Here is a 56688-nt window from a genome sequence, read left to right as displayed (position 1 = left end):
ATGGCACCTCCATCGAGCAGACCAGCGCCGCCACCGCCAAGGTTGAGGCGTGGCTGCAGAAACAGGAGCAAGCCAAAATCGTCACGGCTTATATAGGGCAGGGCGCACCGCGCTTTTTCCTGGCGATCGCGCCGGAACTGCCTGACCCATCGTTCGCCAAGATCGTGGTGCTGACAGACGACCAGGAAGCGCGGGAAACCCTCAAGTTCCGCCTGCGCGAAGCGGTCGCTGAAGGGCTGGCCCCGGAGGCCCGGGTCAGGGCGACGCAAATTGTCTTTGGTCCGTACTCACCCTTTCCCGTGGCCTACCGGGTGATGGGACCTGACCCGTCGAAACTGCGGGAGATCGCAAGCCGCGTCCAAGAGGTCATGCAAGCCAACCCGATGATGAGGACCGTCAATACCGATTGGGGCCCACTGACGCCGACGCTGCATTTCAATCTGGACCAGGATCGCTTGCAGGCGGTTGGGCTGACGTCCAGTGCCGTCGCCGAGCAATTGCAATTCCTGCTGGCCGGGGTGCCGATCACGGCGGTTCGCGAGGACATTCGTTCGGTGCAGGTGGTGGGACGCGCCGCCGGGGACATCCGCCTCGACCCGGCGCGGATCGAGGGCTTTACCCTGGTGGGCGCGGCAGGGCAGCGTATTCCGTTGTCCCAGGTTGGCGAAGTGGACGTGCGCATGGAGGATCCGATCCTGCGTCGCCGTGACCGGACCCCGACCATTACCGTGCGCGGCGACATTGCCGAAGGCCTGCAACCGCCGGATGTGTCGAGTGCGATTATCAAGCAACTGCAACCGATCATCGACACGCTGCCCGGCGGCTACCGGATCGAGCAGGCGGGGGCCATCGAGGAGTCCGGCAAAGCCGGCCAGGCCATCGTACCGCTGCTGCCGATCATGATCGCCCTGACGTTGCTGATCATCATCGTCCAGGTGCGCTCGATCCCGGCCATGATCATGGTGTTCTTCACTGCGCCGTTGGGGTTGATCGGCGTGGTGCCGACGTTGCTGATTTTCCATCAGCCATTTGGCATCAACGCCCTGGTGGGGCTGATCGCGCTGTCGGGCATCCTGATGCGCAACACGCTGATTCTGATCGGGCAGATCCATCAGAACGCGAAGGAGGGGCTGGACCCGTTCCGCGCGGTCATCGAAGCCACGGTGCAGCGGGCTCGTCCAGTGCTGCTGACGGCGGTGGCGGCGATCCTGGCATTTATCCCGCTGACCCATTCCGTTTTCTGGGGAACGCTGGCCTACACCCTGATTGGCGGCACCTTCGTCGGCACCATCATAACGCTGGTGTTCCTGCCGGCGATGTATGCCATCTGGTTCAAAATCCGTCCGGTCAATACCGTTCAAACTGAAACAGCAGTCCTGGCATAAGCGATTAAGCGCATACCGCTCCAGTGAGCATCTACAGAAATTGAAGAGGTTTCCATGAGTACTGCAACAGGTCAAACACGCATTGTAGTCACGGGTGTCGGCGTCGTCGGCCCCCTGGGTTGTGGCGTGGAGCACGTCTGGCAGCGGCTGCTGGCTGGGCGTTCCGGCATCCGTAGCCTGCCCGAGGCGTTCACCGAGGGTACCGGCGTCGGGGTTGGCGGCCAGGTGCCCTCTCTGGAAGAGGATGCCGTTGCCGGTTACGACCCGGAACGCTTTATCGCGGCCAAAGATCGCAAGAAAATGGATTGCTTCATCGAGTTTGCGCTGGTGGCCGCCCATGAGGCCCTGGAGCAGGCGGGCTGGCATCCGACTGAAACCGTCGACCAGGAGCGGACCGCGACGATCATTGCATCGGGCGTGGGTGGGTTTGGCGCCATTGCCGATGCCGTACGCACCACCGACTCGCGAGGGCCGCGTCGGCTGTCACCGTTCTCGGCACCGGCGTTTCTCGCCAACATGGCGGCCGGCCACGTGTCCATCCGGCATAGCCTCAAAGGCCCCCTCGGTGCACCGGTAACCGCCTGTGCGGCCGGCGTCCAGGCCATCGGCGATGCAGCTCGGCTGATCCGGAGCGGCGAGGCGGACATTGCCGTTTGCGGCGGTACCGAGGCAGCGATTGATCGCGTGACCTTGGGCTGTTTCGCGGCGGCCAGGGCGCTCTCTACCGGTTTTGCCGACCGCCCGCAGGAAGCTTCGCGCCCCTTCGACCGTGACCGCGACGGCTTTGTCATGGCCGAAGGCGCGGGGTTGTTGGTGATCGAGTCGCTGGAGCACGCCTTGGCGCGTGGGGCCAAACCCCTGGCGGAGCTGGTCGGTTATGGCACCAGCGCCGATGCCTACCATCTGACGGCCGGCCCGGAAGACGGCAACGGCGCCCGCCGCGCAATGGAACAGGCGCTGCGCCAGGCCGCTGTCAGCCCAGCCGACGTGCAGCATATCAATGCCCACGCGACGTCTACCCAGGTCGGCGACAGCGGGGAACTGGCGGCGATTCGTTCGGTGTTCGGCACGGACTCCGGGGTGGCGATTACCTCGACTAAATCGGCTACCGGCCACCTGCTGGGCGCGGCTGGGGGCATTGAAGCCGTTTTCACGGTATTGGCGCTGCGTGACCAGATCGTGCCGCCGACCCTGAACCTGGTTCATCCTGACGAGGCCGCCGCTGGGCTTGATCTGGTTGGCTTGAAGGCCAGGAAGATGCCGATTACCCATGCGCTTTCCAATGGGTTCGGGTTCGGTGGCGTCAATGCCAGCGTGTTGTTTCGTCGCTGGGAGGCTGAGGCTTGAGTATTTGATCTTGTGTCGCCCGCCACGCAGCGCCATCCTGCGTGGCGTATCACCTGTCACATCAATTTCAATTTTTCCTTAAGAACCGCACAGGCGTGCCGATACAGCGCGGTAGATCCGATTGTGCGGGCGCTCCAATGGTGTCTCGCCGAAAGATATTCCAGGCGTTCGCGCGCCTGTGCCCTTGTGATTTTTCAGGTTTGACCAGAATCGGACCTCAGGTGATGAACCATGTCAGCCCACGTCAGGACCGAACTGGAAGGCGCCCTTGCCGTCTGCAAAGGTAGTTTTCTTTCCGTTGGTTTTTTCAGTTTTTTCGTCAACCTGCTGATGCTGGTTCCCTCGTTCTACATGCTGCAGGTGTATGACCGCGCGGTAGGCAGCGCCAGCTTGTCGACGCTGTTGATGCTGACGTTGATCATGTTGCTGTTGATGATCACGATGGGTGGCTTGGAGTGGGTCCGTTCGCGGATTATGGTGCGGATCAGTACTCGACTGGACACGCTGCTGAGCCGGCGTCTGTTCGACGCCAGCTTCAAGCAGGCGCTCAATACCAGCGGCATGAATGCAACGGCCCAGCCTTTGAGCGACCTGAACGGTTTGCGCCAGTTCCTGACGGGCAACGGCCTGTTTGCATTTTTCGACGCGCCGTGGATCCCGATCTACCTGGCTGTCATGTTCATGTTTCATTCCTGGTACGGCTGGATGGGGATCGTGAGTGCCGTGTTGCTGGGCGCGCTGGCCTTTGCCAACGAAAAACTCACCCACTCGCCGCTGCAGGCTGCCAACCGTGAACAGATGGCGGCCACTGCGTTCACCAACAAAAGCTTGCGCAATGCCGAAGTAGTGGAATCCATGGGCATGCTTGCCAGCTTGCGCGAGCACTGGAGCGGGCGAACCCATAAGATTCTCGCCCTGCAAAGCCTGGCCAGCGACCGTGCCGCGACCATCACCTCGGTATCCAGGACGTTCCGGCAGATCGTTCAGTCGCTGGTGCTGGGCCTGGGTGCCTATTTGACGATCAATCACGAGATTTCGTCGGGGCTGATGATTGCCGGCTCGATTTTGCTGGGGCGTGCGTTGGCGCCCATCGATCAGTTGATCGGCGTATGGAAAGGCTTCCTGGGCGCCCGCGCGCAATATGCCCGGCTGCACGAATTGTTGCTCAAGATTGCCGCCGAGCCTGAACGCATGCCGTTGCCGGCACCCGAAGGGGCGATTCGCGTCGAGGGTCTTTCGGCGGGATCGCCGGACGCTCGCAAACCGATTCTCCGCGGCGTGAATTTCCAGGTGGCCGCGGGCGAAGTAGTGGGCATCATTGGCCCCAGCGGTGCCGGGAAGTCGACCCTGGCCAGGGCGTTGTTGGGTGTCTGGCCAAGCCTGGCCGGCACCGTGCGCCTGGACGGTGCGGACATCAGCCAATGGCGTCGCGAGGAGTTGGGCCAGTACATCGGTTATCTGCCCCAGGACATCGAACTCTTCGAAGGCACGATCAGCCAGAACATCTCCCGCTTCGGCCCGGTGAACGCACCTGCCGTGGTCGCCGCCGCGCGCATGGCGGGTGTGCATGAGTTGATTCTGCAACTGCCCGAGGGTTACGACACCTTGATCGGAGCCAATGGCGGTGGGTTGTCCGGCGGCCAGCGACAACGTATCGGCCTGGCCCGCGCCTTGTACGGTGAGCCGCGCCTGGTGGTGCTCGATGAACCGAACTCCAACCTGGACGATGCCGGAGAAAAGATGCTCGCCGAGGCGCTGCAGAAGCTCAGGCAGAGCAGGGCCACGGTGTTTGTCATTACCCATCGATCCGGTGTGCTGGCGCAAGTGGACAAACTGCTGGTGCTTAATCAAGGCGAACTGAGTCTGTTCGGGCCGCGGGATCAGGTCCTGGCCCGCCTGCGAGACGTAACACCCGCGGCCCGTCAGGCTGCCGCGATTCAACCGTAGGAAACGGATGAGCCATTTCATGCAAAACAGTCAGCACTCATCCTCCGCGTTGCCCGTCGATGACAGGCCGATCCGCCGCGTCGGCTACCTCATGCTGCTGGTCACCTTTGGCCTGTTCGGTGGCTGGGCGGCATTGGCTCCCCTCGACAGCTCGGCACTCGCGCCGGGCGTGGTCACGGTCAAAAGTTACCGCAAGACGGTGCAGCACCTGGAAGGTGGCATCGTGCGCGAACTGCGTGTCCACGACGGGGACCTGGTGAAAACCGGCGATGTGTTGCTGGTGCTCGACAACACCCAGGCGCGTTCGGAAATGGAAACAACGCGCAGCCAGTTGATCGCCGCGCTCCAGTTGCAGGCCCGGTTGGAGGCGGAACGTGACGCGCTGCCCGAGCCAGTGGCGGTGCCGGCCCTGGACCCCGCTGACCCGCGAGTGCAAGAGGCCCGGGACAGTGAGGCACGAATTTTCCAGACTCGACGGACCTCGTTGCTGGGTGAAATCGGTTTGCAAGAGAAGACCATCGGACAAATCGAGGAACAGATTCGCGGATTCAAGGCCATCATCGCCAGCAAGCAGATGCTGGCGGCCTCCTATCAAGACGAAATAGTCGATCTGCGGGCACTGCTTGCCGAAGGCTACGTGGACAAACAGCGTTTGCGCGAGCAGGAGCGCAGCCTCGCTCGCCTGCAAACCGAAATAGCCGAAAGCCAGTCCGAGATCGCGCAAGCGCGGGTCCATGTCGACGAGGCGAAGTTGAAGATCCTGCAATTGAAAAAGGCCTTCGCCAGCGAAGTCGCCGGCCTGCTGGGCGATGCGCGGACCAAGGTGTATGAGTTGCGCGAGCGACTGGCCACCTTGCAGGACCGCGATCAACGTACCGATATCCTCGCGCCCGAGTCCGGAATGGTCATGGGCATGACTGTCCACACCCTCGGTGCTGTGGTCAGCCCGGGCACTGCGCTGCTGGACATCGTCCCGGCCAACGAGGAATTGATCGTCGAGGCGCAAGTGTCACCGATGGACATCGACCGCATCGCGTTGGGCAAGTTGGCGGACATTCGCTTCAGCGCATTCAAGAGCAGCACCACGCCCGTCATCGAGGGGCGGCTGGTGCAGATATCCGCCGACCGTCTGATCAACAAGGACACAGGCACGGCTTATTACCTGGCACGCGTAGCCCTGACGGACAAAGGGCGCCAGACGCTGGGCAACCTTACCCTGGTGCCGGGAATGCCGGTCGAAGTGCTGGTCAATACGGGGGCGCGGACGCTGTTGCAATACTTGATGCAGCCTGCGAGCAATGTGTTCGCCCGTTCGTTGATCGAGGACTGAGATGAAGCGCCTGATCATCCTGTGCCTGGTCCTCATGCCACTGGGAGCCCTCGCTGACGACACTTATGTCGACCTGTGGCAATTGCACCAGGAAGCGCAGGGGGCCGATCCGCGCGTCCTGCGGGCACAAGCCCTGACCCGAAGCGGCGAGGGCAAGGAGCGGGCGGCCTTCGGTCAATTGTTGCCGCAGCTCAACGCCAGCAGCAGCGTCAACCGCGGCCGGCGCGACGACGACCTGAACCGTATCCAGTACAACGGCAAGCGCATGGCCGTGGTGCTCAATCAGGTGATCTACGATCCACAGGTGTGGCGCAGTTACCAGAAGTACATCGAGTTGGCCCGGCAGAGTGGCTACGAGTCGACCGATACCCAGGTGCAGGCCAGCATCGACCTGTCCGAGCGCTATTTCGCCGTGCTTGCCGCGGAAGACGAGCTGTCGTTGGTGCGCAGCGAACTGCAGGCGACGGAGCGTAACCTCAAGCGGGTCAAGGCCTTGTACGCGCGACAGATGGCGATGGTGACCGACGCACTGGATCTTGAGGCGCGGGTGGATGCGCTCAAGGCAGACGAGATCGAAGCCAGCAACAAGGTCCTGGTCAGCCGTGAAGCGATTTCCGAACTGGTGGGGCGCGATGTCAGCGAGCGGTTCAAGCGCATCGGCGACAATCCAGCCTTCAGCCTGCCGGCGCAAGCGCAGGACTACTGGGTGCAGACGGCACTCGACAGCAACCCGGCGTTGCACGCCCGGGAGCACAGCGTCCTCGCCGCTGAGGCGGCCATCGCTGAAAACAAGGCAGGGCATCTTCCCCGGCTGGGCCTGAACTTGACGGCGCAGCGCAGTGATATCGGTTATGAAGGCGCCGTGACGCCTCGCTCGGACAACCTCGTGGCCTCCCTGGATTTGCAGATGCCGCTCTACAGCGGCGGCTCCACCCGGGCACGAGTATCGAGTTCCGAAAGTGACAAGGAAGTCGCCCAGCAAGAACTGGAGGCCTTGCGTCGCCAGGTCATCAAGGAAACCCGCACGGCTTATCTCGGCATGAGCGCCGAACTCAGCCGGATCAAGGCAACACGGCGTGCGCTGGAGTCTGCCGAGAAGTCACGCATGGCCACGGAAAAAGCCTTTGGCTACGGGGTCAAGAATGCCGTCGATGTGCTCGATAGCATCAAGGAAGAGTTTCGTGCACGGCGTGATTTCTATCAGTCCCAATACAAGTTCGTGACCAGTTTGCTGGTGCTGCATCGCTGGAGCGGTCGATTGGGGGATGGGGACATTCGCCGGGCGAATGATTGGTTGGTTGCACCATAGTTGGTGGATTCAACGCATAAAAAGTGGCTATGTGATATCACTTTTTGTGTTTCTAATGCAAAATAACCCCTTTGTAGCGGCCGCATTCTGGAAGGCCGCAGATTGCTTACAGGAAGCTTCGCATGCCCAGCCCACTTGGTTATTCTTCTACTTGGTCCGCTATGCGGACCGGCAATGCGCAAGTTGATAGCTTGCTGGTCGGCACCTATTGGATGGGCTCGTCAGGGTCCACGTCCCTGACGTACAGCTTCATGACGAACAGTTCATTTTTCGCCGCCGACTACAGCAGTGAGAATGAATATGAGGCCGGCTACGTCCTGACATCAGCCCAGCAGAACAGTATCGTCAGTGCGCTCGGGATGTGGAGCTCGGTCGCCAATATCAGGTTCACACAGGTCGGAGAATCCGCTACCAATGTGGGAGACCTGCGTTTCGGCGGCTACCAGAATATGGACGACGACACCGCTGCCTGGGCTTATTTTCCCGATGAAACCCCGAGCGCCGGTGATGTCTGGATCGGACCGGTGACGAACGACCCGAGTCCTGTCAAAGGCACTTATGACTACCTGGTCTTTGTCCATGAGATCGGTCACGCGCTGGGTCTCAAGCATCCGTTTTCCCAGTTGCTGTCGAACCCGACGGTGCTTGCTCCTCAGTTCGATGATGTCCGTTATACGGTCATGAGTTACGACGCCGCGTATTCCTATCAGCCAACCACGCCCATGTTGCTGGATATCGCTGCCATCCAGAGTCTCTACGGTGCGAATACTCAGTGGCAAACGGGTAACAACTCGTATAGCTGGGCTGCTGGACAGTCGATTTTCGAAACTATCTGGGACGCCGGCGGTACTGATTCAATTGATGCCTTCAATCAGCAGGAAGCAGTCCGCATCAACCTGAATGAAGGCCAGTTCAGCAAAATCGGCCAAGCGTTTACGGACCTCACTACTCAGGCCGCTTTCAACGAAGGGCTGGCGATCGCCTATGGCGCCAAGATCGAAAACGCATTTGGCTCGGCCAACGCGGACACGCTGATCGGTAATGCGCTGGCCAACGTTCTGAACGGTCGTGCCGGCAAAGATACGATGATCGGCGGGGCGGGTAATGACACTTACGTTGTCGACAATACCGGTGACGTGATCCAGGAAAGCAGCACCCTGGCCAGCGAAACCGACACGGTCATCTCTGCGGTCGATTACACCCTGGGCGCCAACATCGAGGTCCTGACGCTGAGCTCAAGCGCCAATCTCAATGGCACGGGCAACGCGTTGAACAACCGCATCACTGGCAACGCCGGTGCCAATACCCTGGACGGCGGCAGCGGTATCGATACCCTGATCGGCGGTGCCGGCAATGACACCTACGTGGTAGACAACCTCAAGGATGTCGTCACCGAAGCCACGACCTTGGCCAGCGAAATCGATACCGTGCGCGCTTCGGTGAACTGGACGCTGGGCGCCAACCTGGAAAATCTCATCCTGACCGGTGTAGCTCAGATCAGTGGTACCGGCAACGCCCTGAACAACGTGCTGACCGGCAACGCCGGCAACAACGTGCTGAACGGTGGCGCCGGGCGGGACACGCTGATCGGTGGCGCGGGGAATGATGCCTATACGCTCGATCAGTTCGCTGAACTGACCCTGGTCCAAGAGAATGTCGATCAGGGTCGCGACAGCCTGACCCTCACTTATGCCGCGAGCGCGTCGAGCAGCGTCGTCGACCTGAACCTCAGTAATCTGCGCAACGTCGAAAGCGTCATCCTGAGCGGTACCGGGGCGTTCACCGTGATTGGCAACGAGCTGAGCAACAGCCTGATAGGCAATGCCTCGGCGAACAACCTCCAGGGTGGGGCGGGCAACGATAACCTCGATGGTGGCGCGGGTGCCGATACCTTGAGTGGCGGTACGGGCAATGACATCTACACGGTCGACGACCTCAAGGATGTCATCAGCGAAACCAGCACCTTGGTGGGTGAAACCGACACTGTGCGTTCGTCGGTCAACTGGAGCCTGGGTGCCAATCTGGAGAACCTCACGCTGATCGGCAGCGCCAACCTCAACGGCAGTGGCAACGCCTCGAACAACGTGATGACCGGCAATGCCGGCAACAACGCGCTGAGCGGCGGCGCTGGCAACGATACGCTGGACGGCGGCGCTGGTATCGATACGCTTATTGGCGGCGCAGGCAACGACACCTATGTGATCGACAACGCTCAGGACGTCATCAGGGAAACCTCCACACTGACCAGCGAAACCGATACGGTCGTCTCGTCTGTGAGCTGGATCCTGGGGGCCAATCTGGAGAACCTCACGCTGACGGGGACCACCGCCTTCATGGGGATCGGTAACGAACTGGACAACGTGCTGATCGGCAACGCCGGAAATAACGCCCTGGACGGTGGGGCAGGCAATGACACACTGATCGGCGGCCTGGGTGGGGACAGCCTCCACGGTGGAGACGGAGCCGACCGCTTTGTTTTCAACACGCTGGGTGAACTGGGCAAAGGATTTGGCGGTGACTCCATTTCCGACTTCAATAGCCTGCAGGGCGACAAGTTGGACCTGTCGAAATTCGATGCCAATCTCCTGACCACGTTTGTCGACACGTTCAGCTTCATCGATTCGAATGATTTCACGGCAGCGGGACAACTGCGCTTCGTCGACCAGGTGCTGTACGGCAACGTCAATGGTGATCTGGGCGCGGATTTTGAAATCCAGCTGACGGGTGTCAATACCCTCAACGCCAACGATCTGATCGTTTGATAGCTCGGGCCCTGTGAGGAAAATCCAGGGCCCTTTCTGTATCAAGTGTCGCGTTGTCACCATGTGCCTGCTGCTTGCGCTGGCGCCTGGTCACTTCATGTCCCTGGCCTGTACCCATAGCACTGCATCTTGCGAAAGGGGTTTGCCCTTGTGGGTTTTCGTCGTACCGATGTCGAGCGCCGCAATGCCCCACCAGCCGGCGCGAGGCAGGCCGATGGTCACGATTCCTTGGGCGTCCGAGTACGTACTCTGGGCTTTGAATGAGGCCTGGGGTGCCGTGACGTAGTCTTGCTGGCCGAAGGTATTTTTATCGAGATCAACGGAATGGTTGACGTATTCGATTTCGACTTCGGCGAATGGAACCGGCTTGCCATCGGCCAGCACCACGGCGCGGAACACGCTGCCCGTCCAGTTGGCATAGGGCTTGTTCAAAGGCTGGATCTCCACCGGCAAGCCTTGTGGTTCCGTCCAATTGCCGGGGACTCCGCCCACGTTCACGATCAGCTTGGTGAACTGTTGGATGTAGGCGTCTTCCTCGGTTTCCAGGTAAGGCTCGGGTTCGAGTACGAAGATATGGTCACCCAGTGAGCGCACCAACTCCCGTGGAATCGAGGCACGATAGGCCGTCGTTCGGTTGTCGCGACTCTGCCACTCGACGGGGCGCAGGTATTTGCGCAGATCGATTTTTTCCGCGCCGTGGGAACTGACATGACTGAATGCTCGGGGTGCATCCATGGTCATGGTGGGGCCGCCGGAGAAAGGATGGGTGAACACCAGCGCGAACTCGAGTTGTTCTGCGCGTTGCAGTGCCGTTTCTTCGACGTAGAGCATCTGGAAATGAGCTTGTGCAGCGCCGGTCAAGCCAGTGAACGTCGTCGCGGCCAGGGCTTGAAGCAGTTTTCGTTTGAACGTCATGGTCGTTTTCACTTTGAAATGTCGGAAGACTGAATCGTGATCTGATGACCGGCTCCACCCAGGAACACCACGGAATAGTTTCCGGCAGGGGGCTGGAATGTGTAGGTGTTGTCCTTGCTGACTTCGCCTTGGAGCAATACCTTGCCGCTCGGATCCTGGACATGGATTTGTCTGCCGGCGGCCGAGCTGCCATCGGTGAAGCCCGCCTCGCATGTCACCCGGTTATCGTCCTCGATGTAGCAATCGAAGACGGGGCCGTGGGCGAAGGTTGCCTGGCAGAACACCAAAGCGCCTGCCATCGATATCCGCAGTACTGAACCTATGGGTTTCATAGCGTCTCGCAGTCAAGATCGATCATTGGGGAAGGGGCGGGCCATCGCCTAATGCCGGTCAGTTAAGGATCAAGTGACACAAACCTGTGGGAGCAAAGCTCGCTCGCGACTGGGATGAGCCAGTCGACAACGCCGTTGACGGGGCTGCCGCCATCGCGAGCAAGCTTTGCTCCCACGGATTTGGGGCATGACTGACTGGCACTAGGGGCATCGCCCCTCTTATTGTCATTGCCCGTCGCGGTGAAGGCCGCCAGCAGGGCGTCCAGGTTCGAACTCATGAGCGTCTCGTATCCGCTGGCCGTATCGGCGAGCATTCCCGGGTTGCCCGCATCGAGGATCAATAGCCGCGCGCCTCCGTCCTCGATGGCTTTGGCGATTCTGGCGTCCGGTGCCCACTTGTGGACCACCACGCGGATGTCATGCTCGCGCAGGTAACGAGTCAGTGCGGCGCGGTCGGCGTCACTCCAGTCGATGTCCTGGCGGACGAACCAACCGTCGACAAAGACGCCGAACTCGCCGAACAGGTAGATGAATTCATTGGCCAGCGACAACACGCGCAGGTCCGCCACCGCCGTCAGTCGGGCGCCGTAGTCGGCCTTGAGCCGGCGCAAGCGACCTTCGAGTTCAGCGAGATTGCGCTCTATCCGTGGCGCGTCGGTGGGGGACAGACGTGCCAGGTCGGCAGCGATCAGCCCCGACATGCGCATGGCGTTGACAGGGCCGAGCCAGGCGTAGGGCGACGGGCCCTCATCGACATCACTCGCCGCAGCCCAGGGAACGTCGTTCGACGGCGCTTGGGTCACGGCCACGGCGGGCATGACGGTGTCCCATGAGCGCGAGGCGTCGATCTCGACGATCCGCAGGTTGTGATGGCGGGCTGTCGCATACAGCGGATCCGCACGCCAGAGACGGCCGAGGGTGACCACGGCTGCGGCCTGCTGGAACACTGTGGCGTTCAGGCGCGACAACGCGTTGGCCTGGCTTTCCATGGGGACGGCCGCATCCGCTGGAACACGGACGACTTGCAGAGTCGTGCCGGTGCTGAGTGCCGAGGTGAGCGCATACACGGCTGGCAATGCGACAAGTACTTGCTGCTTGCCGATATCGGCAAAGGCCGAGAGCGGGACACCCAGCAGCACCAGCAGCGTCAACCAGGCTCCGTAGAATTCTTTCCTATTCATACGCTGGCGCCCCTGAAACGGGATGCGGTAGCGCGCATGACGGTGGTGGCGGCGAACACCAGGGCCGCGACGATCACGATGGCGCCGCCCGTGGGTACGGGGATGTGGAACTGCATGGGGACCAGAATGCCAACCACGCAGGAAAAGGTCGCGATCAGGATGGCGCGCGCCACCAGCCCCGGCAGTGAACGGCTGATGTTGCGTGCTGCCGCGGCCGGTATGAGCAAAAGGGCTTCGACGAGCACGGCGCCGATGATTTTCAGGCAGGCGACCGTCACCAGGGTGACCAGCACGACAAACAGGTATTCGACGCTTCGCACTCGCACGCCGCGCGCATGGGCCAGGCTCGGATTGAGGCTGGCCAACAGCATGTCGTTGTACAGCGGCAGCCCGAGCAGCGCACACAGTGCCGTTACGCCAAGCAGCACGTTCATGTCGGTGTAGTCGACCGCCAGGATGGAGCCGAACAGCACACTTTCCATCACATGGGTGTTGATCCTGGCCGACACGAACAGCAGCAGTGACGCCCCGACTGCCAGGGAAATGGACAGGAACACGCCGATCAGCGTGTCATTGGCCAATGTGGTGCGGTGCTGCGTGTACTTCAGCGTCAGGGCGAACAGCAAGCAGAAGCCGAACATCGAGAAGTAGGGGGATGTGTAGGATTCGCCGATCAGCACGCCAATGGCCACGCCGGTCATCGCCGCATTACCGACGGACTGACTGAAGAACGCCATGCGCTTGATCATCACCATCGAGCCCAGCACACCCAGGAGCGGGCCGATGAGCACTGCGCAGAGCAGCGCGTTGATCACGAACTCGTACTCGAACGGTTGCGGCAGCAGGCCACTGGCGGCGAGCGCTTGCAGGTGGTTGCGAATGAACTCGTACAAGGCGCTCATTGGGCTCCCTCCAGCGAATAGGCGACCTGGTCGGGGGCGCCATGGAACAGCACGCGACGATTGATAACGGTCACTGATTGGGCGATGCGCCGGACCTGTTCCAGGTCATGGTTGATCCACAGGATAGTGACGCCCTGGCCATGCAACTCGGCCACCATCGCTTCCACCAGCCGCACCCCCGGTTCGTCGATGCCGGCGGTCGGTTCGTCGAGGATCAACAGCCACGGCATCGGGCTGATCGCCTGGGCCAGCAGCACTCGCTGGCGCTGGCCACCGGACAGGCTGCCAAAGGGTTTGGCGCCCATGCCAGCCATGCCGGTACGCGCCAGGGCCTTGGCATTGGCCGCCTTGGCGGATCGGCTCGAGCCCAGGAAGGCCGGCCGGCGTTGACCCAGAAGGGCCATGAGATCGTTGACCGTCATCGGTATGTTGCGGTCGAAGTCCGGCAATTGCGGGACATAACCCATGGGCGTCGTGACCTCGCCCTCGAAGCGGACCATCCCTGAATGCGGCATCTGGCCCAGCAGCGCGCGCACCAGTGAGGTCTTGCCGCCGCCATTGGGGCCGACCAGGCAGTGCAGGGCACCGGCTTCCACCCGGAAACTGACGTCGTCGAGTACTGGCGTACCTCCCAGTTGCAGGGAGACGTGATCGAACACCAGGGCGGGGCCGCGCATGGCCTGTTTCTCCTTCATTAGGTTCATCGCTGCGTAAACTCAACGGCTTCGGCCAAGGTCTCGAGGTTCTCGCGCATCGCCACCTCGAATTCGTCCGCGCTGTAGGTCGTGCCGGTGATGTGAGACAGCGCGAAGACCTTCACGCCGGTGGCGGCCTCGATGGGCTTGGCGAGATCGAGGGAGAAATTTTTCTCGGCGAACAGCACCCGTACGTTGGCCTTCTTGATCGCGTCGAGGGTGTTGGCCAACTGGCGCGCCGTCGGTGCGACGCCGTGGCGGGGCTCGATCACGGCGCTCACGAACAGGCCGAATTCCTGCATCATGTAGTCGTAGCCGGCATGGGTTGTCGCACAGCGGAACGATGACAGATCCAGGGCGGCGAAGCGGGTCATGAAACCTGCTCGCAAGGCTCGGATGCGTGCGGCATAGGCAAGGGCGTTTTGTCGGTACGCCGCGGCGTTATCCGGATCCAGCTCCCCGAGCCGGCGAGTGATCTCGAAGACCTGCTGTATCGCTGCCGTGGTGGATACGAAGGTGTGCGGATTGACCACCTTGGCACCGTCCTGGTCACCGCCGATGGGAATGAGGGCCACCGACGCATTGGCCTGGATGATCGGCAATGTCGCCCCACGGCCGGCGGCCTTGACGATCTGGAAGGCCCATTCATCGTGGCCGATGCCATTGACGACCAGGGCATCGAGTGTCATCGCCCGGGTGATGTCGTCGGGTTGCGGCTGATAGTTGTGTGGATTCGCTTGCGCCGGGATGAGTGCAACGACCTCGGCCCGGTCACCGACGATATTGGCCACGAAGCTGTAGTAGGGGTGCAGGGTGACGCCGATCTTGAGCTTCTTGCCAAGAGGGGCCGTCGGGCCGGCGAATGCGATGGCGGGTATCAATACCAGCAGCGCAAGGCAACGGCGCCACAGTGGGCGGTGTTTTGCAGGAGCGGTCATGGCTGGTTTCCTTTTACGCGTTCGACTTCACGGGTGCCGTCGTAAGGAATGACCTGGCGCCAACCGTTGCCGACCAGGGATTCGGGCTTGACGATGCCGGGGTAGGGCGCATTCGGGTCGGGGTGGACCCAGATCGTTGCCTGGTTGGCCCACATGACGCCGGCATGGGCGTGCCCAATGACCAGCAGGTAGGCGCTCTGGCCGGGCGCGCGGCCGGCGGAGCCGTAATAGACCGTGGCGCCCTGGCCCTGGGTCGCTTGTGACACTTCGCTGACGGCTGGGGCGGCAGCGTCGTCCTCGTGGTCATCGACGGAACCGGCATGGGGCAGATGGCTGCCAGGCAGAATCAACTGCCAGTGCACCTCACCGTTGGTCTTCCAAAAGGCGTCCCGGTAGAAGGGCGGCAGCAAGATCTCCTGGGCACGCTCCAGCGTGATCCAGCCGCCAGTGTCGTTGTTGTTCCAGATGATTTCTTCACCGGCAGGCAGCAGGGCGCTGTGGATGGCCTGGTCGACCGCTCCCAGGCCATCGAAGGAGCGCACCTGCCAGCTCAAGAGGGGCGGTGGGCCGACGTGCTGAGGGCGCAGCAGCACGTAGCCTGTCACGCCGGCAATGATTGCCAGGGCCGCCAGCAGCAAGGCCAGCGACTCCCAGCGACCGGAAGCCGGGCGCACGAGTTTGAATGCACCGTTGGCGTCAGTGTCGGGCCAGGTTCGCGGCAGGCGAGCCATCAGACAAACCCAATCCAGCGGCCGAGGCCTATCACGCACGCCCACAGCGTCAACGAGCAGAGTCCGGCGACACGGGCCTGGCCGGGCGGTGGCAGGGTCATGTCCCATTGGTCGATCCGGCGATAGGCACCCAGGTGGAAGACCCCCATGTTGACGCCCGCCAGCAACAACACAGCCATCTTCCACAAGAACATACTGTTCTGCGCATAGGTGGTGGCATTGGAGGCAAACATGAGCAGGCCGGTGATCACGCAGGCGGCGAAGGCTACCCAGGTGTATGGCAGCAATTCCTGGATCAGTCGGAGCGCGCTTCGACGATGGGAGGCGATGCCAAGCAGGCGCAAGTCCACGACGGCGATTGTCCCGAACACCAGAGCGATGCCGATCACGTGCACCGACTCCAGGTTTGGAAAAATCGAACCCGACTCTCTGATCCGGGCGGCGACAGAGGTGTCCTCGAGGGCTTGCAGTATCGATTGGATGTCCATGGTGAATACCTGAGAAAAACGTTCATCGAAAAGCTGGAATCAGTAGGCGATCCAGCGACCGCAGAAGATCACGACGCACCACAGGGCGATCGATAGCCAGGCCAGCACCTTGGCGGGAGGCTCCTGGTCGTCGCCTTGTGCCTGAGCGGCAGGGCGCAGCAATGGACGCCGGATTGACCAGGCCAGCGTGAACACGGCGACCACCAGGCACATCTTCAGCCAGAACGTCGTGTTGACCAGGACGCGGTCGGGTTCGCCGATGATCATGACCAGGCCACTGAGCAGCAGAACGATGAGGGCGGCGCGCATCCATGGGAAATAACGGCGGATGACGCCGCGCATGGGCTCATCGGTGGCGAGCACGCCGGCCAGTCTGAGGTCGGAGATGACGGCGGCACCGAAGATCACCGCGATGGCGACGATATGAATACTCTGGACGGTGGGCACGACCCAGAACATATCCCTGATGGCGGTGCTCACGGGGGACGCGTAGATCCAGGCGATGATGAGTTCTGATGACATCTGCTTTGCTTCCGCGTTGGGTTAGAAGTCTTGAGGTTTCGCGATCGGCCGCAGGCCCGTTGCGTCTTCTGGAAGGAGATAGCCCTGTTTGATCGAGAGCCCTTTGGCGTCTTCGAATGCCTGTTCGTAGCGGCTGAAGCTTCCATAACGCTGGACAAGTACGTCCTTGGGATAGGGCACCTTGGTGTCATAGATCAGGCCACAGCCGGTTTCCTGGTCCGTGAGGTAGGTCGCGCTGGGCACCTGGATCCATGGCGGGCGCACGCCCCCTTGCAGGTTGCCGGTGACGGGGTCGCGCGCGACGGCCTTGCCTTCGTGCACGACTCGCGGGGCCTTCGGCATGGCTTTGCCATCGCGCGCCCATTGGTCCATGCCATCGAGGAGCGCCGAGACGACCAGTTCCACCGGTTCGTCGTACAGCGTCCGGCAGCGTGGGTCGTCGCCCTTGCCAATGTCGGCGGCGAACAGCTCGGTATGTTCCGTACCGAGGTCGGCCAGCCGCAGATGAGGCATGCCGGTTATTTCGTAGTAGCGGATCTGGGGGCTGTCGGTGTCCGGCGGCAGGTCGATGCCTTCGAGCACGTCGTGCATCAGTTCGGACTGGCTGTAGACGGTCACGAACGGCACGCCGTCGGGCATCTGGCGCGGTCGCCGGATAACGTCGCCGCCCACCTCGCCATAGGCCATGCGGCCGGTCATGTAGGCATCGATCAGCGGCCGTGTGTCGGGCATGCGCCATTGCTGGTGGCGGCCCTGGTCGAGATAATCCATCCAGACTTGCGCGGTCACCGCCCAGCTATTGACGTAGACGCGATGCACATCCAGGCCGGCCAAAGGGCCTTGCGCCGCATTGGTTTTGAGCAGCAACGCCAGCTGCGCCGCGATCCCCTGTGACTGTGGCACGAACGGATCGGGACCTTCACCGCGGGTGAAGCGCTGCGGATCGTAATAGCTGCCCAGCGGCGCATAGCGTGCATAGTCGAAGCGGCGCATGAACTCGAAGTTCACGATTTGTCCGTACTGGGCCATCTGTTCGGCTTCGGCGGCCGGGGTGTCCGAGATGAACTTGGGATCGACGGCCGGCCGGTTCATGTTCAGCGTGTAGCCGACGTACGCGTAGCCACGCCGTAGCAAGTAGTCACGGGTCAGGATCCAGCCTGCGCCACGCTCGCCGAACCAGCTGAACGGCTCGATCACCACCGTGCCATTGAAGCGCGCGGGATCCGCTGGTTTGCGTACCAGGATGCGCGTGGTGTACGGCGCTTCGAAGAGTTGTTTGCCCGCGGCGGTGATGGCCGGGGCGACGCCTTGCAGGTAAAACTCTTCCTCGATGTAGCCGTACTTTTCCAAATCGCTGTATTCGGTGCCCGGGCGTTTTGCCGACGACAGCGGTGGCTTGTCGGAGGGCGGAACAGGTATGGCCGTGGGCATACGGGGTACCTCTGCAAACGCGCTCGACGTGAGGATCAGCGAGAGCAGGGCGCCTTGCAGCGCCGGCCGCAAGCGGCTGATGGTCATCGCTCGTTCCATCCGGTCATCTCCAAGGGAGCATCGATAGGGGCTTCACTCAAGGCTGAGGGACGCCTTGCCCTCGCTGTCGATCACGATCTGGTTGTTCTCGCAGACGTATTCTTGAATGACGTAGTTGGAGCGCTTGTAGTCGAACGTGAAGCGATACGGGGTGTTGAGCACCTGCGGATCCTCGATCACCACCTGGTTCTCCAAGTGGTCCGGCCCCTTTAGCCTGATACGTTCGGTGATCTTCATTTCCTCACTGTGGGGAACGTCATAGAACGTCACGTCCGTTCGCACACGTTGGGTCTGCACCACGAGCGTGTCGCCTTCCCAGTGGCCGCGGGAATGGCCCTGGTACTTGGGATCGAGCTTCTCTTTGGGCGGCATGGCCTGGTTCAGGAGAATGCGGCGCACCTGCTGAAGGTACTCGCCGAGGACAATCACCTGCTTGTCGTCATGAATGATCTGGATCGGAAACAGCGCCGCCATCATCGTTGGCATGCCTTCGGGCAGACATCTGGAACTCGTCGTGGCCAATGGCGTGCCGGCTTCGTTCGCTGCGGCTTGTTTCTTTTTCAGCGCGGTGTATTCGCTGGCATAGGGTTCCTTCAGGTCCATCGGGCCGCCCGGGTGCACCGGATCGTCGGGGTTCTCACCGAACCAGTCGTCGGGGGTTCTTTCCCAGGTACCGCTGATATCCGGGCGCGTATTGTTCTGGGTCTTCGACGTTGCCGCGTTGCACACCCCGACGCCGGTCGCGAGGACGACGCCAAGGAAGATCATTGCTGCGCTCAAGGTTCGTGTCGGTTTCATTGAAACGTCTCCACGTTGCGGGCTTGTTCGGTTCGGTCGTCATGGAGCTGGAGAAGCACTTCTTCTATCCGCCGCCTGTGAGCACGACGTCACCGATCTTGATCTCCACGAGCAGACCGCCCGGGTCACCGTTTTTCAGCGGTCTGAAGGACACCTCGGCGTTTTCGCCGGCCTTGATGGAGTCAGCGCTCCAGCCCGCACGTTGCAGCGCGTTGACGCTGCCGGTCTCGATCTTGAATCGCTGGGGCGGAGGGCCGGGTGTGTCGAGGTAAATCGTGATGTGCGGATTGGTCCAGGCAAAGCGCTCGACGACGCCCGTTACCGTGACCGTCTTGGTCTGGTCGAACAACGCGAATGAATGGTGGGCAGTGGCCAGGGAGGGTAGGGCACTGCAAGCGACGATGGTCAGCAGGCAAAGCCCCTGACGTAACAGCGGTAATGGGGTCATGACGGATGCCTCGTTCTTATGCGTTCTTATGGCCCCAGCATAGGGCGCACGCATGGGTGGGCCGTAGCCCAAAACGGCAACCGTTCACGTCTCTGGAAATGTTTTCCGGGGGATGTCAGGGAAATGGGGCGTTGGCCCTAGCACATGCTGATTTGGGCTACCGCATGGGCGACCCGAATCGGAACACTCATGACTCGCCTCATAAATATAAAAACAGGAGAGACGTCATGCGCAGCCCCCATTACGCCCCGTTGCTTTCGCTGGTCGCACTCTGTGCGTTCGAGCCGCAGGCACAGGGTTACGAGCTTTACAACGAAAACGAAGGCGGGACCGTTCTTAACGCTGAGCTTTGGGCCGGGTTTGGCTGGTTCGGCAGCAGCAAGAATTACCTCGGCGACCCGCAGCGCGAGCCCGGCAGTATGCGGTGGCAAGAAGGGTTCGCCAAGTATGGTCTCAGCGGCACGACGGATCGGATCGCCGCCGGCTCGATCTACGGCGGGTTCAGCATGATCAGTACGGGATCATGGGGCGACGGCGACGCGGGGGGGATCACCGCCGGAAATGAAAGAGAAACCGCTGTGGAAGATGCCTACCTGGGCTGGAAGTCAGGTGATCTGATTCCGGCATTGGGCACGGACGGGGTTGATTTCTCTTTTGGCCGACAGATCGTTACGGTGGACGGCTTCCTGATTACCGATGATGGGTTCGCCCCCGGGAACGCTTTCAACCCCGTCGAGGGCGTAGCGGATGGCCGGTTCAATCGCGGCGGTGCCTTTTACCTCGGTCCGCGGTTGGCGTTCGGGAATACGGCAGTCTTGAAGCTGGGCGGCACGGAAGGTCTTCACGGTAGCCTGATCTGGCTGAAGTCGGATAACCCCGGGCAATCCAAGGCCGAAGTGGCGGCCGCCACCGTCGACTACACGACGCCCATCGGCTCGATCGGCTCGACGTACGTGCGCGGCCTGGATGTCGAGGAGCGATATGTCTTTGCCGATCGGGGTGAACGCAAGGGCATGGATATCTACAGCATCCGTGGCCAGGGCAACGCCGGCATCGAGAATGCCGACTTTGCGTTCGAAGTGGCGCGCCAGGAAAAACGCTCGGGATCGCAGCGGGCGATGTTCTTCGACGCGGGCTACACCTTCGCCGATGTCAAATGGCAACCGACGGTGAGCTACCGTTATACGCGTTACTCAGAAGGTTGGGACTTCCTGTTCCAGGGCGGTTTTCGCAAACGCTACCAAGGTGAGGTCGCGGCGAACTACGCAGGTTCAGTGACTTCGAACATGCAGATCAATGACGTGTTGCTCTCGGTCATGCCGACCGACAAGTTAACGCTTAACGCGATGGCCTTCGACTTCCACCAGCTTTCCCGGCGAGGGGAGCAGGACTTCAGCGCCCGCGAGTTCGACTTTTTTCTGGATTGGATGGTGACGGACAACATCACGCTCTCGCCACTCATTGGCTTATACAAGCCTGAGAAGTGGATCGGCAATGGGGGCAACCAGAGTGGGAGCGCATCAACCAATACCTACTTCCAGCTCATCGCCTGGGTGACCTTCTGAGCGGTCGTTCAGGCTGTGAAACAGCCTGAGCGCATTTCGGTGGCGATGTGTTGGTCGTCGACTTTACCGAGGCTCGTTGGTCCGAGCCATGAAGGCGTTGGCACTTTTCGCCAACGCCTGATCAAGTCACAGCATGCGGCGCAGGACGTCGTTTCGAGGATCGCGGTCATAAAACCGGTGCTTCAGGGCACCGGCGACATGCACCAGGATCAGACCGAGCAGGGTGTAGGCAAGCACTTTGTGCAGCCATTGGAAGACCACGAACCAGTCGTCATTCTTGCCCAGGAGTTCCGGAAGGTTCATCCCAAAGAAGAATACGCCGTCGCTCATTGTGTAGGTGCTCGACATCGAATAGCCCATCAACGGCACGATCACCAGCAGCGCGTACAAGGTACGGTGGGCAAGTCTTGACGAAACCCGCTCATACCGTGCCAGCGTCTCTGGCGGTTGTGGCAGCCTGGCCGCTCTCACCCGCACGGCGATCTGGACCAGAACCACCAGGAATGCCAGCACCCCGAAGGATTTGTGCCACGGGTAATAGAACTCATATTTGCTCGCCACTTCGTCAGCCAGCCCAGTCATGTGCCAGCCCGCCCAGAGGAGGCCAGCGACGAGTACGGCGCGCACCCAGTGCAAAATCCGCAGGGAGGTCGGATACCGATCAATTATTGTTTGATTTACCGGATTCATCGCAGTCTCTCCATCGATCATCAAGGCATCGAAAAAGCACGTTTGAACGGCCACCCTCTGAGGCACGGGGACTGGGAGGGTGGTCCTGTCAGTGCAAGGATTGTTTTCAGCCGGGCAGCAGCACGGTAATGACCTTCTCCTCGGTGTAGGCCAGCGCGCCGCTGAATCCTCCTTCCCGGCCAATGCCGCTGGACTTGACGCCGCCCCATGGCAGGTTGGCGTCCAGCGGGCTCCAGCAGTTGATGCCCACGGCCCCGGCCTTCACCGCCGCAGCGACGCGATGCGCTCGTGCCAGGTCGCTGGTCCAGACTGTGGCGGCAAGGCCGTAGTTGGAATCGTTGGCGAGTGCGACGGCCTCTTCTTCGCTGTCGAACGTGATCACCGTGCCGACGGGCCCGAAGATCTCGTCCCGGGCGATCGCCATGTCATTGCGGGCGTCGGCGAAGATGGTCGGCCGGACGAACCAACCCTGTTCAGGGTTCGATACCCCACCGGCCAGCAGGGACGCACCTTGGTCGATGCCCAGTTGGATGTAGCGGTTGACGCGATCCAATTGAGCTTTCTTGGCCACAGGCCCCATCTGTACGCCGGGTTGACGAGGGTCGCCCACTTTGACGGCGCGCGCGGCATCGGCCAGCGCTGCGGCGAAGCGATCGGCGAGGCCGCGTTGGACCAGGATGCGCGAGCCGGCCGCGCAGACCTGGCCCTGGTTGGCGAACAGGCCGAGGGAGCAGCCGAACAGCGCGTCGTCGAAGGCGGCATCGTCGAAGACAATCTGCGGGCTCTTGCCGCCCAGCTCCAGGGCCACGCGCTTGAACAGTACGCCGGCAGTGCGTTGGATCTCGCGTCCGGCTTCGGGGCTGCCGGTGAAGCTGATCTTGTCGACATGGGGGTGTTCGCACAGGGCGCGACCCACCTCGTTGCCGTAGCCGGTGACGACGTTGATCACGCCATCGGGGAAGCCCGCTTCCTGGGCCAGCGTTGCCAGGTGCAGCGCCGACTGTGGCGTCTCTTCCGACGGCTTGATGACCACGGTGCAGCCTGCCGCCAACAAGGCGGCGAGTTTCCAGACCGTGATCATCAGCGGTGAATTCCACGGAACGATGGCACCGACCACGCCCACTGGCTCCCGTACCGTGTACGAGAGGGACTTGGTGCCGAAATAGCCGCCGGAGGGAATGGTCCGCCCCTCGAGCTGGTTGGCCCAGCCGGCGGAGGCGCGCAGGTTGGCGACCGCATTGGGTACGTCCAGCCGGCGCGGTTCGATCGGCGAGCGGCCGATGGCGTCGGCGTCCATATCGGCCAGCACGTCGGTGTCGCGTTCCACCAGGTCGGCCAGTTTCGACAGCAGTCGGGCGCGCTGGGCGCCGTCAAGCTGGCTCCAGATGCCACGTTCGAGCTGGTGGCGTGCGGCTCCCACGGCACGGTCCACGTCCTCGACGGTGCCGCGGGCGCAACTGCCGTAGACCTGTTCTGTCACGGGGTTGACGAGGTTAATGCAGCGGCCGTCAGAGGCTTCGAAAGACGCGCCTGCGATGAAGTGTTTCAAGTGCTCAGTCATTTTGAAGTCCATGAGTGATGTGCAGGAATCGGGACAGGTCACGCATCGAGGGAGTCCAGGGCGTCGCCGAAAATGTCCAGGGCCTTGAAGAACAGCGCCCGTGAGATCGTCAGCGAGGGCATGACACGCATCACGTTGCTGTAGCGACCGCAGGGAATCATCAGCACGCCGTGGCTCAGCAGGTAACCCATGAGTTGGCCAATCTTTTCCGGTGCCAGTGGCGCTTTGGTGGTCGGGTCCGAGACCAGCTCGATCCCGATCATCAGGCCGCGACCGCGAACCTCACCGACCAGCGGGCTGCCGAAGCCGCGAATACGCTCCTGTGCTTCCAGACCCAGTGTGTGGGCACGGTTGAGCAGATCGAGCTCCGGGTCCTGGAGGATGCTGATGTTGGTCAGCGCTACTGCGGCGGACAACGAGTTGGCGGCGAAGGTGTTGGGCATCGATCCGTCAGGAATCGCCGCCGCCAGGTCCGAGCGCATGATCAGGCCGGCCATTGGCAGGTCGCTGCCGATGCCCTTGCCAAAGGTGAGCATGTCGGGCTTCACGCCGGAGTGCTCGACTGCCCACATCTTGCCGGTACGTCCCGCGCCGGACTGCACCTCATCGACGATCAGCAGCGCACCGCTGCGGTCGCAGGCCTTGCGCAACAGTTGCAGGAACTCTGGCGAGGGCGGCACGTAGCCGCCTTCGCCCTGCACCGGCTCCACGATCACGGCAGCCACGTCATCGGCGGCGGTGTAGGGGGTGTTCAGCAGGTAATCCACGTACTCGCCGGCGATCTGCTCGGCGCTTTTGTGCGTGGTATCGAAAGGGAAACGGTAGGCATAAGGGTAGGGCGCATGAATGACGCCACCCATCTGGGCACCATAGCCCTTTCGGTAGGCCGTGCCTGTCGTCAGGGCACCGGAAGCGTTCCACACGCCGTGGTAGCCACCGTGGAAGGCGATGATCTGGTGCCGCCCGGTGACGCGCTTGGCGAACTTGATGGCCGCCTCCAACGCATCGCTGCCGCTTTGCGTGAAGAAGGTAATGCAGTCGCCGCGCAAGCCGTCGGGCGCGATCTCGGAGAGCTTGGCGGCCAGTTCGGTGCGCCGGGTGCTATTGACCTCCAGGGCGTGCATCAGCACTTCGGACTGTTCGCGAATGGCTTGCACCACTTTCGGGTGGCAACGTCCCACGCTGCTGACGCCCACACCCGCGGACAAGTCGATGTAGGTGTTGTCATCGGCGTCCTTGAAGGTCGCGCCGAACGCCCGATCCATGGCCACGGGCATGCGTCCGCCGCCGCGTGCCATGGATTCGGTACGCGCCGACAACGCCAGCGCCTCGGTGGTCCGGGGGCCGGGAATGGTGGAGGTGATCCGCGGGGCATCCGCGAAATGGAGGGCTTCGAGTTTGGCTTCGCTCATGATGGTCTCTCAGGATGTCGGTTTCAGTGTGCCGATCATCCCCGTGGCCCGTTCCTGGCCGGTAGCCCGAATCGGCACATGGTTGGGCCGCCTCGCGCGTCAGCACCGAAGCACAGGCATTACCGAAAGAAAATTTGCAGAATTCTCTTTATGTGAGAATATCGCTCGGGAAGGCGATCTAAAAAAGAAGAATATCGGCCGAGGCTTTCGTCATCATGAAAAACCAGAACATCAGCCATTTCCATGACATTCATGTCCACGCCGCCACCGTCCAGGAGTGGAACCAGGATTACAACCAGTTGACCGCTGGTACGGCTGAGAGCTCACTTATCCAGTTGACGACGGCGCGCTGCCACGTGTTTCGCGAACAGATCAACCAGCGTGTCGTGCAGCACGGCGTGGCCCCACGGGGCAAGATGTGTTTCGCCGTGCCGATCACCGTCCCGGGTTCGATCCGGATGCAGGGGCGGGAAGTGGACGACAGCAGCCTGTTCTTTCTTCATGGTGGCGAAGAGTTCATGTTCCATATGCCGCTGGGCATGGAACTGCTGGCGATCACTTTCGAGCGTGAGTTGTTCGAACAGGCGTTGGCGCAAACCGCGTCGGCCAAGGAAATCGCTCAGTTGTTGCGTCAGCCGGTGATCAAGGTGTCCACTCAGCGCTATGCCGAGGCTCGCCGTCGAATGCTGGCGGCGTTCTCCCAGGCGCTCTTGAGTGAAGAACTCGACCATGCGCAAGACCGGGAACAGGCGCTGGAGCAGACCATGCTCGGCGAGCTGCTGCAATTGATGACCGACCCTGCCTGCGACAAGCAGCAGCGTACGCCAAGTTCCACGCGCAGCTACATTGTCGAAAAATGCCACCGCCTGGCGACCGGGCAATTGAACAACGTGCCCAGCGTGGACGAGTTGTGCCAGCGACTCCAGGTCAGTCGGCGTACGGTGCAGAACAGCTTCCGCTCGGTGACCGAGACGACGCCGGTCAATTACCTGCGCTCCGTGAGGCTGAACGGTGTGCGCCGAACCCTGATGTCCACCCCCGCGTCGTATCTTTCGATAGGCGATGCGGCGGCCCAGTGGGGCTTCTATCACCTCAGTCATTTTGCGGCGGAGTACCAGGCGCTGTTCGCAGAATTGCCGTCCCAGACCACACGCTCTGCCATCGGCGGTTGCGCCCTTGCTTGAGCCTTTGCCCGCTGCAGCCGACAGCGGACAGGCTTGCCTGCACAAGGATGTAGAAAAGATGAACAGCCTTCGCCGCCTGCTCAAGGTCTTCGACTTGTTTCGCCCTGAACAGCCGGTCATCGATGTGGAGGTGATTTGTCAGGAGCTCGGCTACACGCCCGCCACTGCCTATCGTTATCTGCGCGAACTCGGCGACGCGGGGTTCTTGAAGCGATTGCCTCGCGGCTACGCGCTCGGCCCCCGCATCGTCACGCTGGAGCATCAGATGGCCCACTACGATCCATTGCTGGCCTGCAGCCGGGGCCTGGTGGACAAACTGGTGGCCGACACGGGCCTGGACGCACTGGTCAGCGAATGGCATGGCGACTCAGTGGTCAACGTGCTGATCCAGCGGGGTTCCGACGCCGGCCCCGTGGGTGGCGACCGGGGGCGGCCGATCGATCTTTTCCACAGTGCGACCGCTCGGGTCGTATTGGCCTATCTGCTGCCGCGCCAGATCCGCCGCATCTACGACGTCCACGCCAAGCCCACCGAAGTGCTGCATCATGGAATGGAGTGGAAACCGTTCACCAAGGGGTTGCTCGCCATCCGCAAGCAGGGCTACTGCATCAGTGAAAGCGAGCTGTATCCGGGGCGCAGTGGCGTTGCGGCGCCGATCTTCGACGAAAAACGCCGAGTGCTCGGGAGCATGACCCTGGTGGGGCGTAGCGAGCGGTTCCATGCGTTCCAGCAGAGCTACTTGTGCGACCTGGTCACCGGCGCGGCGTCGGAACTGACGGCGCGTATCGCCTTGCAGTAAGGCGAGAGCAGCTGGACGACTGGCTTTTTTGAGGGGAACGCGCCGCTTACCGATTTGGGCTAATGGGGCGTTCGGCGGCAGGCATAGGATCGAATCCAGCGTGCGACACGAACAATAACGCTATCCGGTGACGGCGAGCGATTGACTGCGCCGATCCTACAGCGACTGCCTCATACAATAAGGTCAAGAAAACATGAGTGTACCTCTCCCGGTCAATAGCTCCACGGAGCTCAAGCGTGGGGCCCTGGGTGTCGGCTTCATCATCTTCTTCGTGGTTTCGGCGGCGAGCCCCTTGAGCGTCATCGCTGGCGGCTTCCCCATCGGCATCATGCTGGGCAACGGCGCTGGCACACCGGCCTTGCTGATCCTGGCCTTGCTGGTGTTACTGGCATTTTCGGTGGGCTACACCACCATGTCCCGGCACGTGACCAACGCCGGCGGTTTCTATGCCTTCACCTCTCGCGGCCTGGGTGGCTTGGCCGGCGGCGCGGCGGGGGTGCTGGCGATGTTTGCCTACAACATCCTGCAAGTCGGACTGTATGGGATGTTCGGCGGCGTGGTCAGCGGCACGATGGAAAGCGTCTTCGGCCTGGTATTGCCCTGGTGGTCGTACTCGTTGATGGCGATGGCTAGCGTTGCGATTCTCGGCTACCGCAAGATCGATCTGTCCGCCCGGGTGCTGTCGGTCATTGTGATCGCCGAATACCTGGCGATCCTGCTCCTGGATTTCGCCATTCTCAGGACCGGTGGCGACAGCGGGATCAATCTCGATGCGTTCGATCGCAACCACGTGTTCAGCGGCACGCCATCCATCGGCTTGCTGTTCTGCTTCGCGGCGTTCATCGGCTTCGAGGCCACCACTATCTACGGTGAAGAAGCCAAGAACCCGCAACGTACGATCCCGATTGCCACCTACTGTTCGGTGTTGCTGATCGGCGGGTTCTACGCGCTGTCGGTCTGGTCGATGGTGATTGGCGTGGGCGCGGACAAGATCGTCTCCACGCTTCAGGCCTTGCAGGACCCCACGACGTTTATCTATGGCATGTCCGACCACTTTGTCGGCCCGCACCTGACCCAGGTTATCCGCGTGCTGTTCATGGTCAGCATCTATGCCGGGCTGCTGGCGTTCCACAACGCCGCGGCTCGCTACTTCTACGCCATCGGGCGTGATGGTTTGCTGCCCAGCCGGTTGGGCACCACCCATCGCGTGCACCAGAGCCCGCACATGGGCTCGGCATTACAGAGCCTGATCTCCGCCGTGGTGGTACTGATTTTCGCCGCCATGGATGCCGATCCGATCCTGCAACTGTTCGCCTGGCTGTCTAACCTGGCGACGCTGTGCGTGATTCTGCTGATGGCGCTCACGTCCGCAGCGGTATGGGTCTTTGCCCGGCGCCACCCCGAACTCAAGCTGGGGATCTGGCGGGGGCGGATTTTCCCTGGCTTTTCTTGCGTGGCCCTGCTGGCGGTCCTGGTCATCGCGGTGGTGCATTTCGATGTGCTGACCGGCGCCAGCAAGGCCTTGTCATACGGCCTCTGCGCGATCATTCCCGCAGCCTTGCTGGCGGGTGTGTTTCTGGCGGCGCGACTGCGCAAGGTGGCACCGCAGCGGTATTTGGGGTTGGGGAGTCATAAGCTATAAACGGCCCATTTTGGACAAATGGTTCAGAAACGGTGTGCATCCCTTGTAGCTTGGGGGCTAACCGAATCACTCCGCCAGCTTGAACTCCGCGGCCTCGTCAAACTTTGACCGGGCCGCTTCAACCTCGGGCAGCTTGTCGAGCGTCCATTTATGCAATTCGCGAAATGGCTGCTGCAATGTTCGACCCAACGGGGTGATCTCATACTGCACTGCCACGGGCGAGAACGAAATGATCTGGCGCGAGACGAGACCATTGCGTTCCAGCCGCCGCAGGCACTGGGTAAGTGCCTTCTGGGTGACGCCCTCCAGGCGACGCTTGATGGCGTTAAAGCGATGCGGCCCGTCATCGAGCACCGCCAGAACCATCATTGACCACTTATCCGCGATCTGGTCGAACAACGCCCGGCTTGGGCACTCCGACGAAAAACATTGGGGCTTTAATTCCAGCATCGAAGTGTCCTCACGTATACCTAGGCGATTTTAAGTGCCTAATTGACATCAGGTTTACAAAATATACTTTATGGCCTCCGAAAACAAATGGAGTCCATCCGATGTCGATCCTCGATACCAGCATCTTATTCCGTCCTTTTTCCATCCGGTCGCTTGAACTGAAAAACCGGATTGTCATGGCGCCGATGACGCGTCTGTTCTCACCCGAAGGTATCCCGGGTGAAGCAAGCACTGCCTATTACCGGCGGCGGGCGGAGGGAGGTGTGGGCCTGATTTTGTCGGAAGGTACCGTGATTGATCGCCCGGCATCGCGCAATGATGCCGGTATTCCCTTTTTTCACGGCGAAGCGGCGCTGGCTGGATGGAAGAACGTGATCGATGCTGTCCACACGGCTGGCGGGCGCATGGCGCCGCAGATCTGGCACACCGGCTCCACGCGCTACATCAACGACTGGGAGCCGGATGCTCCCGTTGAAAGCCCGTCGGGCCTGGTTTCGCCAGGTGACCTGCGTGGCGTGGCGATGAGTGAAGAGGACATTGCCGACACGGTAGCCGCGTTCGCAAAGGCCGCAGCGGATGCCAAGCGACTGGGTTTCGATACCGTTGAGATCCATGGAGCCCATGGTTATTTGATCGATCAGTTTTTCTGGTCTGGTAGCAATCTGCGCACCGACCGCTACGGCGGCCCGACAATCAAGGAACGCTCGCGTTTTGCCAGTGAGGTCGTCTCTGCCGTTCGTCAGGCTGTTGGCCCGCAATTCCCGATCATCATGCGCGTCAGCCAGTGGAAGCAACAGGACTACGGGGTGCGCGTTGCTGAAACGCCGGCAGTGATGGAGGACTGGTTGTTGCCACTGGTCGAGGCCGGTGTCGACGTCCTGCACTGCTCGCAGCGCCGCTTCTGGGAACCTGAGTTTCCCGAAATTGACGGTGAGAACGGGTTGAACTGCGCGGGCTGGGCGAAGAAAGTCACTGGCGCCACAACCATCAGCGTCGGTTCGGTTGGGCTGGAGAATGATGTCACTAACGCCTTCGCCGGCAAGGGATCAGTCCCTGCGAGTCTGGATCGGCTCATCGAGCGTATGGAGCGCGGAGAGTTCGATCTGATCGCAGTAGGGCGTGTGTTGCTCAGTGACAAGGATTGGGTCGCCAAGGTGGAAAGAGGCGATTACGCGGATCTGAAGGGCTTCAATCCGGCCTCTTTAGCTGAATTGGTTTGAATTGCGGTGTGGCCCGGGCATTCACGCGCAGGCCACACTTTCAATTTCATGAGAATGGATGCCCAGCTTGAACTCAGTACCTCTCGATCATGTCGGCCGCCTGCTGGGTGGCCTGGCTGGTGCGGGTGGCCAGCTTGCGGACCTCGTCGGCGACCACTGCGAAACCCCTTCCGGCTTCACCGGCTCTGGCCGCTTCTATGGCTGCGTTCAAGGCCAGCAGATTGGTCTGTTTGGCGATGCTTTGGATGGCGGCGACTATCTGTGTCAGCTTGGCGAGGTTTTCCTGCATCGCTTGATGCTGGCGTTCCTGAGTCTGGCGCAACTGGCTTTCCTCGCGATGGGAGTGCACGTCTGTGATCGCCCCCACTGTACGTAAGGGCGTGCCGTCGCTGCTTCGCTGGGTCTGACCTCTGCCTCTGAACCAACGGTACTCGTCGTTGCGGTGCTTGAGGCGGTAGGTCACATCGAAGGGTGTTTGGCCGGAGCGGTCGGCGACATGGTCGACAAACGCTTGCACGGCATGCTGGCTGTCTTCGGGATGCAGGCGGGACAGCCAGCTTTCGAACACATTGGGAAACTCTTCGATGGTTTCATAGCCGAGCAGGCGACGCATCTGTGACGAGAACCAGATGACGTTATGGGGATTGGCTGGATCGCCTGCGACGATATTGATATCCCAGAGCGCGTCCTGGATGCATTCGCGGGAAATATCGAAGCGGGCCGAGAGCATTGCGAATTCTTCGTCCCGCAAGCGCTGTGTGTGGATGTCGCGCAGCAGACCGACGCTGATCTGTGGCAGCCCCCGTTCGTCACGGAGCGTTTCGCCGCAGATCCGGACCCAGCGGTATTCTCCCGAGTGGCTCGCGAGGCGCACCTCCACCTGGTAGGGAGCCTGCCCGCTGCGATCGGCAAGGTGATGAGCCAGGGCATTCAGGTTGGCCTGGCGGTCGTCAGGGTGAAGGCAATCGTTCCAGGAGCCTAGATAGACGGGGAGATCCGCTTGGGTGGGCAGGTTGCCGAACCATTGCAGTACTGCATCGCGTGCGGGCTGCAGGCTGCCATCGAGCTGCAATTTCCAGAGCAGATCACCCGACCCGCTTGCCGCCAATTGCCAAAGTTGTTCTTGATCATGCAGCCGCGTTTCATATTCACCCAGCTGAAGCTTGAGGCATTGCAGTTCAGCGTTAAGGTCGACCACGCTGGCCTGGAGCGCCGTGCGATCGGCGAGCAGGCGTTCGATGCCCGCCAGTACCCGTCGCAGTGACGGATCCTTCGCCGCTATCGATACTCCCTCGCCGTCGGGCTGTTCCAGCCGGTCGCCGAGCCGCTTCAAATCCTTGCGGGTGCTATTTCTGAAAAACATCAAACACCTCTGGTTCGCTCACGAGGTTTCGGGGCGGTTCTCGCTCTTGATGCCCCCGAGCATTACGGTCTTCGAATGCCCGGGGACAGTCTGGCCTGGACTGGACTCTGTCGACTCAGGCGGCCTGGTACAGACGACGCTCGACCAGCGTGCTACCACGCAGGCGATGTGTTGCCTTGGCACAGGCCAGCACGGCCAGATCCAACAGCGGTTCGAGGATGACGACGGTCATGTAGGCACTGCCGAAGGTCAGAATTGACAGGGCGTTTTCTGCTGTGAAGCCTCGCCCGTAGAAGGCCCAGAAGGCAACCCAGGCCACAATGCCCCCCTGGAAGGCGGTCGACAGCCCCAGCGCTTGTCTGTAGCTCAGTTCCACATACGGCGTGTTTGGCGCGATGACGCGTTTCGCCATGGCGGTAACTGCGAACAGCGGTACCAGGAGGGTGGTGACGTTCATGCCGTATTGCGGCAGGTCGAATGGCGCGAAGAACAGCCCCTGGATCAGCAGCCCCAGGGCCAGACCCACTGCCGCAGGTGCGGCGCCGAGCAGCAGAAACAGGGTTGACCCGAGGATGAGATGGACCTCGGAGACGCCGACGGGATGATGCGGTAGTAGCTCGAAGAAGCTGAATACCAGGGCCGTGGCAGTGACAGTGCGAGCCAGCAGCGAGAAGACACCACGCTCGCCCATGGCTTGGGCAGCGAGTTTGAGGGTGTACGCGCCGGCACCTGCGGCAGTGACGTAGCTCAGCCAGAGTTTTCCAGCTTCCACCAGGTTAGGTTCGATATGCATGACGATTTCCCCTTGGCCGCTACGCGGCCTCGAAAGTAAAAAACAGGACGACTCCGGCCTCAGCGAGTGGCCCGGCTGATCGCCACCGGCTCGTGCCGCGGCAGGTGTTCGTGGCCGTTTCCATGGGCCGGTGGGCAACTCGCATTGAGCAGCGTCACCGGTTGTCCATGGGGGGTATTCAAGTAAGCTTGCTGCCATTCCTCGGTGCGCCGGCTGATGTCTTTCACCTCCGTTAAACCGAGAGTGGTGACCATTCTTTCCAACGCTGTGAGCCACTGCCGGTAGTAAGTGTCGTTGACGCTTTCTCCGGGTTGCGCCGGGGTAGCCTTGATCTCGTCGCTGAATACCTGCACCCAGTCCTCCCAGGGGAACAGACCGATCTGGTGCAGGTGTACCAGCAGGGAAAAAGCCTGGGCCTGCCAAGGTTTGTCGAATACCGGGCCTTCATCGTCGAGAGACAGGCCGGCTATTGGGGGGATGTGATGCATGCTGGCGCTCATACGGCCTCCAGATAGTTGTCCCACAGATCAATGCAAACACTGTCCGGTCGCGCCACTCCCCACAGTTCTGTCGCACTGAAGCGAACGGCATAGACCTGTTGGGGCTGTTCGCCTAGACCGTGGGCCATCGTGTCCGGGGTGGCAAACGCGCCGTGTGCAATCTCGATGGTCCCGACCTTGCCGCGCGCGTAGCGGGGCAGTCGGGTGTGGGTGGTCGGGTTGAGGTTCTTCGTCCGCACCCGGTCACCGACCCGAAAGCGGCCAGAGACGGGTTCCTTTGCCCGGGAAGAGGCGCCGCCGAGCACTACGGCCTCGACGATGTCCGGCGTTAAAACCGTGACGGGCTGTGTCGGTGGGGTTGGTTTGGCCGTACCCAGCAGTTCGTCAGTGCTGATCACGCCTTTTTCCAGCAGCAGGTTCTCGAAGGCATGCAGCCAATGCTCGTAGTAACTGGACTGCAAGTATTCAGCCGGTTCCATGCGTTCAATGGAATGGCGGAATTCGTCGACATTGAAGTGTCCGCCGACGAAGAGCGAGGCGAACAGCGGAAAGACCCTGCGCTCCCAGTCGTGATGGAAGATGGGTTCATTTTCTTCGGTGAGCACCGGGCCGAAACCGTGCATACCGCCTAAGTCGTGTACACCGTTCATGGTTTTCTCCTTTTCAGGTTCAGGCTTCGTCGCCCGGCGTCTTCGGCAGGCCAGTGCCGATCATGGCGTCACGCGTCACCAGCTCGACCAGTCGTTCCTCGCTCCAGCCGTCAGTACCGGCCGGACGTTCCGGCAGTACCAGGTAGCGCAACTCGGCACTGCTGTCCCAGACGCGGACTTCCTTGTCATCGGGAATAGTCAAGCCGAATTCGGCCAGCACGCTGCGCGGATCGATGACGATCCGTGACCGATAGGGCGCGGATTTGTACCAGACGGGTGGCAGGCCCAAGGTCGGCCAGGGGTAGCAGGAGCACAGCGTGCAGACCGTCACGTTGTGCACGGTCGCGGTATTCTCCACCACCACCATGTCTTCGCCCTGCACGCCGGAAAAACCCAGTTCGGCAATGGCCGCGGTGGCATCTTCCAGCAGCCGATGCTTGTAATCGGGATCGAACCAGGCCTTGGCGACCACTTGGGCGCCGTTGCGCGGGCCGACCTTGTGCTGGTAAGTGTCCACCAGAGCATCCATGGCGGCTGGGTCGACCAAGCCCTTTTCGATCAACAGGGATTCGAGTGCCTTGACACGCAAGGCGATGGCCTCGGGTGGCTCGGTGTGGTCATGAGCGTGATCGTGATGATGTTCGTGGGTATGGCTCATGTCTTGGCTCCTCTGAAGTTGATACTCACTTTCAGTGCTACTTGCCGGTGTTTGCTCGCCAATGCGATGCGCAGGTTCACAACGTCCGCCAATCAACAGAAGCCTCGAATGCGGCTGCAGCCTGATAGAGGGTGCCTTCGGCATAATGTTTTGCGACTAACATCAGCCCCACGGGCAGTCCGTCCACCAGGCCACAAGGGATCGACATGGCGGGGTGTCCCGTAATGTCTTGAGCGGCCGTATTGCCAAGCATCTCCAACGCGCGCGTGACGGTCTCGGTGATTGAAGAGCCCGGTTCCGGGAGCGGCTGGGCGGTGATTGGCACCGTCGGCATGACGAGCAGGTCATAGGTGTCCAGTGCCTTGTCATAGGCCGCTCGGGCAAAGCGCGCTATGTTCTGGGCCTTGGCGTAGTAGCGACCGTTGTAGCGCTCCAGGCCGAACTGGCCGACGAACATGCAAAGCTTGAGGGACGGTGACAATGCGTTTGCCTGGTCGCGCCAACCGACCTGTTTGTCCAGCAGGCCCACGTCGTAAAGCCCCTTCCAGTTAAAACCCGCTCCATTGCCGTGCATCATTTGCATGGTCAGGCCTTCACAGCCGATAGGGCTCCACAACGATCCCGCCAGGTTGTGTTCGGGAACCGATACCTCCTCGACCCGCGCGCCCAAAGCTTCTAGCCGGGCGATAGCGCTGCGGACCTTTTCTGCGATACGTGGATCCTGGTTGGCGAGTTGGAAGCCTTCCTGGAGGATTCCGATCCGGAGTCCGGCCACGCCTCGTTCCAGATAATCGCAATAGGCATCGACCTTGGGGGCGGCTTGGCGAGGGTCGAGCCCGTCGGCGCCGGCCATCACTTCGAGCATGAGCGCGTTATCGCGTACGTTGCTCGTCATGGGACCGACATGGTCGAAGGTGGACTCGATCGCCATGACCCCGGTGTAAGGCACTAGACCCCAGGTAGGTTTCATTCCATAAATGCCGCACCATGCGGCAGGAATGCGGATGGAACCGCCTTGGTCGCCACCGATAGCCAGGTCGACCGCCCCCGTCGCCACAAGCGCCGCGCTGCCCGAAGACGAACCGCCCGTTGTGAAACCATGGCGAAAAGGGTTGTGCACAGGCGCGGGGTCCGAGGTATGGCTACCACCGGAGAGGCAATAGTGTTCGCAGGTGGCTTTGCCTAGGATGGTTGCTCCCGCGTCGAGCAGACGCGTCACCACAGTGGCATCAAACGACGGTACGAAACCCTCCAGTGGTGCGGCGCCGTTCATCATCGGGACACCGGCCAGAGAGATATTGTCTTTGAGCGCGACCGTCTTGCCGGCGAGCTTGCCCGAACTGGCGCCCATCACCTCAGTTCTGTAGTACCAGGCGTTCAGCGGGTTTTCCGCGCTTGAAGGGCGATAACCGGAACTGCGCTCGTAGCGCACTGAAGGGATGAAATCAGGCAACTCATCGACGAGGTCGTAGGCGTCGAAACTGGATTGCATGAGCGCCAGGTATTCGCTGGCTTGCTCGGGTGTCAGCTGTATGTGCAGGCGGCTGGCGAGATCCTGCACTTGTTCGAGAGTCGGGCGGATGATGGCCATGGGGTGTCCTGTGTCCTGTGCCAACCCGCAGGGGCTGGCAATGTCTGTTCAAACGTCATCTCGGGGATGCCCAGGCACGGTGCGCGCGATTGGCGAGCCGTGGCCGGGGCTGGTATCAAGCTATCTCCACAGATTGAGCAGCGCTTGGCTGAGGAGGACAGTCGCTTGGTTGAGCGGGACTCGCTTGCCCCTCCACGGTAGCCCTCCATTGCTGTGGCTCAGGCTTATGCCGGGGTATCAGTCTTCGGATTCAGGCGTGGTCTGTTTCCAAGATGACTTCCCGGGTTTTGGCCAGACAACCCCAACGCTTCTCATGCCTTTGGCAGGGTCCATTTCCGGGTGCGCGAGTACGACATCCCGATAGGAGGGGCTCCCGATCACCGCCGGTTTGAACTTGATGAGGAAGTCATTGACCTCTTTGCGCAGATCCGGGGCCAGAGCGTAGTCGTCGTAGCACGCCTCGAGACAATCGAGCACGGCTTGCCAGTGCACCTCGGTCAGCCCCATCCCACGATGCGCGGTGACCATGTCTCTACCCCTGTATTTGGCGCTTCCACCCCAGTGCTCGGAAAGGAAATCGACAAAATTGATGTGTTCCTTTTGGAACGTCGATTCCGACATATGGGCCCAGATGTGCCCGATGGCCGGGTGTCCCATTGTCTTTCTCAACACTGCGCCTGCGAACTGATAGATCGCGTCATAGCCGCCAAGACGGGTATAGAGGGAGGGTTGTTGCTCCGTGGTGGGTTGCTGGTCGGTCATTGTCTGGTTACTCCGTTTCGGGTGAGAGGCATCTCATTAGCCAACTGTCGCGTCGTTGGGCACACGCTTGGTTGATAAGGACAACGGGTGGTAGAGACGGGCGGGTCTAAAAGACCCTGACGTAGCGCAGGTTCATGCGAAAGTCTTCTTTGGGGCCGTTCTCCACCGCCAGGTCGCGTCCAAGTTGCACTTGGAGTTGGTCCTTGGCGGTGAAAAACTTTCTGGCCGTGACGCGGAAGTTGGTGGTTTCCATCCTGTCGTCCTGGTTGACACCATCGATCTGGTTTTCCCCGCCCCAACTGTGGCCGAAGCCGATAGCCAGCGCAGTGGTCTCGTTGGGCATGTAGCGCCCCATTAACTGAGCGCCGTAGGAAACGTCCTGCTCCCGGCGGGCGGAGCTGGCGCCGAAGTCGTTGTTGTCTGCGTACCAGATAGCGTCACCGACGAGGTCGATGGCCCACTTCTCCGTGAAGTGCTTGACGTAAGCGGCCTGGAGATCAACCTTCCAACGGTTCTCGCCAATGTTGAGCGCGTCGTCTTTGTCATAGTCGCCAGTCGGCACGTACAAGTAGGCGGTCGCACCGAGGGTGTCGTTGGCGTCGTTGAGACGGTACTTGAGCGGCGCAGTGAGAATGAGGTCGCCGATGCCGCTGGCGTCGCCTAGACCAGACGCGTCACCACCGCCTGAGACATGACCGAAGGGCAATAGGAATTGAGGCTCGATGGTCAGTCGCTCGCTCAACTGGTAGACGTGCAGCAGACGCAGAATGCCGATATCGGATGTCAGGTTGAAATCGGAACTGGTCTTGTGACCCTGGGCATAGGCACTGTCCGTGGTGGCGTGCTGGTAGTAGACCACGCCGATGGTCGCTCCCACGGGGAGCGGCTCGTAATCGCCAGGATCCACCTCGAGCGCTTGGGAGGAAAGGCTGGGGAGGAGGGCGGCAAGCGACAGGTAGCGGAACTGTTTCATGATCGACGATCCTTTTTTCGGGCAAAAAGAGCCCCGCAATCGCCAGTCAGGCAATGCGCAGGGCTAAAAGTGGAGTCAGCGATGGAGTCAGGTGGGCGACACTTGCGCGTCGCGCATCATCCCGGTCTGCGGGTGGCAGTTGATGTACTCGAACAGTTGCTGGCTACCGTCCGCTACCGAGACCTCGTGATACAGCCGCAGCTTCGAAAGGCCTCCGATCACTCGGAAGAACGTGGTGAAAATACGTAAATGAGTGGGGTGGGATTCTGCCCAGCGTTCCAGTTTGTCGAGGGATCGCCAGTGACCGATGTCATAGGCGATGTCGAGAAGATTGCCATCCAGGTCGACATTGCGTACGAAGCGGTTGCTGTAGCAGCCCAGCGCCTGCCCCTCGTCACGAAGGAAGTTCATGCCGTCTTGCAGGGGCGGCAGCATCTCGTTGAAATAGAGCGCGCGCTCTTCGTCGCCGGCTTCGACCCAGTCTTGTCCGGAACGGATCAGCGTCAGGTTGTCGTGGCCGCGTACCACGACCCTGCCGCCCTTGGCGGGGTCGCCTGAAATGACTTGCAGTTCGCTGGTCGGCTGCATCCAGTCGGTCTGTGAGATAGCAAAGCGGTCGCGCGCCGAGCCCCAGTAGCCGTGCTCCTCGATCTCGCCGCTGATGCCGTCCATGATCGCACCGACACCTGGCAAATCTTCCTGGAATGCATACAGCGTCTCGAACTGTTCGGCACGTGGTGCGATGACTTCGCGGAAATACCCCAACCCCTCGTTCAGGCGCGCATCGTCGCCCCACCAATCGGCCACAGGCGCTGAAAGTAGCCATCGCTGATAGGCGGCGGGATCACGCCAGTAGCCCACGGCGATGAAGTTTCCATAACCCTGATTGTCGAGGTGGTAGGTCAGGTCGTGATTCCCTGGGCCATCGGCGAGGGCAAAGCTTGCGTCGATGTAGCGCATGGCTTGCAGGGCGGCGGCGCGTTGCTCGTCACGAAATTGCACCCCGAGGTAAGCCATCACCACTTGCTTCATGTTTTCGTCGGCTCGCCCCACAAACATCGGGAAGGGTGGCTGGTAATCGTCGTGAACACGACGGGACAAAGTCCGGGGACATTTGAGATGTTTATCGATTGCAGATTCCATGGGTGGCTCCTTTATTTCCGTCTCAAACGGACGGTTCGCTGTTCTACATCCCAGTGGATGTTGGTGTTTTGCGGTGGGTACCACGCCATCGGCGTTGCAGCACCAAGGTCCCGAGCTGCACCAGGTAAGTGGCAAACTCTTCGGGTGCCATGTCCCATCGCTGTAAAAACCAGGATGAATCGGACAGTCGCTGCTGTTCTCGTGGATGCATGAGACACCTCATCATTCGTGCTTGTAGGGACATGGCGTGGAGTAGAAATTATCCAGGGGGGATGCAACGTGCTTGGCTCGAATGGACAACCGTTTGGTTAAAAAGGACAGGTAAAAAAGACCGGTATATCAGCGCGCAGCAATGGTGCGGGGCTTGTGAAGCAAGGGGGCGAGGCGCCCCGAGAAGTGGCATGGGGAGTGTTGGAAGGATCGGCCTGGGTAACGCGCAAGCAGCTATCTTCCAAGGTGTCTGACAGCGGGGATGAGGCGATGGAAATGGCCTGCTAATTGCTTGGCTGGCAAAAACGTTACCCCGCTTCTTTTGTTGAAACGCCGCCGCGAGGTGAATGCAATGAGCCAGACCTGTCAGTATTCAACGCTTGCCGTTACGGCCCCCCTCCGGTTCGATTACTGGAAAGAGGTGGTTTGTCACCACTGCCTGGACGCAGACAGCAAACGACTGGCGCAGAGCGATTTTGACGGGGCGCTGGAGGTGCATGGCATGGGCGCATTGGACATCTGCACGTTGTCCGCACCCTTGCACTATTGGGAGCGTTCCGCCCAGCACCTGCGCAGTGATCCCAATGACGACTTGTGGTTGGGCTTTACCCGGAGCGGTTATGGCGAACTGGAGCAGGCTGACCGACGGACGAAACTGGCGGCGGACGATCTGTTTCTTTATGACGCATCCCAGCCGTTCAGATTCAGCTTCGGTGGTACTGATAACCACCTTGTCCGCATTCCGCGACAACTGCTCAGTCAGCGCCTGCCTTCCATAGCAGACTGCACCGCTGTGGTTCTGGATGACCGTCGCCCCGGGGTGATTCCGTTACGCGAGATGTTACGTCAAGCCGCGAGTATGCCTTCAGTCTTCCATAACACAGCAGTCTCCAGTCGTTACTCCAGCACGTTGCTCGACCTTCTGGTGGTCAGCCTGGAACTCCAGGATCTAAAGCAGACTCATGACGAGTTGGATCTGCATGGCCGGATCATGAAGTACATCCACCAGTATTTGACCGAGGCGGACCTGTCGCTCGAACGCATCGCGCAAGCCCACCATGTCTCCACGCGCACGGTGACGCGCGCTTTCGCCCGTCATCAGAAATCGCCGGTCGCAGAAATCTGGAAGGCACGCTTGCTCGCCAGCCGCGAGGCTATTGAGCGCGGTCAAGTCCGCAGTATTTCTCAGGCGGCGCTGGATTTCGGTTTCTCCGACTTCTCTCATTTCAGCCACGCTTTTCGCAAGGCCTTTGGCGTTGCTCCCCATACGCTCCTGCGACGAGAGTGAAAGGGGGGCATTATCGCTTCTGAAGCGAAAGACATTGAAGGTGATCATTTTGCCAAGCTGTGCAGGGTTGCAGGCGGCGCATAGGCAAACCAATCAGGAAAAAGATTACGGTGCACGCTCATCCGGCAGGCGCTTCCTGCGACCGGTGAGCATGGATAACGGCAGGTTGTCCCGCAGCTGGAAACTTTCGAACACCGCTGCCAGCACATGGATGCACACCAGTCCCAGCAACACATTGGCCGCGGTTTCGTGGACTTTCAGGGGCCAATCGGCGCCCCATAAAGCATCGACTTCCTGCATCAGGAAGCCGCTGATACCGAGGGTCAACAGCGCCGACAGCATCATCACCATCACCAGGGCGCCGATCGGCGAATGACCCAGGCGATGTTGCGGGCGCCCCCTGAGCAGCGAGCGCAGGTGGGCCGCAAGCCGCTTCGGTGTCGGCCAGAAGTCTGACCAGCGCGCACTGCGCGGCCCGACGAACCCCCACACCGCTCGTACCAGCAGCCAGGCCATGGCGTAGTAGCCCAGCCAGACATGCCAGTCGTCGCCCGCTTCATTGAAGAAGTAATTGGCAACAAAGACCCCGGCGATAGACAGGTGAAACAGCCTCACCAGCGGGTCCCAAAGGCGCAGGGATTCGCCTTGCATCAGCCTTTTATCTCAGTCTTCACGGCCTTGCCGGTCACCGGGTCGTGGTAGATCTCGACTTTGCGCTTGTCCTTGTCGAAACCGTAGATCTCATAGCAATTGCCGTCGGTGACCTTGAACTTGCTGATTTCGTAGCCTTCGGCCTTGAGCTTGTCCTGGAAGGCTTTTTCGTCTTGCCATTGCGAGCGTTCGGCGGTGGTACATTGCGGGCCGGCGAGGGCCAGAGGGCTGGCGATAATCAGGGACAGCAGGAGAATTTTGCGCATGGAAAAGCTCTCAGCGTTTGTGGGAGATTGCACAGTGCAAAATCAACCTTAACGCAACCTTAGTTGGTAATGAGCTGTAACATCTTTGCCGGAATAGCCCCGGATAGAACCCGGCATGATGCCGCCGATTCCTAGAGAGATTTTGCGATGCGCCTACTCCTTGTCGAAGATGATCGTGCCCTCGGCCAGGGGATTCGCGTGGCATTGGGCGCCGAAGGCTACACCCTTGACTGGCTGCAGGATGGCCTGGGCGCATTGCATGCCCTGCGCAGCGAAAGCTTCGACCTGCTGCTGCTCGACCTCGGCCTGCCACGCCTGGATGGCCTTGATCTGTTGCAGCAATTGCGTGCCGAGCAACACGACCTGCCAGTGCTTATCCTCACCGCACGCGACGGCACCGCCGAGCGTATCGCCGGGCTGGATGCGGGCGCTGACGATTACCTGGTCAAACCGTTCGACGTGGAAGAACTCAAGGCCCGCGTGCGTGCGTTACTGCGCCGCAGCCAGGGCCGCGCACAACCGCTGTTGGAGCATGCTGGCGTCAGCCTCGACCCAGCCACCCAGCAGGTTCGCTATCAGGACGAGGAGATCATCGTCACACCGATGGAATACCAATTGCTGCACCAGTTGATGGTGCGCCCCGGCAAAGTGGTGACACGCGAGCGGCTATCGCGGGCGTTGTACGGCTGGCAGGACCGCGTCGAGAGCAATACCCTCGAAGTGCTGATCCATAACTTGCGCAAAAAAATTTCCACCGAACTGATTCGTACCGTGCGTGGTGTCGGCTACGTACTGGCGCTCAAACCATGATTTCCGTCCGCGCGCGTATTCTCGTCCCGGTGCTGGTGCTGATCCTGCTGGGCGACGCCCTGATCAGCTGGCTGGTCCTGCGCGACAGCCACCACGAAATCGAAGAAGTCTACGATGCGCAACTCGCTCAAAGTGCCCGTCTGCTGCAAGGCGTGCTGCACCAGCGCGCCCCCGGCGAGGCCGACTGGGACCGTCTCTACCAAGCCTTCGACCAGGCCATGAGCCGTGTCGGCGCAGACGGCGTAGCCCATCCCTACGAAACCCGCCTGACCTTTCAAGTCTGGCGCACCGACGGCCAACTGCTGGTGCGCTCCGCCGAAGCACCGATCCTCGATGCGCCGCCCGTCACCCTTGGCTCCCACGACCTGATAGACAACGGCAACGACTGGTGCGCCTTCCTCCTGGCTGACCCGCAACAGGGCCTGTTGATATGGGTGGGCGAGCGCGACGACATTCGCCAGGATCTTATCCAGCGCATCGTTCGCCACACGCTGTGGCCCACACTGATCGGTGTGCCGTTGCTGGCATTATTGATCTGGCTGGTCATCGGCTGGGGCCTCAACCCCCTGCGCGCCATGGCCCGTTCTATCCGCGGGCGCACCACCGATTCTTTGCAGCCGTTGCACCTCAAGCCGCTGCCGAGCGATCTGGAGCCCATGCAAACCGCGCTCAACCGCCTGTTGGATCAGGTGGATGATCTATTGGAGCGCGAGCGGCGCTTCATCGCTGACGCCGCCCACGAACTGCGTACACCCTTGGCAATCCTGCGCATCCACGCCCAGAACGCGCAAAGCGCCGTCACCGAAGAACAGCGGCGTGAGGCATTGGATTTCCTGGTCAATGGCGTCGACCGCGCCACCCGTATAGGCAGCCAACTGCTCACCATGGCCCGCATCGAACCGCAACTGAACAACCCCCTGTATCAACGCGTGCAACTCACCGAGCTGGTCCGCGAAGAACTGGCCGAACTCACGCCACTGGCCATGGAGAAGGGCGTGGAGTTGGTGCTGGAGTGTGATGAAGCGTGTTGGGTGGAGACCGAGCCGGTAGCGTTAGCCATTGCCATGCAGAACCTGGTCACCAATGCCCTCAACTTTTCTTCCCCAGGCAGCGAGGTGACTGTCGTGGTACGTCAGGACGAGGGGGGCGTGGCGCGCTTGAGGGTGGAGGACGCCGGGCCGGGAATAGAAGAAGGGGAGCTTGGCAGATTGTTCGAGCGATTTTATAGCCGAGGCAATGCCAATGGCGCGGGCCTGGGATTGGCCATCGTACAGATGATTACTTGTAAAATTGGTTGCACCCTGCACATTTACAATCGAACAAGCGGGGGCGTATGTGCAGAGCTCGGCCTGAGCAAGGCCTGCAGTCCCTATGACGCTCTCGCAAATTCGAATAACGCATCTGCCACCATGACAACGTAGGTGAACTCCGAACGAAAACCACTTCCCGCTAAAAGCAGCCTGAACTCGGGCACAGCCATCGGCAGAGGAGAACCGCTTCCCAAAAAACACGGAACGGAATAGGGAAGCGGAGGAACGGCAGTTAAGGGGAAACTTCATCCTCGCCTAACCATACAGCCGCTGTTCAATCTCTTCGAGGGTGCTGCCTCGTGTCTCCGGTACCCATACCGCGACGAAAGTCAGAGATAGAAGTCCTGCTCCCACGAACACAAAGAAGGTTTGGCCGATCCCGATCGTCGCAACCAAAGATGGAAAGAACATGCCGATCATCACGTTGGTCAACCAGAACGCTGCGATCGCCATACCCATGCATCCGCCGCGGATACGCATTGGGAAGATTTCCGCCAAAAGAACCCAAAAAGCAGGCCCGATCAGCCCTTGCATGGAGGCCAGGAACATCGCCATGGCTCCGAGAATGAGCATGGCGCGGGTGACGGAGGGATCGACAAAAACCGAAACCAGGCCAATCAACAGTAAAGACAATGTGGTACCAGTGAAACCGAGCAGCATCATTGGGCGACGGCCCACGCGGTCCAGCAGAGCAATGCCCACGAACGTTGCACCAATCGAGATAACGCCGTTTACGACATTGGCGATCAGTGCACTACGTTGCTCCAGGCCTGCTTCTGTGAGGATCTGGGTGCCGAAGTACATGATTGAATTGACTCCGGTCAGCTGCGACGTAACAGCGATACCGATGCCAATCAAAAAAATTCGTCGCGCGCCCTTTTGAGACAGGTCGCGCCAGCCGCCTTTTTTGATGAATCGCTCGTTGCTGATCTGCTGGGTGATGGCCTCCATTTCAGCCTTGGCGTAGTACTCCTCCCGTACCAGTTTCAGCACCTCCAGGCCCTCTCTGAAGCGCCCTTTGGTGGCTAGCCAGCGTGGGCTTTCCGGCATGTAGAGCATTCCTAACCAGAGTGCCACTGCTGGCAGGGTTGCCAAGGCAAGCATCCATCTCCAGACACCGTCGAGATCGCTGAACAAATTGCCCAGTGTGGCGTTGGTGGTGAAGGCCAGGAATTGCCCAGTGACGATCATCAATTCGTTGCGAGTGATGATGCGACCGCGGATGCTGGATGGGGCCATCTCCGCCAGATACGCCGGCACGACGACCGATGCGCCGCCCACCGCTAACCCCAGCGTGAAGCGGGCGGCCACCATGACGTTGAGGGTGGGCGCCAGCGCACAAGCCAACGCGCCAAGAAAAAACACTACGGCGAGGAAAAGAATGATACGGCGGCGACCCTTGAGGTCCGATAGGCGACCGCTGAACAGCGCCCCCATCATTGCGCCGATCAATAGGGCGCTGGCCACCAGACCTTCCGTAAAGGGTGTCAGGCCCAGGTCATCTTTCATGTAGAGCAAGGCGCCATTGATGACGCCGGTATCGAAGCCGAATAGCAGGCCGCCAAACGTGGCAATCCAAGTGATTTTTTGCAGGTAGCGCTGTGCCTGGTGTTTTTCAGGACTTACAAAAGTGGCTGAAGTGTCTGCCGTATTTCCGTAGGAATTAATTGTCATTGTGATATTCCTGACTGAAACTCATGGGTGATGCTCACTCGCCGTTGCGGTGAGCGTTTCAACATGCAATTACATGGGTTTTTCTCGTGGTGCGATTCAGATGGGTTGGGGTTTGAAATCGCTGGTGGCTACCGGCATGACGCTCTGTAGCAGTCTTACGGACTTTTCCAAACCCTCGAGGCTGTTGAGTAAAACGTCCTCATGCTCGATCGATAGCCAGCCATCGTAGCCAGCCATCTTCAAGCGGTAGCAGAACTGCCGCCACCATTGCTCACCGTGGCCGAATCCAAGCGTGATGTAGGACCAGCTTCGGGATGAGATATCCATCAACGAGCCATTTTCCAGGAGTGAATCCACGGCCTGGACTGGCGCGTTAAGCAAAGTATCTTTGGCGTGCACATGGTAAATGGCGTCGCCCAGCGCTTCGGCGGCTACCAGCGGGTCAGCGCCCATCCAGAACAGATGCGAGGGGTCAAGGTTGGCGCCAATCACTGGTCCGATTGCGTTGCGTAGCTTCAGCAGCGAGCGGACGTTGTAGACGCACTGGTTACCGTGCAATTCCAAAGCGATGCGCTCCACGCCGTTCTCCTTGGCCAGATCAGCTATCTCGCTCCAGAAGGGCAGCAGGCGTTCTTCCCATTGATAGCGCAGCATTGTCTGGGTTTCGGGAGGCCACGAGGCAACCACCCAGTTCGGCATCTTGTCGCCGGCCTGACCTTCAGGTAAGCCAGACATGGTGCAGACGGTCTTGACTCCCAACTCACCGGCTACGCGTATCGTGTCCTTGAGACACTGGCCTTGTGCAGGCTGCGTGGGATGCAAAGGGTTGCCGTTGGCGTTCAAGGAAATGATTTCCAGGCTGTGCTCCTGGAAGCTGCGTTTGAGGGCTTTGCGTTCATCGGCGCTGGCGAGCATCTGCGCCAAGTCAAAGTGCGGCGCGGTCGACCATCCGCCGGTGTTGATCTCCAGGCCCGACACTCCCAGCCGTTCAGCCTGCTTGAGCATCTCCCGCAGGGGCAGGTTGCCTAGGCTATCGGTGACGAATCCCAGCTTCATGACGTAGCTCCTTCTCGCGATCGGTAGAGGGGCGGTGCTTCCAGCGTCGGCAGCACTACCCGGCGACGCTGATGGAGTGCCTCGATGCCGGCTTGGGCGACAATGGCTGCGCAATAGCCGTCCCAGGCATTCGCGGCATGGACAGGGAACCTACCTGTGTTGATGAACTCCACGAATGCTTTGTTCTGCAGGCGGTAGGCGTCGGCGAAACGCGGCCGCCAATCGGCCGCGTACCTTTCAAAACCCTGAAGACGGGTGTTGAAGCGAGCATGTACGGGGGTGGCCAGTTGCACGGAACCCAACTCGCCCACCAGCTCGCCACGGACGTCGTACCCGTAATGGGCGTTGTTGTTGATTTCGATGTTCACCAGATGGCCTTCCCGGGTTTCCAGCACCATGAATACCGGGGCGCCGACGCCGTCCTTAGACGTGTGGGTGGGTTGGAACGCCGAAATGGCAACGTATTCAGTATCGAGCACGTGACGTGCCACATCGAACTCATGCGGCGCGGAGTTACTGATTGCCATTTGCCCGCTGAAGTTGGCGGGGGCTTCTACGTTGCGGTGGAAGTTGTGCATCATCACAGCCCGACCTATCACGCCGTCGCTCAAGGCACTTTTCATTTCCCTGTACGAAGGGTCAAACCGGCGCATGAAGCCCAGTTGCACGAATTGGCGACCCCGGGAGGCCTCTTTGTCGATGACCGCCAGGCACTGGTCCGGGCTTTGAGACAATGGCTTTTCACACAGTGCGGGCTTCCCTGCATCAATGGCTGCCATGGTCAGGACCGCATGGGTTTCGTCCGGGCTGGCGATGATGATTGCATCGACATCGGACCTTGAAAGCGAGAACAGTGGGTCAGTGGAAACGTCAGCGGCTCCATAACGGTCAGCTATGAGCTTCGCTCGCTCTGGCGACGCATCACACACCACATGCAAAGTGGCTCCCGGAAGGTCCTGGGCAATGATGCAGGCGTGATCCTCCCCCATAATTCCCGCGCCGATAACGGCGATTCGTATGCTCATATTCAACTACCTATCAATGGGCGAAAGTCATCTACGCAGCGTCGAACGGGCGAGCACGTTGACTGAGAAGGGAGGTGCAAGGCGGGCCACGAGCGGCTTGGCCGTGGCGGTCGAAACCAACCGATGAGGCGAGTTATTCATGGGGCTGTCCTGGCGGTTTGTTGTGTTTGTTATGCCTCGATTATTAGCGCCGAAAAAGCAAGCATCAAGGAGCACCATAAGCGGTTTATGATGTGAAAAACCTCAAATTTAAGAATGCAGTACCTTTTTTAATTGCTCTTGAAGCCGACCATCGGGAATGTTTATATGGTGTAAATAACATCAAAAGAGGGCGTGCCATATGACCACGCAAACATCAGCGCGCTTATGGAAGGGCCCCACCGTTCAACAGGTCGCCAAGGTGGCGAGGGTCGGGCCTGCGACCGTCGATCGTGTGCTGAACAACCGTCCCGGCGTTCGGGAAAACACCCGTCTGAAAGTCCTGGCTGCGCTGGATAAGCTAAGGAAAGACTTGGCTGACGGCATGGCAACGTTACAGATCAAGCTCTTTTGCGATTCGGGCGAAACCTTCAATGCAACGTTGGCCGACGCCGAGGCATTGGTGAACGCTTCGACACCAGGCGTCGTAGTGCATGGCTACTATGAACCGACTAACCAGGTCGATCCCGCCACTTTTGCTGATCAGGTTCAGGCACAGGGCGCCTCGGCGGATGGTGTGATCGTGGTATCGCGTGAGCATCCGGCGATCAATCGCGCGATCCGCAAACTGTGCAGCCTAGGTATACCAGTCGTTTGCCTGACCACCGACCTGCCTAATTCCGGGCGAAGCGCTTATGTAGGCAACGATCAATATGCGGCGGGCAGTGTCGCCGGGCTACTCATAGGTAATGCGTTACCCAGGGAACCGGCAAAAATTCTGTTAGTGACCAGTGTGCCGTTTCGCTGTCAGCAAGAGCGGGAGATGGGGTTTCGCAGGGTGCTCCGTTCCGAGTTTCCGTATCTGAAAGTCGACGAACGAGTGATGTCCGACGATCGCCCTCAGACCACGACTGAACAATTGACGCGTTATTTTTCCAAGCACGACTACCCGGCAGCCATCTACAACGTGGCCGGTGCCAATCGGGGCGTTGCTCAAGCGATAGATACCGTTGCGGCTGAGGATCGGCCTATTTTCGTCGGCCATGAGCTTACAGTTCATACGCGGGCGATGCTTGAGTCCGGCGTCATGGATTATGTTATCTCTCATGATTTCGTTGGCGAGACGGCCGCAGCGGTGCGCTGGATACGAGGAGCGATCGAGGGAGCCGCGACAACGCCACCTTCAACACAGATCTTGATTCACACTCGATACAACTGTGGGGCGTAAGGCCACGTTGCGTTCTATCCAGCCGTGTCCCTCGGCAAAACCAAGGATGGAGGCCTGTGTCGGAGTCAGTACCGATCGAGAACGGTGCTCCTTGCCACATTGATGTTCCCGGTTGCGCCACTGATGTCGCGGAAGATTCCGGAAAAAATAAAAATCTATATAAATCAATATGATGATTTTGATTAGCTAAAAGCTTTACGCTTTCGTCGTTTTATTGGCTGATTAATATCAAAGAGCCATATTGACAGATTGTTGGACAATATTTAGTCTTTGCAGGATGTTTCAAGGACTGAACGCGATGACTAATGGATTAGTTGCACATGCCCGCCTGTGCCTCATAGAAAAATTCCTGTTGTGCCCACCGGACCGTCTCACAACGGTTCTTGATCATGATTCTACCGTTTGCTTGACGCAGTCGGATCTCAAGTCGAAGGTTTATCAGGCGCGTCAGGTACTCCGCCAACGTGCCCTTGAACCGGGGCAGGTCGTAGCGATCTGCATGCCTTCGAGCATGGAGGTAATGACCGTGGTGCTCGCCGCGTGGGCCGAAAGATTGGCAATCGCGCTTCTGCCGCACGATTTAACTCATACGACAATGCGTGATGGCAGCGGGTTGGCCGCCATGCTGGAGTTGATTGAACCTGCGTTGATAATGACCTGCGGGGCGATAGCGACGAAGTTGCCGGGCTCATGGTCAGACGTCGCCCTGACGGATGACGAGTTGCTCAAGCAGATGAGCGCGATAGCCGATTACGTCGATGAGCCAGCCTTGAGCCGCCCTGAAGACTTGGCGATTTTACAGTTCACATCTGGCAGTACCGGAATGCCTAAAGCGGTGTGCATCAGTCAGTCGATGCTCAGTTCCAATTGTCAGGCAATTGCCGAGCGTGTAAACGTCGACACGACCGACCGGATGGTCAGTTGGTTACCGCTTCACCACGACATGGGGCTTTCCGCATTGACGCTGGCCTGGTGGTGTTCTATCGATCTGGTGCTGATGCCGACTCACGGGTTTTCTCGACAGCCCATGGCTTGGCTGCAGGCACTGTCTCGCTTCAAGGGTACCTTGTCACCGGCGCCAACTTCTGCATTTGCCTTGCTCAGCCGCCTCGCCGGCCGCGTGCGCGAAGGTGAACTGGACTTGTCCCATTGGCGCTATGCCTGGGTGGGTGCCGAGCCAGTGTTTTATGACCACCTCCGTCAGTTTGAAATTGCCTTCGCAGTTCATGGCCTGCAAGTGGGTGTACTGCAACCGGCGTACGGTATGGCGGAAGCAGTGGTTGCGGTTTCACTCAACGCGCCTGGACAAGGTATGCGCGTTCGCTGGTTGGACACTCAGAGCCTGCACAGCTCAATGCTGGTCAAAGAGCAAGCGCCCGGCACTCCCGGCTCTGCACCTTATCTAGGAAATGGCACGGCAGTCGGTGAAACCGAATTTCGAGTCGTAGATGAACACCAGATTTGTTTGACGCAGGGCCAGCTTGGCCGGCTGCAGATCAGGGGCGACAGTATCATTCGCCGTTACTTGAAAATGGATCCGGTGCGACCCCAAGCAAAAGATTGGTATGACACGGGTGATCTGGGCTTTCTGCTGAACGATGAAGTGTTCATTACCGGGCGCAGCAAGGACCTGATTACGCGTGCAGGCGTCAACGTCAATCCGCACATTATTGAATGGGCGCTGGAAAGTGCCTTCAATTTAGCTGCCGGTTCTGTCGCTGCCTTTTCCTGCATCGACATTCAGCGTTCAAAGGAATGCGTTGTAGTGGTCATGGCGAGTAATGCTCTTGGCACTCGGGATCCCGCGGAGTTGCGTCGCGAAGTGGCGCAGATCGTTGTACGCCAAGCCGGCGTCCAGGTGGATGAAGTGCTGCTGATCCGCCGCTCGGAATTCCCTAAAACCACAAGTGGGAAAATCCAGCGTCAGGCATTAAGTCGACTGTATTTGAGTAACCGTTTGAGTTCTGCTGCCGTCAATACTGACCGCGTTTCCGCTTAATCATCTTTTACAACAGCACGGATTGCATACGTGCAAGGAGCACTTGTGTTTGATGTTATTTGCCAGACTATAAAAAGCCTTTCAATACAGGGGATTCTACCGGCTCATTTGAACGGTTCCGCGATAAAGGCTAACGATACCCTGTTGGACTTGGGCTTGGACTCAATGGGGCAACTAACGCTGCTTTCCGAGTTGAAAGGTCGCTTATCGCTGAGCTTGCCTGCCGACCAAGTTGATGCGACGACAACGCTTCATGAGTTGGCGATGATACTTGAGCGTGCTAACACACTCGCGTTTTCCACAGCGGTATAAAGGGGGCGTCAATGTCCACTAATACGTCTGTAAAAATGCCGTGGTTCGTCAGTGCCAAGGTCGACACGCTGGCTATTCTGGTTGGAGGCCCATTGATTTCGGTCGCGCTGATACTGGCTATTATGCAGGGACCGGCGTTTCTGGTGGGCGCGTTGTTGTTTGCGCTGTTCCTAGATATTCCCCATGTGCTGCATACGCACGTTCGATTGTTCGCTGAGCCGCTGGAGTATCAGCGGCACAAAGTGCAATTCTGGGCGGGATTAGTTGTTATCAGTGTCTTGTGCCTCGCCCTCTACAGCCTGAATGCTTTACCTTGGCTTGTGGCGATCTGGGTTTATTGGCAGCCCTATCATGTGTGTAAACAGCATTTTGGTGTGGCGGCACTTTATGCGAAGAAAGCCGGGTATAAACATTCCACTTTGCCGATTCGCAACATGGTATTGGCCGGGTTTGCTGCGCCGCTGATTTATCGCATCACTCACGGTGGTTTTCATTTTGGAAACTACGAACTGTTTGAGCAGACGCTGCCGTTTGCGAACATCTCAATTCCAACGCCGGCACTCGCGCCGTTCTGGGCTTGGTTGGCATACGCTGTATTCGCAGGCACGACGCTTCAATTTCTGGTTGCCGAGCGGCGACAGCAGCGTCATCAAGAAGGCTTGCCGCGGTTCGTACTGGTCATGCTGGCGGTTTCGCTGGGGCTGTATAACGCCGCTTACCTGCTGGTGAGCGATCTGTACGCGCTTATTTTGATCGGTACCAGCATCCACGCGCTGCAATACCACTTGGTGTGCACGTCTACCGTAATGGCTGGACTGCGCCGAACGGAAACCCAGCCAGCCGTCACAGGCGCCTTGGGTGTTGCACACGGTTGGGTCAAGCGGATGGGGGCTAAACCGTGGATCTGGTTCAGTACGCTGGGGCTGGCCAGTCTGTTGGTGCTCAGCCTGGAGATGCCTTCCGTAGGGCTGGTACCGCTGATCATCGTTCTGCACCACTTCTACCTGGATGGTGTCATTTGGAAACGTCGGTGAAGCCTGTCGCAAACCTGGACGGGCGTACCTTCGTGGACGAGTTGCGCCCATTGATCGAGGACTTGCGACGCCATCATGCATGGCGCTATCGCTTGGACTTCGGGTTGAGCATCGGATTGTTCTGGGTCGCACTGTCCATGCTGGAAGGCGCCGGTTCTGTGACTTGGTCGTTATGGTATGGCACGGCGGTGTTCACGCTTTACCGGTCGGCCATGTTCATTCATGAGCTGAGCCATATGCCGCGCCGCGCTGTACCCGGGTTCAACCTGATGTGGAACCTGGCGTGTGGTATCCCACTGCTGTTGCCATCGTTTTTGTATTTGAGCCATATCGACCACCATACCCTCGGGCGCTACGGCACTCGCCAGGATCCAGAGTACCTGCCCTTTGAGCAGCAGTTTGGCCGCAGTGTGATCACCTTATTGGTCGGTACGCTTTTTACGCCGCTATTGCTGTTGGTCCGTTTTGCAGTACTTGGCCCGGCCTCTTGGTGCATTGCGCCGCTGCGTCGACGGGTCATCGAGCGATACAGTGCGGTCACCTTACATGCCGCCTACCGAAACACGGCGACGCGTTTTCGCAGCGCGCGCGGCTACAACTACCTGCTGGAGATAGCGACCAGCCTTTATGCGTGGGGGCTGATCGCAGCAGCAGGCTCAGAGATGTTGCCGTGGTCGCGTGTCGGCCTGTTCCTTGCCGTCATTTATGGTGTGTTGTTCATCAACATGTTCCGTACATGCCTGGCGCATCGGTATGCATCCAGCGGTGAACCGGTATCACTTCAATGGCAATTGGCCGATTCGTCGACCCATGATCGCCAGGGAAGTTGGCTGGAACTGCTTGAGCCCCTGAGCCAACGCTATCACGCCATGCATCATCTTTTTCCGGCATTGCCCTATCACTCTTTGAGACCCGCCCATGAACGAATCATGGTGGCCGAGGGTGTGGCGGCGGATCTTTATCGACAGACAGCGGGTCGGCTATCGCCCGTTTCGTCACCCTACAGCACAGAGAATCTTTCATGAGCCGTTGGCAGCAAATCAGTCCATTTGAGCAGCATGTGAATCCTGCGGTCGGCGAATTGATTCGTCGGGTAGGGCTCGACAAAACGTTTGTACGCGGCGAGGGCTGCTACCTCTATGACGCACAAGGACGGGCTTACCTGGATTTTCTCGGTGCGTACGGTGCGCTGCCATTCGGCCATAGTCCGGACGCGTTGCTGGCCGAACTGGCCAGCTTTCAACTGAGTCGGGAACCGATCTTTGTGCAGCCATCCTCCCTGGCGGCAAGTGGGTTGCTGGCACAACGACTATTAGCAATCGCGCCAGGCGATTACCGAAGCGTGACCTTTCAAAACAGTGGCGCCGAAACGGTAGAGGCGGCACTTAAAGCCTGCCTTATCAAGACAGGCCGCAAGCGCATTTTGTCGACCCACCAGAGTTTCCATGGCAAGACGCTCGGAGCGCTCTCAGCGACAGGCTCGGATAAATATCAGGAAGGTTTCCAAGCGCCGTTGCCTGGTTTTGATTTTGTTGACTATGGGGACATTCAGGCCCTTGAAGACCAATTACAGCGCCACCCTGACGCCTACGCTGCAGTAATCATTGAACCGGTACAGGGCGAGGGTGGAATCAATCTGCCGCCGCCCGAGTACTTGCAGCAAATCAGGGCCGCCTGTGATCGCAGCGGCACCCTGTTGATTATCGATGAGGTTCAAACCGGACTGGGACGCACCGGGCAGATGTTCGCCAGTGCGGGGGTGCAAGCGGACTGCCTGCTGCTGGCGAAAGCCCTGGGCGGCGGGGTCATGCCGATCGGTGCCTGCCTGATCAGCAAGAACGCGTACAGCGAAGACTTCCAGAACAAGCACTCATCTACTTTCGGCGGGAACACACTGGCCTGTCGCATCGGGCTGAAAGTGCTGGATCTACTGGACGAACGTCAAGACCTGCTGGACAGCGTGCGAGATAACGGACGCTACCTGCTGGAACAGCTCAACGAGCTGGCGGCAAGACACGCCTCGTTCATCAAGGAAGTACGCGGTGCGGGCTACCTGATCGGCATCGAGTTTGATCTTGATCGCAGTCACTATCCGCAATTCTACGGCGGCTTCACCGGCATCATGGGGGAGCAGGAAAGCCTTGTTCCCATTCTCGCAAGCTACCTGCTCAATGTTGAAGGTGTACGCGTTGCACCGACCCTCAACGGCGCGAACGTGATGCGTGTCGAGCCTCCGCTCATTGCCGGGCGAGCCGAGTGTGAAGTGTTTATCCAGGCGCTGGCTCGCACGCTGCAATGGGTGGAGGAGGGGCGTACGGGCACATTACTTGCGCATCTGCTTGATGCTCAGCCCTGCTCGTCGGGACCACCGCCAGCGCCGCTGCATCAGATCAGCTTTACCGAGGCAGTGCCTGATAACCATTTTGCATTTGTTCTGCATCCCCTGGAGCTCTCGAACTATGCCGAATTCGATGAAAGCCTGAGTCATTATTCTCAACAGTCGTTGCGCATGCTTGAAGAGCGCCTGAATCCGTTGATGGACCCATTTTTCGTCTCTACGGTCGAGCTTACATCGCCTGCCACCGGTCGCAGAGTGACCGGTGATCTGATCATGGTGCCACGCTCCGCGGCGCAGTTTGCGGCGATGCCCGTTGAGGAATCCTGTGAACTGATCGGCCAGGCCATCGACATGGCCAAGCAACGCGGTGCAACGTTGGTCGGGCTAGGAGGGCATACCTCAATCGTGACCGGTGGTGGCTTGCGTTTGTTGGATAAAGGCGTGGCCCTGACGACGGGTAACAGTTACACGCTGCTTACAGCGGTCGAGGCATCGTGCCGCGCAGTTGAAATGACAGGGCGCCGTATGCAGGACATGCGCGTTGCGGTTATTGGTGCCACCGGAAGCATAGGCTCGGCCATCGCGCGGTTGATTGCGATGCAGGCCGGACAGGTCACTCTGGTGGGTAACCCGATGAGTGCACGGTTCAACACGCCGCGCTTTGCCTCTGTCATTACTCAGTTGGTGAACTTCTGCACGCAGGGCGTGCCGGCGCCCGGCAGCGTACTTGCCGGAATCGCTGAGCGTTTGAACGAACACGATAGCGCGGATCTCGCAGCCTTGTTGGTGACTGAAAACGGTGAGCGTACCGCGCTGCGCTGGAGTAACGACATCAACCTTTCGTTGGCCGACGCTGACTTGGTACTGATTGCGACTAACAGCGCCGAGCGTTTTATCAGCGCCGACGACATCGCCGAAGGTGCCATCCTGTGTGACATCTCCCGACCTGCCAATGTCAGCCAGGATATCTCAAGTCGCCGGCCGGACGTGCTGGTGCTTGACGGTGGCATTGTCGAAATGCCCGGAGAAGCACGCTTGGGTTCACGTTACGGTATCCCGCAAGACCTCGCATACGCCTGCATGGCCGAAACCATGATGCTCGCCCTCGAAGGTATTTCCTGCCACACGAGCCTTGGTCTGGACCTCAGCAATGATGACCTTGAATTGGTTCAATCGTTGTCCGTGCGCCACGGTTTCATGCTGGCTGGATTTCGCAGTTTTGATAAAGCCCTCGATCCCGATCAGTGGCGCAGATACGCCGAACGATTCAGCACCGCTACCGCTGTCGAAACCATCTAAGAGAGGATCCGAGTATGCCCGTATTGGAAAAAACCACCCTCATCAAGGGGCGTAGCTGTGCCGAGGTATTCGACTTCTGCATGGAAGGTGTGAACTTCCCGAAGATCTTCCCTGAGCGCGTTACCCCACTTGGAAACATAGATATTGCTGACCTGCGGATCGAGCAAGGGCGTCAATTCCGTTTCCGGCATTGGATGTTCGGGTTTATCCCTGCCAATTGGACCGTTGGCATCCGCGAAGTCAAAGACAACGAGTATTTCATTGATGAAATGATCAAGGGGCCCCTGAGTGCGTTCCGGCATGAGCATCGCGTTGAATCCGCTGCCGGGGGGACGCTGTATACGGATCGAGTGACTTATCACGCAATAGGCGGTGCGTTGTTTGAGTGGTTATTTGTCGACGCCTATATGGACCGGATATTTGAAGCACGTCACCGCAACATGCAACAGCTTTTGGACCTCTCATGATTACTGTCGAAGCAGTGGATACGGCAAAGCGGTTAAGGCAGTTTATCGACCTGCCTTTTCGTCTGTACGCCGACGACCAGCACTGGGTTGCGCCCTTACGCAGCGACATGAAACGGATATTGTCACCACGACATAACCCCTTCTTTCGCGAAGCGCAGATTGAGCATTTTCTGGCGCTGGATGATCAAGGTCAGGCCCAGGGTCGAGTCAGCGTATGTATTCACGCGGCATACAACCTGCGCTTTGGTCATGAGCACGTTTTTTTCGGTTTTTTTGAAGTCGCGTCAGACCCCGCCGTCACGCGGGCATTATTCGATGCGGTAGGTAAATGGGCGAGAGCGCGTGGCAAATCGAGGTTACTGGGGCCTTACAGTTATACCTCGACACAGGATGCTGCGTTGTTACTCGAGAACATCGACGGCCGGCCTCCCACGTTGCTGCAAACCTATAACCCGCTTTGGTACGCCGACGCTCTCAAGCAGGCGGGTTTCGATCTGGCTTTCACCTTCAGCACGTATGGGGTTGACGTGGAGCAGTACCGTGCGCGACGCAAGGCCAGCCGCAGTGAAAAAGTATTGCCAGGTAGCCAGTTCAGTGTGCGCAGTGCTACGCGGGCTGACTTGCGTTCGAATCTGGAGGAGATCCGCTGTTTGTTCAACAGTGCATTTGCCGAGAACTATGAGGTCGCGCCGATCTCCAAGGCCAGTTTCAAATTCCAGATCGATAGTGTGAAGACGTTTATCGATCTGGAAGGCATCAAGCTTATTGAGTTGGACGGCCGGGCCGTAGCATTTTTCCTGATTTTGCCGGACCTCAACCAGATCTTGAGTCGGCTCAAGGGGCATTTCGGTCTGTTCGACCTGTTCAAGCTAAATCGTTACAAGCGCGGCGTCACCGGTGGTGTCATCGCACTTATCGGTGCCGACCCATCTGTCCAGGGAAGTGGTCTAGGCCGGTTGATCGGCGATGAGATCGTGCGTTACGCCGAACCGCGCTTTCAACGTGTTGACACCATGTGGATCGACGACCGCAATCCTTCCAGCTACGTACTTGCACGTAATGTCGGA

Annotated in this window: 52 protein-coding genes and 4 pseudogenes (2 of these 56 cut by a window edge); 25 read left to right on the top strand and 31 right to left on the bottom strand. The window is 59.8% G+C overall.

Annotated elements, in window-relative coordinates:
* The 8 genes and pseudogenes from BLP82_RS01470 to BLP82_RS31880 form a co-directional block, all read left to right on the top strand.
* Positions 1–1385: the 3' portion of an efflux RND transporter permease subunit gene (locus tag BLP82_RS01470; RefSeq protein WP_092164729.1), read on the top strand. 1696 nt of this gene lie to the left of the window's left edge; 1385 of the gene's 3081 nt are visible here — the last part of the coding sequence; the start codon falls outside the window, past its left edge; its stop codon occupies positions 1383–1385.
* A gap of 54 nt (positions 1386–1439) precedes the next feature.
* A complete protein-coding gene (gene fabF, locus BLP82_RS01465; protein ID WP_092164728.1) occupies positions 1440–2732 on the top strand; it encodes a beta-ketoacyl-ACP synthase II in 1293 nt (430 codons plus the stop codon).
* Positions 2733–2963: 231 nt separating this feature from the next.
* Positions 2964–4679, top strand: coding sequence for a type I secretion system permease/ATPase (locus BLP82_RS01460; RefSeq protein WP_092164727.1), 1716 nt, complete (start codon positions 2964–2966; stop codon positions 4677–4679).
* 19 nt (positions 4680–4698) lie between these two features.
* On the top strand, positions 4699–6009 hold the full coding sequence (locus BLP82_RS01455; protein WP_256574233.1) for an HlyD family type I secretion periplasmic adaptor subunit: 1311 nt from the start codon (positions 4699–4701) through the stop codon (positions 6007–6009).
* A gap of 1 nt (position 6010) precedes the next feature.
* Positions 6011–7318 carry a TolC family protein gene (locus BLP82_RS01450; RefSeq protein ID WP_092164725.1) on the top strand — a complete coding sequence of 436 codons (1308 nt, stop codon included), beginning with the start codon at positions 6011–6013 and terminating at the stop codon, positions 7316–7318.
* Positions 7319–7530: 212 nt separating this feature from the next.
* Positions 7531–7923 (top strand): annotated as a pseudogene (locus tag BLP82_RS31890) (matrixin family metalloprotease); the annotation flags it as partial.
* 75 nt (positions 7924–7998) lie between these two features.
* Positions 7999–8472, top strand: a pseudogene (locus BLP82_RS31885) (M10 family metallopeptidase C-terminal domain-containing protein); the annotation flags it as partial.
* Complete coding sequence (locus BLP82_RS31880; RefSeq protein WP_371914095.1) at positions 8455–10080, top strand: calcium-binding protein; 1626 nt, start codon at positions 8455–8457, stop codon at positions 10078–10080. The pseudogene BLP82_RS31885 and the gene BLP82_RS31880, both read left to right, overlap by 18 nt.
* Positions 10081–10170: 90 nt before the next feature.
* On the opposite strand, the gene BLP82_RS01440 is transcribed toward BLP82_RS31880, so the two are convergent.
* From BLP82_RS01440 to BLP82_RS01385, 12 genes are all read right to left on the bottom strand, one after another.
* Entirely contained in the window at positions 10171–10995 is an 825-nt protein-coding gene (locus tag BLP82_RS01440) for a DUF4198 domain-containing protein (protein ID WP_092164722.1), read from the bottom strand.
* Positions 10996–11003: 8 nt separating this feature from the next.
* Positions 11004–11327, bottom strand: coding sequence for a hypothetical protein (locus BLP82_RS01435; RefSeq protein ID WP_092164720.1), 324 nt, complete (start codon positions 11325–11327; stop codon positions 11004–11006).
* Positions 11328–11389: 62 nt separating this feature from the next.
* Positions 11390–12508 carry a metal ABC transporter solute-binding protein, Zn/Mn family gene (locus BLP82_RS01430; RefSeq protein ID WP_092164718.1) on the bottom strand — a complete coding sequence of 373 codons (1119 nt, stop codon included), beginning with the start codon at positions 12506–12508 and terminating at the stop codon, positions 11390–11392.
* A complete protein-coding gene (locus BLP82_RS01425) occupies positions 12505–13410 on the bottom strand; it encodes a metal ABC transporter permease (protein ID WP_092164716.1) in 906 nt (301 codons plus the stop codon). The genes BLP82_RS01430 and BLP82_RS01425 overlap by 4 nt, the downstream gene beginning before the upstream one ends.
* The gene (locus tag BLP82_RS01420; RefSeq protein WP_256576514.1) at positions 13407–14087 is read right to left on the bottom strand and encodes a metal ABC transporter ATP-binding protein; all 681 of its coding nucleotides are present in this window, start codon (positions 14085–14087) and stop codon (positions 13407–13409) included. The genes BLP82_RS01425 and BLP82_RS01420 overlap by 4 nt, the downstream gene beginning before the upstream one ends.
* Positions 14088–14110: 23 nt before the next feature.
* Entirely contained in the window at positions 14111–15043 is a 933-nt protein-coding gene (locus BLP82_RS01415) for a metal ABC transporter solute-binding protein, Zn/Mn family (protein ID WP_092164712.1), read from the bottom strand.
* Positions 15040–15774 (bottom strand): DUF6162 family protein, encoded by a 735-nt coding sequence (locus BLP82_RS01410; RefSeq protein ID WP_092164711.1) that lies wholly within the window; start codon positions 15772–15774, stop codon positions 15040–15042. Before BLP82_RS01410 ends, BLP82_RS01415 begins: the two co-directional genes overlap by 4 nt.
* Positions 15774–16262 (bottom strand): DUF6644 family protein, encoded by a 489-nt coding sequence (locus BLP82_RS01405; protein WP_092164710.1) that lies wholly within the window; start codon positions 16260–16262, stop codon positions 15774–15776. Before BLP82_RS01405 ends, BLP82_RS01410 begins: the two co-directional genes overlap by 1 nt.
* A 39-nt stretch (positions 16263–16301) precedes the next feature.
* On the bottom strand, positions 16302–16784 hold the full coding sequence (locus BLP82_RS01400; protein WP_092164709.1) for a DUF6644 family protein: 483 nt from the start codon (positions 16782–16784) through the stop codon (positions 16302–16304).
* Positions 16785–16805: 21 nt separating this feature from the next.
* Entirely contained in the window at positions 16806–18302 is a 1497-nt protein-coding gene (locus BLP82_RS01395) for an alpha/beta hydrolase domain-containing protein (RefSeq protein WP_256576513.1), read from the bottom strand.
* Positions 18303–18347: 45 nt separating this feature from the next.
* Positions 18348–19112 carry a hypothetical protein gene (locus BLP82_RS01390; protein ID WP_092164707.1) on the bottom strand — a complete coding sequence of 255 codons (765 nt, stop codon included), beginning with the start codon at positions 19110–19112 and terminating at the stop codon, positions 18348–18350.
* A gap of 64 nt (positions 19113–19176) precedes the next feature.
* Positions 19177–19560 (bottom strand): DUF6152 family protein, encoded by a 384-nt coding sequence (locus BLP82_RS01385; RefSeq protein ID WP_092164706.1) that lies wholly within the window; start codon positions 19558–19560, stop codon positions 19177–19179.
* A gap of 227 nt (positions 19561–19787) precedes the next feature.
* Between BLP82_RS01385 and BLP82_RS01380 the strand changes: the two genes are divergently transcribed.
* On the top strand, positions 19788–21125 hold the full coding sequence (locus tag BLP82_RS01380) for an alginate export family protein (protein WP_092164678.1): 1338 nt from the start codon (positions 19788–19790) through the stop codon (positions 21123–21125).
* 126 nt (positions 21126–21251) lie between these two features.
* On the opposite strand, the gene BLP82_RS01375 is transcribed toward BLP82_RS01380, so the two are convergent.
* The 3 genes from BLP82_RS01375 to BLP82_RS01365 all read right to left on the bottom strand — a co-directional run bounded on the left by BLP82_RS01375 (position 21252) and on the right by BLP82_RS01365 (position 24788).
* Positions 21252–21815: a cytochrome b gene (locus BLP82_RS01375; RefSeq protein ID WP_092164676.1), complete on the bottom strand. Its 564-nt coding sequence runs from the start codon at positions 21813–21815 to the stop codon at positions 21252–21254.
* 106 nt (positions 21816–21921) lie between these two features.
* Positions 21922–23376, bottom strand: a complete 1455-nt coding sequence (locus BLP82_RS01370) for an aldehyde dehydrogenase family protein (protein WP_092164674.1) — start codon at positions 23374–23376, stop codon at positions 21922–21924.
* Between the two features lie 38 nt (positions 23377–23414).
* Positions 23415–24788: an aspartate aminotransferase family protein gene (locus BLP82_RS01365; protein WP_092164672.1), complete on the bottom strand. Its 1374-nt coding sequence runs from the start codon at positions 24786–24788 to the stop codon at positions 23415–23417.
* Here BLP82_RS01365 and BLP82_RS31110 point away from each other — a divergent pair.
* The 4 genes from BLP82_RS31110 to BLP82_RS01350 all read left to right on the top strand — a co-directional run bounded on the left by BLP82_RS31110 (position 24775) and on the right by BLP82_RS01350 (position 28413).
* Positions 24775–25035: a hypothetical protein gene (locus BLP82_RS31110; RefSeq protein WP_170842255.1), complete on the top strand. Its 261-nt coding sequence runs from the start codon at positions 24775–24777 to the stop codon at positions 25033–25035. The two genes, BLP82_RS01365 and BLP82_RS31110, sit on opposite strands and share 14 nt — an antisense overlap.
* On the top strand, positions 25004–25972 hold the full coding sequence (locus BLP82_RS01360) for a helix-turn-helix domain-containing protein (protein WP_092164671.1): 969 nt from the start codon (positions 25004–25006) through the stop codon (positions 25970–25972). Before BLP82_RS31110 ends, BLP82_RS01360 begins: the two co-directional genes overlap by 32 nt.
* A 58-nt stretch (positions 25973–26030) precedes the next feature.
* A complete protein-coding gene (locus tag BLP82_RS01355) occupies positions 26031–26771 on the top strand; it encodes an IclR family transcriptional regulator (RefSeq protein WP_092164670.1) in 741 nt (246 codons plus the stop codon).
* A gap of 193 nt (positions 26772–26964) precedes the next feature.
* On the top strand, positions 26965–28413 hold the full coding sequence (locus BLP82_RS01350; RefSeq protein WP_092164669.1) for an APC family permease: 1449 nt from the start codon (positions 26965–26967) through the stop codon (positions 28411–28413).
* 66 nt (positions 28414–28479) lie between these two features.
* Here the strand turns inward: BLP82_RS01350 and BLP82_RS01345 are convergent, their stop codons facing one another.
* Positions 28480–28863 (bottom strand): winged helix-turn-helix transcriptional regulator, encoded by a 384-nt coding sequence (locus tag BLP82_RS01345; RefSeq protein ID WP_092164668.1) that lies wholly within the window; start codon positions 28861–28863, stop codon positions 28480–28482.
* Between the two features lie 101 nt (positions 28864–28964).
* Between BLP82_RS01345 and BLP82_RS01340 the strand changes: the two genes are divergently transcribed.
* Entirely contained in the window at positions 28965–30083 is a 1119-nt protein-coding gene (locus BLP82_RS01340; protein WP_092164667.1) for an NADH:flavin oxidoreductase, read from the top strand.
* A gap of 79 nt (positions 30084–30162) precedes the next feature.
* On the opposite strand, the pseudogene BLP82_RS31875 reads toward BLP82_RS01340, so the two are convergent.
* From BLP82_RS31875 to BLP82_RS01295, 10 genes and pseudogenes are all read right to left on the bottom strand, one after another.
* Positions 30163–30411: pseudogene (locus BLP82_RS31875) on the bottom strand (methyl-accepting chemotaxis protein); the annotation flags it as partial.
* Positions 30412–30453: 42 nt separating this feature from the next.
* Positions 30454–31446: pseudogene (locus BLP82_RS01335) on the bottom strand (PAS domain-containing protein); the annotation flags it as partial.
* A 115-nt stretch (positions 31447–31561) separates the two neighbouring features.
* Positions 31562–32239: an energy-coupling factor ABC transporter permease gene (locus BLP82_RS01330; protein ID WP_092164664.1), complete on the bottom strand. Its 678-nt coding sequence runs from the start codon at positions 32237–32239 to the stop codon at positions 31562–31564.
* Between the two features lie 59 nt (positions 32240–32298).
* The gene (locus tag BLP82_RS01325; RefSeq protein WP_092164662.1) at positions 32299–32739 is read right to left on the bottom strand and encodes a nitrile hydratase accessory protein; all 441 of its coding nucleotides are present in this window, start codon (positions 32737–32739) and stop codon (positions 32299–32301) included.
* Positions 32736–33389, bottom strand: coding sequence for a nitrile hydratase subunit beta (gene nthB / locus BLP82_RS01320; RefSeq protein ID WP_092164660.1), 654 nt, complete (start codon positions 33387–33389; stop codon positions 32736–32738). The genes BLP82_RS01325 and nthB overlap by 4 nt, the downstream gene beginning before the upstream one ends.
* A gap of 19 nt (positions 33390–33408) precedes the next feature.
* Positions 33409–34047, bottom strand: coding sequence for a nitrile hydratase subunit alpha (nthA, locus tag BLP82_RS01315; RefSeq protein ID WP_092164658.1), 639 nt, complete (start codon positions 34045–34047; stop codon positions 33409–33411).
* A 76-nt stretch (positions 34048–34123) separates the two neighbouring features.
* Entirely contained in the window at positions 34124–35638 is a 1515-nt protein-coding gene (locus BLP82_RS01310; RefSeq protein WP_092164656.1) for an amidase, read from the bottom strand.
* Positions 35639–35875: 237 nt separating this feature from the next.
* Positions 35876–36400, bottom strand: a complete 525-nt coding sequence (locus BLP82_RS01305) for a group I truncated hemoglobin (protein WP_092164654.1) — start codon at positions 36398–36400, stop codon at positions 35876–35878.
* Between the two features lie 106 nt (positions 36401–36506).
* Positions 36507–37373, bottom strand: a complete 867-nt coding sequence (locus tag BLP82_RS01300; protein WP_092164652.1) for a transporter — start codon at positions 37371–37373, stop codon at positions 36507–36509.
* 87 nt (positions 37374–37460) lie between these two features.
* Entirely contained in the window at positions 37461–38516 is a 1056-nt protein-coding gene (locus BLP82_RS01295; protein ID WP_092164650.1) for an aliphatic aldoxime dehydratase, read from the bottom strand.
* Positions 38517–39078: 562 nt separating this feature from the next.
* On the opposite strand from BLP82_RS01295, the gene BLP82_RS01290 reads away from it, so the two are divergent.
* Entirely contained in the window at positions 39079–40014 is a 936-nt protein-coding gene (locus BLP82_RS01290; protein ID WP_092164648.1) for an AraC-like ligand-binding domain-containing protein, read from the top strand.
* A 105-nt stretch (positions 40015–40119) separates the two neighbouring features.
* Here the strand turns inward: BLP82_RS01290 and BLP82_RS01285 are convergent, their stop codons facing one another.
* Positions 40120–40665, bottom strand: a complete 546-nt coding sequence (locus BLP82_RS01285) for a cytochrome b/b6 domain-containing protein (RefSeq protein WP_092164646.1) — start codon at positions 40663–40665, stop codon at positions 40120–40122.
* Positions 40665–40931 (bottom strand): PepSY domain-containing protein, encoded by a 267-nt coding sequence (locus tag BLP82_RS01280; RefSeq protein WP_065926014.1) that lies wholly within the window; start codon positions 40929–40931, stop codon positions 40665–40667. Before BLP82_RS01280 ends, BLP82_RS01285 begins: the two co-directional genes overlap by 1 nt.
* 147 nt (positions 40932–41078) lie before the next feature.
* Between BLP82_RS01280 and BLP82_RS01275 the strand changes: the two genes are divergently transcribed.
* Positions 41079–41741, top strand: a complete 663-nt coding sequence (locus tag BLP82_RS01275; RefSeq protein ID WP_092164644.1) for a response regulator — start codon at positions 41079–41081, stop codon at positions 41739–41741.
* Positions 41738–43162, top strand: coding sequence for a sensor histidine kinase (locus tag BLP82_RS01270; RefSeq protein ID WP_092164642.1), 1425 nt, complete (start codon positions 41738–41740; stop codon positions 43160–43162). The genes BLP82_RS01275 and BLP82_RS01270 overlap by 4 nt, the downstream gene beginning before the upstream one ends.
* Before the next feature lie 144 nt (positions 43163–43306).
* Here the strand turns inward: BLP82_RS01270 and BLP82_RS01265 are convergent, their stop codons facing one another.
* The 3 genes from BLP82_RS01265 to BLP82_RS01255 form a co-directional block, all read right to left on the bottom strand.
* Positions 43307–44725, bottom strand: coding sequence for a sugar porter family MFS transporter (locus tag BLP82_RS01265; RefSeq protein WP_060742453.1), 1419 nt, complete (start codon positions 44723–44725; stop codon positions 43307–43309).
* A 96-nt stretch (positions 44726–44821) separates the two neighbouring features.
* Complete coding sequence (locus tag BLP82_RS01260) at positions 44822–45781, bottom strand: sugar phosphate isomerase/epimerase family protein (protein WP_092164640.1); 960 nt, start codon at positions 45779–45781, stop codon at positions 44822–44824.
* Positions 45778–46806 (bottom strand): Gfo/Idh/MocA family oxidoreductase, encoded by a 1029-nt coding sequence (locus tag BLP82_RS01255; protein ID WP_092164638.1) that lies wholly within the window; start codon positions 46804–46806, stop codon positions 45778–45780. The genes BLP82_RS01260 and BLP82_RS01255 overlap by 4 nt, the downstream gene beginning before the upstream one ends.
* A gap of 340 nt (positions 46807–47146) precedes the next feature.
* Here BLP82_RS01255 and BLP82_RS01250 point away from each other — a divergent pair, with 340 nt between their 5' ends.
* From BLP82_RS01250 to BLP82_RS01215, 8 genes are all read left to right on the top strand, one after another.
* Positions 47147–48172 (top strand): LacI family DNA-binding transcriptional regulator, encoded by a 1026-nt coding sequence (locus BLP82_RS01250; RefSeq protein ID WP_092164636.1) that lies wholly within the window; start codon positions 47147–47149, stop codon positions 48170–48172.
* A 298-nt stretch (positions 48173–48470) separates the two neighbouring features.
* Entirely contained in the window at positions 48471–50171 is a 1701-nt protein-coding gene (locus BLP82_RS01245) for an AMP-binding protein (RefSeq protein WP_170842253.1), read from the top strand.
* A 45-nt stretch (positions 50172–50216) separates the two neighbouring features.
* Positions 50217–50483 carry an acyl carrier protein gene (locus BLP82_RS01240; RefSeq protein WP_170842252.1) on the top strand — a complete coding sequence of 89 codons (267 nt, stop codon included), beginning with the start codon at positions 50217–50219 and terminating at the stop codon, positions 50481–50483.
* 11 nt (positions 50484–50494) lie between these two features.
* On the top strand, positions 50495–51517 hold the full coding sequence (locus BLP82_RS01235) for a hypothetical protein (protein ID WP_092164630.1): 1023 nt from the start codon (positions 50495–50497) through the stop codon (positions 51515–51517).
* A complete protein-coding gene (locus tag BLP82_RS01230) occupies positions 51502–52542 on the top strand; it encodes a fatty acid desaturase family protein (protein WP_139197793.1) in 1041 nt (346 codons plus the stop codon). The genes BLP82_RS01235 and BLP82_RS01230 overlap by 16 nt, the downstream gene beginning before the upstream one ends.
* Entirely contained in the window at positions 52539–55154 is a 2616-nt protein-coding gene (locus tag BLP82_RS01225; RefSeq protein WP_092164626.1) for an aminotransferase class III-fold pyridoxal phosphate-dependent enzyme, read from the top strand. The genes BLP82_RS01230 and BLP82_RS01225 overlap by 4 nt, the downstream gene beginning before the upstream one ends.
* A gap of 14 nt (positions 55155–55168) precedes the next feature.
* Positions 55169–55621 carry an SRPBCC family protein gene (locus BLP82_RS01220; RefSeq protein WP_060742444.1) on the top strand — a complete coding sequence of 151 codons (453 nt, stop codon included), beginning with the start codon at positions 55169–55171 and terminating at the stop codon, positions 55619–55621.
* Positions 55618–56688, top strand: partial view of a hypothetical protein gene (locus BLP82_RS01215; protein ID WP_092164624.1) — the 5' portion only. It continues 60 nt past the right edge of the window; 1071 of the gene's 1131 nt are visible here — the first part of the coding sequence; its start codon is at positions 55618–55620; the stop codon falls past the right edge of the window. Before BLP82_RS01220 ends, BLP82_RS01215 begins: the two co-directional genes overlap by 4 nt.

Source organism: Pseudomonas sp. NFACC37-1, assembly GCF_900101575.1.
Lineage (GTDB): Bacteria > Pseudomonadota > Gammaproteobacteria > Pseudomonadales > Pseudomonadaceae > Aquipseudomonas > Aquipseudomonas fluorescens_AA.
Note: the sequence above shows the minus strand (reverse complement) of the source record. Positions and strands in the feature narration are given on the sequence as shown.

Excerpts from the sequence above, each read along its gene's own strand:
- fabF (WP_092164728.1), top strand. The coding sequence starts at position 1,440 with ATGAGTACTGCAACAGGTCAAACACGCATTGTAGTCACGGGTGTCGGC.
- BLP82_RS01460 (WP_092164727.1), top strand. The coding sequence starts at position 2,964 with ATGTCAGCCCACGTCAGGACCGAACTGGAAGGCGCCCTTGCCGTCTGC.
- BLP82_RS01455 (WP_256574233.1), top strand. The coding sequence starts at position 4,699 with ATGCAAAACAGTCAGCACTCATCCTCCGCGTTGCCCGTCGATGACAGG.
- BLP82_RS01450 (WP_092164725.1), top strand. The coding sequence starts at position 6,011 with ATGAAGCGCCTGATCATCCTGTGCCTGGTCCTCATGCCACTGGGAGCC.
- BLP82_RS01440 (WP_092164722.1), bottom strand. The coding sequence starts at position 10,995 with ATGACGTTCAAACGAAAACTGCTTCAAGCCCTGGCCGCGACGACGTTC.
- BLP82_RS01435 (WP_092164720.1), bottom strand. The coding sequence starts at position 11,327 with ATGAAACCCATAGGTTCAGTACTGCGGATATCGATGGCAGGCGCTTTG.
- BLP82_RS01430 (WP_092164718.1), bottom strand. The coding sequence starts at position 12,508 with ATGAATAGGAAAGAATTCTACGGAGCCTGGTTGACGCTGCTGGTGCTG.
- BLP82_RS01425 (WP_092164716.1), bottom strand. The coding sequence starts at position 13,410 with ATGAGCGCCTTGTACGAGTTCATTCGCAACCACCTGCAAGCGCTCGCC.
- BLP82_RS01420 (WP_256576514.1), bottom strand. The coding sequence starts at position 14,087 with ATGCGCGGCCCCGCCCTGGTGTTCGATCACGTCTCCCTGCAACTGGGA.
- BLP82_RS01415 (WP_092164712.1), bottom strand. The coding sequence starts at position 15,043 with ATGACCGCTCCTGCAAAACACCGCCCACTGTGGCGCCGTTGCCTTGCG.
- BLP82_RS01410 (WP_092164711.1), bottom strand. The coding sequence starts at position 15,774 with ATGGCTCGCCTGCCGCGAACCTGGCCCGACACTGACGCCAACGGTGCA.
- BLP82_RS01405 (WP_092164710.1), bottom strand. The coding sequence starts at position 16,262 with ATGGACATCCAATCGATACTGCAAGCCCTCGAGGACACCTCTGTCGCC.
- BLP82_RS01400 (WP_092164709.1), bottom strand. The coding sequence starts at position 16,784 with ATGTCATCAGAACTCATCATCGCCTGGATCTACGCGTCCCCCGTGAGC.
- BLP82_RS01395 (WP_256576513.1), bottom strand. The coding sequence starts at position 18,302 with ATGACCATCAGCCGCTTGCGGCCGGCGCTGCAAGGCGCCCTGCTCTCG.
- BLP82_RS01390 (WP_092164707.1), bottom strand. The coding sequence starts at position 19,112 with ATGAAACCGACACGAACCTTGAGCGCAGCAATGATCTTCCTTGGCGTC.
- BLP82_RS01385 (WP_092164706.1), bottom strand. The coding sequence starts at position 19,560 with ATGACCCCATTACCGCTGTTACGTCAGGGGCTTTGCCTGCTGACCATC.
- BLP82_RS01380 (WP_092164678.1), top strand. The coding sequence starts at position 19,788 with ATGCGCAGCCCCCATTACGCCCCGTTGCTTTCGCTGGTCGCACTCTGT.
- BLP82_RS01375 (WP_092164676.1), bottom strand. The coding sequence starts at position 21,815 with ATGAATCCGGTAAATCAAACAATAATTGATCGGTATCCGACCTCCCTG.
- BLP82_RS01370 (WP_092164674.1), bottom strand. The coding sequence starts at position 23,376 with ATGACTGAGCACTTGAAACACTTCATCGCAGGCGCGTCTTTCGAAGCC.
- BLP82_RS01365 (WP_092164672.1), bottom strand. The coding sequence starts at position 24,788 with ATGAGCGAAGCCAAACTCGAAGCCCTCCATTTCGCGGATGCCCCGCGG.
- BLP82_RS01360 (WP_092164671.1), top strand. The coding sequence starts at position 25,004 with ATGAAAAACCAGAACATCAGCCATTTCCATGACATTCATGTCCACGCC.
- BLP82_RS01355 (WP_092164670.1), top strand. The coding sequence starts at position 26,031 with ATGAACAGCCTTCGCCGCCTGCTCAAGGTCTTCGACTTGTTTCGCCCT.
- BLP82_RS01350 (WP_092164669.1), top strand. The coding sequence starts at position 26,965 with ATGAGTGTACCTCTCCCGGTCAATAGCTCCACGGAGCTCAAGCGTGGG.
- BLP82_RS01345 (WP_092164668.1), bottom strand. The coding sequence starts at position 28,863 with ATGCTGGAATTAAAGCCCCAATGTTTTTCGTCGGAGTGCCCAAGCCGG.
- BLP82_RS01340 (WP_092164667.1), top strand. The coding sequence starts at position 28,965 with ATGTCGATCCTCGATACCAGCATCTTATTCCGTCCTTTTTCCATCCGG.
- BLP82_RS01330 (WP_092164664.1), bottom strand. The coding sequence starts at position 32,239 with ATGCATATCGAACCTAACCTGGTGGAAGCTGGAAAACTCTGGCTGAGC.
- BLP82_RS01325 (WP_092164662.1), bottom strand. The coding sequence starts at position 32,739 with ATGAGCGCCAGCATGCATCACATCCCCCCAATAGCCGGCCTGTCTCTC.
- nthB (WP_092164660.1), bottom strand. The coding sequence starts at position 33,389 with ATGAACGGTGTACACGACTTAGGCGGTATGCACGGTTTCGGCCCGGTG.
- nthA (WP_092164658.1), bottom strand. The coding sequence starts at position 34,047 with ATGAGCCATACCCACGAACATCATCACGATCACGCTCATGACCACACC.
- BLP82_RS01310 (WP_092164656.1), bottom strand. The coding sequence starts at position 35,638 with ATGGCCATCATCCGCCCGACTCTCGAACAAGTGCAGGATCTCGCCAGC.
- BLP82_RS01305 (WP_092164654.1), bottom strand. The coding sequence starts at position 36,400 with ATGACCGACCAGCAACCCACCACGGAGCAACAACCCTCCCTCTATACC.
- BLP82_RS01300 (WP_092164652.1), bottom strand. The coding sequence starts at position 37,373 with ATGAAACAGTTCCGCTACCTGTCGCTTGCCGCCCTCCTCCCCAGCCTT.
- BLP82_RS01295 (WP_092164650.1), bottom strand. The coding sequence starts at position 38,516 with ATGGAATCTGCAATCGATAAACATCTCAAATGTCCCCGGACTTTGTCC.
- BLP82_RS01290 (WP_092164648.1), top strand. The coding sequence starts at position 39,079 with ATGAGCCAGACCTGTCAGTATTCAACGCTTGCCGTTACGGCCCCCCTC.
- BLP82_RS01285 (WP_092164646.1), bottom strand. The coding sequence starts at position 40,665 with ATGCAAGGCGAATCCCTGCGCCTTTGGGACCCGCTGGTGAGGCTGTTT.
- BLP82_RS01280 (WP_065926014.1), bottom strand. The coding sequence starts at position 40,931 with ATGCGCAAAATTCTCCTGCTGTCCCTGATTATCGCCAGCCCTCTGGCC.
- BLP82_RS01275 (WP_092164644.1), top strand. The coding sequence starts at position 41,079 with ATGCGCCTACTCCTTGTCGAAGATGATCGTGCCCTCGGCCAGGGGATT.
- BLP82_RS01270 (WP_092164642.1), top strand. The coding sequence starts at position 41,738 with ATGATTTCCGTCCGCGCGCGTATTCTCGTCCCGGTGCTGGTGCTGATC.
- BLP82_RS01265 (WP_060742453.1), bottom strand. The coding sequence starts at position 44,725 with ATGACAATTAATTCCTACGGAAATACGGCAGACACTTCAGCCACTTTT.
- BLP82_RS01260 (WP_092164640.1), bottom strand. The coding sequence starts at position 45,781 with ATGAAGCTGGGATTCGTCACCGATAGCCTAGGCAACCTGCCCCTGCGG.
- BLP82_RS01255 (WP_092164638.1), bottom strand. The coding sequence starts at position 46,806 with ATGAGCATACGAATCGCCGTTATCGGCGCGGGAATTATGGGGGAGGAT.
- BLP82_RS01250 (WP_092164636.1), top strand. The coding sequence starts at position 47,147 with ATGACCACGCAAACATCAGCGCGCTTATGGAAGGGCCCCACCGTTCAA.
- BLP82_RS01245 (WP_170842253.1), top strand. The coding sequence starts at position 48,471 with ATGACTAATGGATTAGTTGCACATGCCCGCCTGTGCCTCATAGAAAAA.
- BLP82_RS01235 (WP_092164630.1), top strand. The coding sequence starts at position 50,495 with ATGTCCACTAATACGTCTGTAAAAATGCCGTGGTTCGTCAGTGCCAAG.
- BLP82_RS01225 (WP_092164626.1), top strand. The coding sequence starts at position 52,539 with ATGAGCCGTTGGCAGCAAATCAGTCCATTTGAGCAGCATGTGAATCCT.
- BLP82_RS01220 (WP_060742444.1), top strand. The coding sequence starts at position 55,169 with ATGCCCGTATTGGAAAAAACCACCCTCATCAAGGGGCGTAGCTGTGCC.